Here is a 46,357-nt window from a genome sequence, read left to right on the forward strand (position 1 = left end):
TGATCGGGCAGGAACTTGGCAATATCGCGGAACCATTCAACGGCCAGCATCAGCAATTGAGTGGCTAGGGGCAGCACGAAGAAGATCGCGGCCAGTAGGGTGATTCCGCCAGCAGAGTTGCGCAGGATTGTGCCGAAGGCCAAGCCCATCAGGGCCGCCATCACTACACCGAGAGCGCCGAACCACAGCACGCGTTGGAGTGGTTCGCCAGAGAATTCCAGTGGCATCGAATAGTGTGCCGCAATGGGCTTACAAATCAGGTAGGTCAGTAACAGCGATCCCACGGTGACCATCGTGGTCAACACCGTAATCAGAATAGTCTTCGCCGCTAATACGCGAAGCCGTTGCGGCGAGGCAAGAAAGGTGCTGACCGCCGAACCGGTGGTGAATTCGCCACTGATTAGGAGCACGCCGAGGGCACCAAGAATCAACTGACTAAATCCGAGACCGCTCCCAACCATTTCGGCGGTGAATCCCGGATCGGTGAAGTCAGGCATACCTGGAAAACCTGACATTCCGGCGCTCTGTTCCGCGAACAGCCCCATGGCCCAGAAGGTGCCGGCCGCGATTAACATATTGACGAGTATCGCCACGATAATCAGCACTCGGGTGGAGTTTAGCGAGAAGAACCGGATAGTTTCAGAGCGCAGTACACCACCTAAGGTGACCTTGCCGGGAAAGACAGTTTCAACCGGTGTACTCATGATTAGCTACTTCCCGCCTTCAATGGTGGAACGATCTTGGGTCTGATATTCAACTGCATCCCGGGTGAGTTCCATATAGGCATCTTCCAAGGTTCGTTGCAGTGGCCGAAGTTCGCTGAGCACGATTCCGGCTTCCAGAGCTCGCCGTCCGATGCTCTCAGAATCCGGCCCGACCACACGCAAACTAGTGGTATCCAACCGGGTCAGTTCCACCCCATCGGCAGACAACGCGGTCATTAAAGATTCCAGATCCCGCGCGCGCACTATGGTCTGAGCCACGCCGTTATCAATAAATTCATGCATCGGCGCGTCGGCCATAATCCGGCCACGGCCGATCACAATCAGGTGATCGGCGGTCTGCGCCATTTCACTCATCAAATGTGAAGAGATAAATACGGTCTTGCCCGCTTGGGCTTGGCCGCGCGCCAAATTTCGCACCCAAGCAACACCCTCAGGATCCAATCCGTTAACCGGTTCATCAAGAATCAGGACCTGCGGATCACCTAGCAGGGCGGTGGCGATCCCGAGGCGTTGTCCCATACCCAGGGAGAACCCGCCGACCTTCTTTTTGGCGACCGCCTGCAAACCGGTCAGTTCCAAGACCTCATCAACCCGGCTCGCAGGGATGGCGTGCGTTGCCGCCATGGCTCGCAAGTGAGCGCGGGGTGTCAATGACTTATGGACGCTCTTGGCCTCCAACAGCGTTCCTACTTCGGTCAACGGGTTGCGTGATTGAACGAAGTTCCGTCCGTTGACATGCACTTGCCCCGCTGTGGGTTTGGCCAGTCCCACCACCATTTTCATCGTGGTTGATTTACCCGCACCATTAGGTCCGAGGAAGCCGGTGACCTGCCCCGGTTGCACCGTGAAGGACACCCGGTCCACAACGGTTTTCGCACCATATCTTTTGGTCAGTTCCTGAGCCTGAATCATATGTCCAGAATATGCAGGTGTAGGCGGGCGCGTCACCGCCCTATGTGCTGATTTTTTGGGTCACCCGGAAGGATGATCCGCACGCTATTGGTTCAGCGAAAAGATGAGTGCGAGTCCTAGGACCGCGGCGAAGGGGATCGCAAGGACCGTTACCGTCACCCAATGGTCGCGCACGATCGCTATGAACTCTCTCAGGAACGCGCTGGGCCGGTAATAGCGCGCGGTTTTCGCGCCGAAGGATGCGGCGTCTAACCCCAGACGATGTGACGCGAGTCCAGCACGCAGACTGTGGTAGTCATTGGTGACGATCCACATCCGAGTTTTTTGGCCCTGCTGCTCAAGCAGACGTTGTGAGAACAGGAGATTCTCATCGGTGTCTCGGGCCTGATCTTCGATCAGAATCCGTGACTCATCAATCCCTTGCTCAAGAAGGTAGCGTGCCATCGTTTCGCCCTCGGGCTCAATCTCATCCGGCCCTTGTCCACCGGTGGGAACCATCCACACGTCCTGCGAATCCCTCGAACGGAATAACTCGATTCCACGGTCCAATCTGCTGCGCAGGAGCGGGGTGATCTGCCCTTTGATAGTTCTCGCCCCGAGCACCACCACCGCTTGGGGAGTGCCGCGCACTGTGAAGCGGGCATAAACCCACGCGTAGAGCAACACCATCACGAAGATCATCGCGGTAAAAATGGTTCCCATAAACAAGATGAAGGCCGTAGCTAGACCGAACCAATGCTGAGTGCGAACAAGAAGTACGGCGAGCACCGGCAACAACAGGACCAAGACACCGCAGAACAGCGACAGCAGATTCGCTATCCGGCGGCCCTCGCGACGCCACATCAGAATTCCGTTATAGATCAGGACAAAAGCAAAGATCAGCAGTATCAACGGCAGGGAAACCAGTAGCAGAGCAAGAATGAATCCAGCCCCGGGAACATGGCTGGTGAGGAACTCCGAAATCGTACTGAAGGTCAACAACACGGTGGGTAGCAACACCGCGGCATTGGCAAGACGTCGCGGTTCACTGCGGTACATCAACAAGAATGCCGTCCACAACGCGAGGAGTATGATCAGCGTGGCCATATCCTGAATCCTATTTCACCGGAGCGCATTACTAGTCAGCGGCTTCGTAGAGTTATATTCTTCTTGTGCGCAGTCGACCCGTACGGGCCAACCAAACCAGCCAGAACAGCGCTATCGCCATGCTTCCGGCGGCCCACAAAAAGGTTGTGTGCATATTTTGGACGACGGCAACGTACCCCAGCGCCCAAGCACCCAATGCCATACCCGTATCCATGGCTAGAAAAAGCGTGGCGCTGGCTCGACCGCGCGCCTGAGATCGGGCGGCCAGCACGGTTATGGCATTCATGGATGGGGTCACCACGCCAACTCCCAAGCCATAGAGAACTCCAGCCAAAATAAGCCCCCAAGTACCGGTGGCGAGATACATGCACAGCATCGACACCCCGGACAAAGCAATCCCTAGAGCAACAACTTTGAGCAGACTCAAGTGCCGTTGCAGGGGGCCGATCAATAGTCTGGAAATTGCTAAGGCGACACCACTGGCGACAAAGAACAATCCCACGTTGCTGATTTCACGGCTCAGTGCCGATGCTGCGAGAAAGGTTCCAACGCAGGTGTTGCCCATCATGAAGAAGAACATGACCGAGGCTGGACGCCAAGCATCGGGTTCCACGATCTTGGTCCAGAATTTGCGTTGAGTCTGGGCCGGTTTGGGTTGTTGACGGCGAGTTGTTTCCAAAGCTTTTGCGGTCTTGGCCAGGGGGATCCGCAATAACAGGTTGGCCACGCAGCAGCCCACCACCACTGCGAATGCCGTTTCGTAGTCATAACTGGCGATCAGGATCAGGGCTAGCCAGGGCGCAAAGATTTGCACCACTGTTTGTTCCAGACCGAGAATTCCTAGTCCTTCAGCAAGTCGCTCGCGCGGGATCATTTCCGAGGCCAGAGCGTTACTAGCCGTGCTGTTCAGGCTGAAACCCATTCCTTGGACCGCTCTTAAAGTTAAGAACAGAGCCGCCGGAATGGTCAGCAGGTACATGCCACTGGCCAAGGTCAGCAGTATGACACCGATGAACATGATCGGCCAACGACCTCGGGTGTCCACCAGCCATCCAGACAACGGACGAGCCAAAGCTGCCGCACCAAAATACAAGGTCGTGGTAAGCCCGACCTCTAACGGAGAAAGCCCAATGTCCAGAGCGTACAAAGGAACCAGGGTGACCAGCATCAGAGTCGCCACTCGCAGGCTGGCATTCGAAAGCATGAGCGCGAAAAACACCTTCGTGTACATGATTTCTCCGCTTCTGCTACCAAGATTCCGTTTCAGCGCGCAGAATATTTGATGCCCGCCGAGTAGACCTTAGGTATCTTACCGGCCGGCCTTCCCGCCCTCCGCGGGCAAACACTGGGCATAAAACACGCCGCAAGCACCAATGCGACCGGGGAAAATGCCGTGATCGAACCACACGTCGACCACAACAGTCGCCTGATATTTCGTTGGTGGTCTCGAATGCCTCAGGTCAGCGCCGTTCGAGAGTGCTCACCGAATGTTGTGGCAATTCCTCAGGCGGCGCTAAGGCTATCCCAGCAATGTACGGCGGCCGTCCTTAGCGCTCGAAGGAAATCCCGAATTCTCGCCGCAGCATGTGCTGAGCACCACGGTATCCGCCCATCCCATGAACCGAAGGGCCCGGTGGAACCGCCGAGGAAATCAGGTACATCCCCCGCGCTTGTAGCCACCAGGGGTTAGGGCTCAAGCGCGGGCGCACCACACTGCCGTAAAGATCCATGGTGCCTCCGGAAATATCGCCACCCACCAAAGAAGCGTTTTGTTGCTCGAGGTCACTCGCAGTTCGCACATGCTGGTGGATAATAGTGTCCCTGAATCCCGGGGCAGCATCTTCCAACAGGGCAGTAATTCGCGCGCTCATGTCAGCAGTCGAACCGAGTGGCACGTGACAATAGGCCCAGAGCACATGCTGATTCGGTGCGGCGCGACCACTATCGAATTGTGAGGGTTGGGCAACCAGCACGAAGGGATCGTTCATGAGCGTGCGACGGCTACGCCTTTCGGCCCGGTGTACCTGGCGGGCGCTGCCCCCTAAGTGCACGGTGCCGGCCCCAGCCACAGCCGGATCTTTCCACGGCACGGGTTCACGCAACACATAATGCACTACGCAGCTACCCGGCGAGCGCCGCGGGGTGCTGAGCTTGCGAGCCAGTTTTTCGGGAATGCGTCCGGCGCCTAACTGCGCTGCGGTTTCCGGGGAAGTGTTCAGTAGAAAAACCTGCTCATCCAGATCCTGGAGATTATCGATGTGTTGTCCGGTGACGATTCGCCCACCGTGCTCCGTCAACTCACTGGCCAAGGCGTCGCTAATGGCCTGTGAACCACCGCGCGGAATCGGCCATCCGGCACCGTGGGCCGCGGCGGCGAGGAAGAGTCCGGCCCCGGTTCCTGCCGGACCACGCGATCCTCCGGCTACATGTGCCGCGCAGCCGGCTAAGAGGGCCGCGGCGTGCGGGGCTTTCTCGGGTATCCCCTGCAGTAGACCCATTCCCAAGAGGGTTGAGGCGCCAAAAGCGGCCAAGGTGACCGGATGTCTGGGTACGTCCAGTAAGGGGTTGAGTAGGGTTTGGCCAAGTTCATGGATCCGCTTGACCAGTGGAGTCATGATCCCCGAATAGATTCTGGCGTCGGCCACAGGCAAGTCTTCGAGCGTGCGCTGTAGATCGCGCCAAGCAAGGCTGGATTGGTGCGTATTGACGTGGGCGTAGGACAGCTCGGGAACGGTAAAATCCACTCGCTGGTGTACGCCTAGGACTTGGAAGGCTTCGGATAGCATCGCCATCGGATGAACCGCACTCCCCAAGTCAAAGATTGCCTGCGACTCACCCAAGGGTTGGGTACGGGCTGCCCCACCAATATTCTGGTTCGTTTCGTACACCGTGACTTCGAGCCCGGCCCGGGCAGCCACGCATGCCGCAGCTAGTCCGTTTGTTCCGGCTCCGATCACCGCTACAGAACTCATCAAACACGCTCTTTTTCTCGACGCTGTTGAAGGATCTTCCAACTGAGCCGGTCCTCGGCACCAGCGAATGGTCCGGCCTGCGGATCTTCCTGCCCTACGTCTCTGACTGGGTCATATTCTGGTTTGAGAATACTTTGAACGACGCGGTACATCAGGTATCCGAGCATCACCATATGCCCCAGCACCAACAGCACATACCCGGATTCGGGGAATGCATGGTTCGCTTCGACATCCGAGGTGTAGCTGTGAATGTAGAACCACAGCCCGTAAAAGTGCAGGACTTCCACCGCCATCCACATGACGAATTCCCGCCAGCGAGGCAACGCTAAGGCGAAGAGTGGGATCAACCAGATCACGAACTGTGGTGAATAGACCTTGTTGACCATGACAAAGGACGCCACGATCAAAAAGGTCAATGAGGCCAGACGCGGTCTTTGCGGGGCGAAGAAAGTCAAGAGCGCAACTGCCACGCAGGCGAAGAAGAAAATGATCAGACCCAGGCGAGAGATCGCATCCGCATCGGCGGAAGGAAGCCAAGAGACTTCTCGGGAAATAATGTTCCAGACATGCCAGAAACTTGAAAGCCCTGCCCCGCGGTCGGAGGTGAACTTGAAAAAGTGCGCGAAGGAATCGGGAAATGCAATCGCATAGGGCAGATTCACCGCAAGCCATGCAGCAACGGCCGAACCCGCGGTCACGAAGAACGCCTTGAGTTTCCCGGTGCGCAAAGCCAACACCAATATTGCCCCGAGAATCAGGACGGGATATAGCTTCATTGCTGTACCTAGACCAATCAGCACCCCCGCTAGCACCAAACGGCCACGGGCGAAGCTCAACATCCCTAGGGCGAGCATGGCTACTGCCCACATATCCCAGTTGATGCTGGCGGTGAGGACTATCCCCGGCGCCAATGCCACCAGCGCAGCATCCCACGGCCGGCGTCCTGCCATGCGCATGGTGGCCCAGACGATCACAAACCACAAAATGGCGACCAAAATGAGATTCAGATCGAAGAAAAGTAGGCCTCGGTTCGTACCGCCTTCCGGCACCAACGCCGCCACTGCCGAAGCTGCCGCGCTCATCAGTACCGGGTACTCGAACTCCGCTCCTGCACTAAAAGGCGCCCAAGGGTTATCGGCGAAGCCGCGAGCCCCAAAGAGTGGAACCCAGTCCGTGTAGCACGCCATGAGATAAGGGTTAGAGCCACCCCATCCGTTGATGCGACAAGGGTTTTTCGCCAGCAACATCAAGAACGCAGAGAATGTCGTGAAGATCATTAACACACGTTCCACGGTGAAAAGTCCGGGGGTAACCCGTCCCGGATCACTGTGCCGCCCCAAGGGCCCACCAATCGCCCGGGAGAACAGCCGCAAAAATCCGTCGGCTCGAGAGGGTACGGTGATCCGCCACGGCTGACGGGTCTGCTCAGGCTGTTTTGGCTCGCGCATGCTCTCCAGCCTAGTTGCTTACTTGCATTACTACCGTGCGGCTACGCGCTGTTTCGTCCATTTATCGCCGAAAATCCCTATTCCCCGTCATCACAACGCGAATTCACCTGAGGTAATTCGCTGCCTTAAACTGAGCGCCGTCGCGTTGACGCGTCCCTAGTTTAGCTCCCTAACTCCGACCCTGACCTAGCCGTTCAGGTAACGGTCAGGTAATTAAACCTGCACTTCACCCCGCGTTCACGCAATAGGTGCGCTTCAGTCAACTCGGACTTCTACCGTCGAGAACGTGAGCAATACCAATCAGCCAAATGTCTTGGCGATCATCCCGGCACGCGGGGGATCTAAAGGCGTCCGGCTCAAGAACCTACGCAAGGTCGGCGGGATCAGTCTGCTGGCCCGCGCGATTAATTCCGCACGTGCCGCGGCGTCAGTTAGCGACGTCGTGGTGAGCACCGATCATGAGGACATCCGAGCCGAAGCTTTAGCCCACGGAGCAACCGTTGTTGATCGCCCGGCAGAAATCGCCGGAGATACGGCCAGTAGCGAATCGGTTTTACTGCACGTCCTCGAACAGCGGCAGCAAACCCCCGATGTCACCCTATTCATCCAATGCACCTCCCCCTTCATCGCCTCCGAGGATCTTGATGCGGCCGTCACCCAGATAACTTCAGGTGCTGCCGATGTGAGCTTCGCAGCGGTCGCAGATCATAGTTTCCTCTGGGCTGCCGATGAGCACGGTGCTGCCATTGCGGTGGGTCACGATGCCGCGCACCGGCCACGCCGTCAGGATCGAGCACCACAATTCCGCGAAACTGGCGCCTTCTATGCCATGCGCACCAGCGGACTGCTCGAGGCCAAACACCGCTTCTTCGGGAATGTTCGGATTCATCAGGTGCGCACCGAACACGGCATCGATATCGACACCGAAGCGGACCTGCTCTTGGCGAACCATGAACTTGCACAAGCCGAACAACACATCGATGTAGACGCGGTCGTCACCGACTTTGACGGGGTGCACACCCCCGATACCGCCTATTTGGACGAACACGGTAACGAATCCGTGCGGGTCTCGCGCTCCGATGGCATGGGAGTGGAGCGTCTTCGCTCCGCCGGAGTGAAGTTCCTGATTCTGTCCAAGGAACGCAACAAGGTGGTATCGGCTCGAGCCGCGAAACTCAACGTCGAAGTGGCTCAGGGAATCGAATCCAAAGCCGAATACCTTAGCCGTTGGATGGCCGATGAATCCATCAACCCGTCCCGCGTAGCCTACCTGGGCAATGACATCAACGACATTTCTGCCATGAACCTGGTCGGCTGGCCAATTACCGTAGCCGATGCCCGCCCCGAGGCACACCAGGCGGCACGACACCGACTTACCCGCGCCGGGGGTACCGGCGCGGTGCGTGAGCTAGCTGAGCTTGTGCTCGCCGCACGCAATAAGTAACACATTTTCACCCCTACGAAAGGCACCAAAAGAATGAGCACCGTAACTACCGACCTCAAGCCAGTGGCAATTGGCCAGAGCCTGCTTGGCCCCGACCAGCAGGTCTATGTCATCGGCGAAATCGGCATTAACCACAACGGTGACATCGAGATTGCCAAGCAACTGATCGATGTATCGGCCAACGCTGGCGCCAACGCCGTGAAGTTCCAGAAGCGCACCCCGGAGATCTCTACCCCGATGGATATGCGCGATAAGATCCGCTCCACTCCTTGGGGCGAGATGACCTATCTGGATTACCGCTACCGGGTCGAATTCGATGAGGCCCAGTACAAGGAACTGATCTCCTACGCCGCGTCCAAGGGTCTGCACGCCTTCGCTTCCCCATGGGACGTCCCCTCGGTCGAGTTCATGGAAGAGCAAGGTGCCGTCACCCACAAGGTCGCTTCCGCTTCGGTCACCGACCTCGAGCTGCTCAAGGCGCTGCGCGACACCGGCAAGCCGATCATCCTGTCCACCGGCATGTCCACCATCGAGCAGATCGACAACGCCGTGGAGACTCTGGGCACCGACAAACTGGTCATGATGCACGCGACCAGCACCTACCCTTTGCCTCCTGAGGAAGCCAACCTGCGCATGATCGAAACCCTGCGCGATCGCTACCAGGTTCCGGTGGGCTACTCGGGCCACGAGCGCGGCCTGCAGATCTCGCTGGCCGCTGTCGCCCTGGGTGCAGTGACCGTCGAGCGCCACATCACTTTGGATCGCACCATGTGGGGTTCGGATCAGGCTTCTTCGCTGGAGCCGAAGGGCTTCGAGTCGCTGATCCGCGACATCCGTATTCTGGAGCAGGCCATGGGTGACGGCGTGAAGAAAGTCTTCCCTGGCGAGCTGGCACCACTGTCCCGCTTGCGCCGCGTCGACGGCTAATTTAGCCACCCCGCCAAGAACAGGCTTTCCGGGGCCCCGCTTGGGGTCCCGGAAAGCCTGTATTTCACCAAGTTTTCATTTCAAGGAATGATCCGTCAGTGACAGAAAATTCATCCGACACGTCGCGCGTCGCAGGACAGATCAGTGTGATCATCCCGGCTTATAACCAAGAGCCATACATCACCGATGCGTTGGATTCCCTCTCCGCTCAACAGCTGGGAAAATTCACCTTAGAAGTCATTGTGGTCAACGATGCCTCGACCGACCTCACCGCAACACTGGTTTCCGAGTACGCCGAGCATTTCCCTGAACTGAAACTCATCACCCACCCGGTGAACCGCGGTGTTTCGGCCGCGCGAAATTCTGGGCTCGCCGAAGCGACCGGGCAGTACATCGCCTTCCTCGATCCGGATGATTGGTTCGCCAAGGACCACTTGGCACGCCTAGCTCAAGATTTGGAGGAACTAGACGTGGCTTTCGTGCGTTGTGACCATGTGCAGGTCAAGGGAGCTGCCCGGCAAATTCACCGCGCCCCACAGGCCCAAAGACACGTTGCGCGGGATCCGCGCAACGATATTTTGCCCGTGGATGCCAGTTCGATGATCGATTACCCCTTTCCACCCACCGGCTTATTCCGTCATGATGTGCTTCCCGCCCCGTGGTTCGACGAGTCCCTACACACTTGCGAGGATCGCTTGTGGATGTGGCAACTCTTTCTCAGCGGACAGCGCTACGCAGTGGTCGGAGAACCCGGGTTCTTCTACCGCCGCGGCAACAGCGATTCATTGACCCAAGTGTTTGACGAGCGTCAGCTACATTTTGTGCGAGCCTATTCGAAAATCGTCAGCCTAGTGTTCGCTGACCCTGCCTCCGAAGATTTCCTTCCCAAAGCCCTGCGCCAATTTTTTGCCGTGAGCTGCCACCATCTCAACCGGTCCAAACAGTTCGCGCCAGCCATGGCCGCACGACTGCGTCAGGAAATCACCGAAGCTCTGGCAGCCATGCCGCAACAACATCTTGCGAGGGCATTACATCAGTTAGATGGTCGGCGACGTGCCATGCTGCTCTCGCTGCATAAACCCACGGTCGGGAAGGTCCGCTCATGATTCAACTCTTGGTAGCATCGTCGAGCTTTCAGATAATGTGCCTTGCTGCGATGTTGGACAGCAATGCCCTGCCACCGGCCGATTCGCGTGTTTTGGTTTTGGCCAACGGGTCACTTGCTCCGGAACTCACCGTTCCCTTGGATCAGGCCCCCGGTTTCAGCACTCTCGCATCCCGGTTCGACAAAGTGGTAGATCTGGGCGCGCTTACCGCGCCGCGCCGCGCCGGGGCACTGAATCCGCGGGGCGAAGATCTGGTGACCTTTGAACGTTTGCTTCGCAAGGCGTGGGACCTAGGTGCTGAGCGGGTGAGCTTGGTCGTTGAGTCCATCCAAGTCAATCCGGCCCAAGCCTTGGCACGAATTTTCTATGATGCGCCCATTTATGTGCATTCCGATGGATTGATGTCCTACGGCCCAACTCGCAATACGTTGCCTCGAGAGATTACCCAACGCATCTTGGGTACCTGTCACGTGGATCTGGTTCCCGGACTAGAACCGGTGTTATTGCACGAGCTTGCTCCGGAACGTCAGGTGGTGCCGCTCTCGGCGCTACGCACGGTCTTTGACGAGGTGGAACGGAATGAAGCGCGGGCCTACGATCTACCTCGGATCAAAGAAAAGCACGCGTTGGTACTCGGTCAGTACCTAGGTGCCCTCGGGCTCCTCGACGATGCCGAAGAACTCGATCTGCATCTTCAGATGCTGCAGACTGCCAGTGATGCCGGGCTCACCCATGTCGTGTTCAAGCCTCACCCCAGCTCCTCCCCCGCCGCAACCTATCGATTAGCGGTACGTGCTCAGGAGCGCGGGATTACCTTTACTTGGCTGCGTAGTCCGCTACTGGCGGAAACGGTGATCAGTCAGATGCAACCGGAAGTAGTGATCTCTTGCTTCTCCACCGCGTTGACCACCGCTAAATTCATGTTGGATGTTCCCGTCATTGCCATTGGGACGGAATCTCTGCTTGAAAAGCTGGCTCCTTTTCAAAATTCGAATCGGATTCCGTTAACGCTGATCCGTGCCCTCTTCGTGCAAAACTACCCACTGCCTGAACAGTTCCCGTCCGGGTCACCGGACCGATTGAACGAGCTGGTCAAGACGATCTCCTACTGCATGCAGGCCGAACAGCTACCGATGCTACGGCAGACCGCCGAAGCTTTTCTTACCAGCAATTATTCTCAGAGTAGTGAGTACTTCAAGCGGCGACGATTGGCGGCATTGGACCTTCCACCACGTTGGGCGCATCCCACAAGTGACCGCAACCCACTCATTCGACTGCGGCGGATTGCCGGGAGTAAAGTTCGGGGTCTGCGCCGACGTTCGGCGCGAGCCTTCACGCAGGTCGCGAAAAAGCTTGAAGTGACGGTCTAGTGGCTATGGACATCGAATTTCTTCCCGAAGCCGAAGTGGCCCGGCCGCGGTTCGGTAGCTCTAAGGTCTGGGTTGAATCCCCTTTGCAGTTGCTATCCGCCGTGGAAACTCACGCGGCAGGTCTTTTGGGGACCGATACGTTGATCGTGCCGCGCCGAAATATGCCGTTAGCTGCTACTACCGAAGCTCTGTTGGAGGCTGCCCCGGCCGGTCTGAACATCAGCGACCCGGCACGTAATCCACCCTCTGCGGTAGCTACCGACAATCGTTGGGTGACCGGGGACGTTTATTCCGGCCGGGTGCAACGCGCCCTCCTTGGACCGGTTCAGGCCAAGGAGGTGGTCATTATCGATGACGGGATGGCTACCCTAGCACTCATCGGGCAACTCATCAGCGATGATCCCACCCCCATCATTCGAGGGCGCGTGGCTAACTCTGGAAGCCGCAAAGCGTTAGGTTTGGCCTTGTGGTATCGGCTGAGGTTTATGGCGCGTGACCATCGATTACTGATTGTCTCGGCCCTCGAGGTAGGACGAGAAACTCGTGTGCGCATGCATCAACTCGGGATCAAATTTGCGCAACATAATTTTGAGTGGCTCGCAGCGCAACCGGTCGAAGAGAAGTTCACCGAACCGACGTTAGTTGTTGGATCGGCAATGAGCGCGGATGGGTTAATTCATTTCGAACCCTATTTTCAGTGGTTGAAATCTTTAGCCGAAGATGGCCCCTTCGCCTATTTCCCGCATCGCCGCGAAAATCCCGAAGCTTTGGCGTTGATCGCGGATTTACCCAATGTGCAGATGAAGGAACACACCATTCCAATCGAGATGCGGCTACGAGCACTAAAATCAGGGCAGCAAATTCGTTCGCTGCCCTCCACCGTCATTCCCTCGCTAAGGTTATTGCTAGGTAAGGATCGCAAACAGGTTTTTCCAAAGCCTGTTCCAACCGACTGGTGGACCGAAACAACTACTCACGAGGTGCGCGAGCATCTCTCCAGCTCGTTAAAGGTGTAGTGATTCCGTGGCGCCAAGTATTCTTGCGGTGGCCGATTCCGACTCGTATTTGAAGTTGGCTACCAGTTTGCTACACCGCCTCGGTTCCGGGTGGGATCGTCGTATCGTTTTGGTGCGTACCCCCACCACTCCGACCGAAGAACAGGTCCAAGCCGCTTTCGTAGGAACTGATCTCGATGCTGCCGATGTCGAAATCTTGACTCTGAATCAGCTCAGCGCTACTGCGATTCCCGAGGATGTGCTCTTCGCTTCGGCCACCGGACCGGTTGTTGCCGAAATCTACGCACGGGTGTTGCGTAGTGAACCGGCGGACGCACGACGCACGGGGCTGATCTCGGCGCTTCCTGGCGTTGCTTTTCCCGCCACAACCAAGGGGTGGAACTACCGTATCGCCGGCGACGGGTTTATCTGTCATTCTCATGCCGAGGCCAGAGATTTCGCGGATCTGTCCGATGCCTTAACGGGTCATCAACCGACGATCCTGGTGGGAAAGCTGCCATTCCTCTCCTCCGCTGGTTTCCCTACTCCTTGCGAGCAACCGATCAAACAGGTTGTGTTCGCGCCGCAGGCCAAGGTGCCCTTCGAGCGTGAACAACGTGAGCAAATACTGTTGACTCTAGAATCGGTGGCCCGGCTCAATCCTGGGACCGAGGTCATCGTCAAACTGCGTGCCCGTGCCGGTGAACCCCAGACTCACTTGGAACAATTTCCTTTTGATTCCCTTCTAGAGCAGATGAAAGCCTCCGGGAAGTTTAATAAGAGCACTCATATCAGGTTCGCGACCGGATCCATGCAGGACTACCTGCGCCCCGGCAGTGCACTGGTGACTGTTTCTTCAACCGCCGCACTCGAGGCGATTGACCACGGCTTACCCACGATGGTTCTCACGGATTTTGGTGTGAGTAATGAGCTGATAAATACGGTATTCCTGGGCTCCGGAATTCAGGGCAGTCTGCAGGATTTGCTCGATCTCAACTTCTCCGCCCCGCATCGGACCTGGCTTCGAGAGAACTATTTTCACCGCAGCAACCGCGACCTTGCTGACTCATTGGAACTTTTGGCCCATCGGGCACACCACGCAGAATTACGCACTGATACGCAATTGTTGGCTGAAATTAGGAATTTCCCGCTGCGGCAGCGTGTCCGTACCTCGCTGCCCAGCCCCCTCTTACGATTAGCACGAAAATTGCGTCGCTATCTGGTAGATGCGTAAAATGAGATGAAATAGACATGTCATGACTGTTTCTAACTTTGAACATGACATCATTTTTGGGGAAATTTTCTCGGCATGATCTGTGTTATATCCCTATTTTCCGAGGACTGTCATTATTAAAACTAGTTACACTAATGACAGTGTTTTCACTCTACGCAGAAGGTAATCGAATAGATACCCGCGGATAAGACATCTCCCGTGGGCTTTGAATCCGTCGTAAACCCGGCAGTTTGCGCAATGGGAATGAAAATACCCCCGGAGAGACTTAAGATCTATGGGGAGCCTGTTTGCAGATACCTCTTATCTATTGGATCCGCTCCCCAAGCTTTCATCTTTTTCCAAAGGAGTTCATGTGTCGGCGAACCCGATCAGAGTTGCCATCGTTGGCGTAGGTAACTGTGCCACCTCACTTATTCAAGGTGTTGAGTACTACCGAAACGCTGAGGTGGATACCGTTGTCCCGGGGCTGATGCACGTCAAGTTTGGTGATTACCACGTCAGCGATGTGCAATTCGTTGCCGCCTATGACGTAGACGCCAAGAAGGTCGGCTTGGACTTGGCTGACGCTATCCTGGCCAGCGAGAACAACACCATCAAAATTGCCGACGTTCCGGCCACTGGTGTGATCGTGGAGCGCGGTCAAACTCTCGACGGACTGGGCAAGTACTACCGCCAGACCATCGAGGAATCCACTGCGGAAGCTGTGGACGTTGTCCAGTCCCTAAAGGACGCCAAGGTCGACGTCATGGTTTGCTACCTGCCAGTGGGTTCGGAGGAAGCTGCCAAGTTCTACGCACAGTGTGCTATTGACGCGGGTGTGGCTTTCGTCAATGCCCTGCCAGTGTTCATCGCCGGAACCCCAGAGTGGGCGCAGAAGTTCACCGATGCTGGCGTGCCAATTGTGGGCGACGACATCAAGAGCCAGATCGGCGCGACCATCACCCACCGTGTCATGGCTAAGCTCTTCGAAGACCGTGGCGTAATTCTGGATCGCACCTACCAGCTAAACGTTGGTGGCAACATGGACTTCAAGAACATGCTCGAGCGTGAACGTCTGGAGTCGAAGAAAATCTCCAAGACCCAGGCTGTCACCTCCAACACCTCGGCCGAGCTGAGCGAAGACGACGTGCACATCGGCCCAAGTGACTTCGTGTCCTGGCTCGATGACCGCAAGTGGGCTTTCGTTCGCCTCGAGGGACGCAACTTCGGCGATGCCCCGGTAAGCCTCGAGTACAAACTCGAGGTCTGGGACTCCCCGAACTCCGCTGGCGTCATCATCGATGCTGTACGCGCTGCAAAGATCGCACTGGACCGCGGAGTCGGCGGGCCGATCCTATCGGCTTCGAGCTACTTCATGAAGTCCCCGCCAGAGCAGTACGACGATGAGCAGGCTCGCGAAAAGGTCGAAGCCTTCATTCGCGGCGAGTAACAGCCTTTTTGCGCGTATGCCGCAGATACATCAACAAACCCGATGACCAAAAGTCATCGGGTTTGTCTTTTAACCGCTACCTTGCGATAGGTACGGCAAAGCCCGCCGGGCTGGTGGCCGGCGGGCCTTGCGTCGATATTCTGTTGCGCTTCCATCTAGTTATCCTTTCGGTCTCGAACTGACGGTAATGGCGTCAGTCGAACCTCAACGGATACGGAAGTACATCTCTGGCGGTAGCTGATTCTTCAGCTCCCGTTCCCGACTTGCTTGGTGGAAACGAGTTGCTTTGACTCGGTCGCTTTGATCGCCACGATAGCGTTTCTTCATTTGGTGTCCCTCCCTTCAACACTGAGAGGGGCTATGGCTCCGCTGGGTGCGCCGGAGTGAATCCGGCGACCCTTTAGGCTGTCCGGGCCTGCGAAGATAAGTTCCGCGGCCCGTTGAGCACGTGGTGGAGTAGTTACGTGAAGTGGGGCAGACATGAAAAAAGTTCCTCAAGGTTTCGGTCGAATACTGACTTTTCCGCCTCAGGAACTTTTGCGATGAATTAGTGTGAGAAAACTAGATCTTCATCTGTCCGGAGGCAGGGAAATTACGGCGATTTCGGGCGCCAAAGCCCTCAAAAATGCCTTGATAAGTCCACTTATGCTGGATCATATTCATGTTTCCCACCTCCTCTAGGTCTGCTCGAGTCGATCGTGTGTCACCACACGAGACTGCAACGATTATTGTCTTTTCGTTCTCGTTCGTCTCATTGAGACTTCCCAATCACGATAACTAGCATAACCGAGCTGTTGGTCGAATAGCTAGTCATTGCGGGATTTGTTTCAAATTATTTTCAAATGATGGCTATATTCCGACTTAAAAGAATTCACCACCGCAAAATCTGCGGTGGTGAATTTGCTAGACTTCAGCGTCCTCTAAGGTGTTTCTGCACTTTCGGTAGTGGCTTCGGGCTGTTGCTCCCACCACGAACGTAGACGATCGGCGGCGACCTGCTCCCCTAATGGCCCTTCATCCAGTCTCAGGTTAAGGAGGAACTTATAGGCTCGTCCCACCACAGGCCCCGGCTTGATACCGAGCAATTTCATGATCTGTTCACCGTCGAGGTCGGGGCGAATCGCATCCAACTCTTCTTGCTCGGTTATTTTCGCAATACGCTCTTCAAGGTCATCGTAGGCAAAGGCTAAACGCTCAGCTTTACGCCGATTACGAGTGGTGACGTCGGAACGTGTCAATCGGTGCAGTCTCTCCAACTGGGGACCTGCGTCGTTCACATAGCGTCGAACCGCCGAGTCGGTCCAACCGGCTTCTCCGTAGCCGTAGAAACGCATATGCAGCTCAACCAGACGAGCCACGGCCTTCGTGGTGTCCTTATCAAAGCGCAAGGCGCGCATCCGCTGTTTCACCAGCTTGGCGCCCACGACATCATGATGCCGGAAGCTGACCGAACCATTGCGTTCAAACTTCCGGGTGGCGGGCTTACCCACATCGTGCATGAGCGCGGCGAACCGTAAAATGAAGTCTGGTCCCGGCACCGGTCCCGCTTGATCGGTTTCATAACCCGCAGCTTGTTCGAGAACGGTCAACGAATGCTGGTAAACATCCTTATGCCGATGCTGGTCATCCACCTCGAGACGCAACGCCGGAATTTCGGGCAACATCAGATCTGCGAGGCCAGTTTGTACTAGCAAATCGATACCGGCTCGCGGATCCTTCCCGTTGATTAACTTAATCAACTCATCACGCACACGTTCAGCGGAAATAATACTTAACCGTTCGGCCATCTCGCTCATTGCTTGACGAACTTCGGGAGCAACCTCCATGGGTAACTGCGAGGTAAACCGTGCCGCACGCATCATTCTCAGCGGATCATCCGAGAAGGAAACTTCCGGCGAACCGGGGGTACGAATGAGACGATCATTTAGCGATCCGACACCATCAAAAGGATCCACCAACTCCAATGACGGTAAGCGCAGTGCCATCGCGTTCATGGTGAAATCTCGTCGGAACAGATCGTCCTTGAGATTATCGCCGAAGGCCACGATGGGCTTACGCGAGTCAATGTCGTATGCATCTGCACGATAGGTGGTGATCTCAATCGTGTCTTGGCCCTTGCGCAGGGCAATAGTTCCGAACTCTCGACCCACATCCCAGGTCGCGTCGGCCCAGTCGCTGATCACTCTTAAGGTGTCCTCCGGCAAGGCATTCGTGGTGAAGTCAAGGTCCGGGGACACCCGACCCAGATATAGATCGCGCACTGGACCGCCCACTAAGGACAGCTCGAATCCGGCCTCGACAAAGAGGTCCGCCATCTCGAAAATGACTCGGGGCAAGATTTGGCGCAATGCGGCATGCGAAGGAAGTTCGTACATAGTCCTTTAAGGGTGCCAGATTTCGGGCATTTACGCGCGCAAAAGACCCGATATTCCTTGCGATAAAACTCTCGACCTCAAGTGGTTAAGGAATTGTCTAGCGTTTTGTCGATAGAGTGGATACATGAACCGACCGATTCCGTCCGCGCCCAAGCGCACACCATTGACTGCGTCAATGGCTCATGGGCATGCGGTCAGTGGGCACCAACCATTGCCCACAGTGGAAGAGGTCTCTTCCGGCGGTATTGTGGTCGACTTTGATGACCCCGCTTTTCCGGTTGCCATTATTGCCCGCTATAACCGTGGCGGACGGCTGGAATGGTGCCTTCCCAAGGGACACCCCGAAGGGGAAGAAACGAACGAAGAAGCGGCAGTTCGTGAAATTGAGGAAGAGACAGGGATCGCTGGCAGGGTCTTAGCTCCCCTTGGCGCCGTCGATTACTGGTTCACGGTAACGAATTACCGGGTTCACAAAACTGTGCATCATTTCTTGTTGCAGGCCACCGGTGGTGAGCTGACCATTGAAAACGATCCAGATCACGAGGCCGTGGATGTTGCCTGGGTTCCATTGAACGCCTTGGGTAAGCGACTTTCATTCCCGAACGAACGGCGCATCGCGGATCTAGCTCGTGAGGTACTGACCAAATATCACGCGGAGTCTTAATTACAGGAGCACGGCGTCTCTGGATCCGTTGCCAACCAACGTGACTCTGACCAAATCGCCAACATAACTGCAGTGAACACAGGTAACATGTTCAGAGGCAGATAAGTCTGCTCTACAGCACAACCAACGCTTGGAGATGCACGTGTCGCAGTCCATCGAAGTCGGGTCTATCCTCGGCGGTCGTTACCAGGTCACCGAATTTGTTATGACTTCTGCCGAAAGTGACCTCGTACTCGAAGGTATTGATCAGGTGCTAAACCGCTCCGTCAGCATCTTAGTGGCTTCCGCGGAAAACTCTTCACAGCTGGCTAGTAATGCGCGTGAAATCGCAATGGATGAACGCTCCGCGAATGTCCAAGTGCTAGACCTTGGTATCACCGACGCGAATCAGTCCTATCTGGTGGCCAACCTGACTAATTCGGCTGACCTTCTGGACCTGATCGTTGGGCACGATGCTCCCTATGTTGAGCCGTTTTATACCGATACTTTGGGTACTGAAATCTTCGGCGAGTCCCGTGAGGCCGTCCCGCAGACCTACGATGACGATGACGAATACTACGAACAGCTTCGTTATGATGCCGTTGACGAAGAGCAGGAACCACGCGAAGCCCCGCGCGCGAGCCGTCTAGGTGGCCTCAAGAATCGTTTCAGCCGTAAGAACTTGGAGCAGCCCACAGAGTCCGAGGATGTCAACGAAGAGCAGCTCGTGGAAGAGGACGCGGAACCACAGACCGCTCCGAACGCGGTCACCCAAGCTACCCCGGTGCCACCGGCGGCAAAGTCAACTGCCAAGCCGAAGGTCACCAAGCTTGACGATGAACCCAGTGTGACGGCCACGGCCGCACTGTCATCGGCAGAACTCTCTAAAGGCAACGAAAAGCCCAAGAAAGAGGCTCCAGCGGCCAAGGCAGCTGCTGCAGGGACCGCAGCCAGCACTAAACCAGCCCAGCCCGCCAAGACCCCGGCTAAGGGTGAGGCGCCCGCTCCGGCTACGCCAAACGGATCCAAGCCAAAGACTTTTCCCGCGGCGGCAAAAACTGTTCCAGCGGCCGCTCCCGGCGCGGATCAGCAAGATGTGAACGAAGAAGAGTCCAACGCCAAGGGGCCACGACTTTTGGTCGGTGCCGTACTGATCGCAGTATTGGTTATTGGCGTCGTGTTCGCCTTCAACTTCCTGGGTGGAAGTGACGATGCACCAATCGCTCAGACGCCAACCGAAAATTCGCAGACCGAGAACGGCGGAACCCCGACCGAGTCCGACTCCCCGGAACCATCCTCGAACTTGCCGACCCCGGTAGTGGCCGAGGTTTCCCGCCTCGTGCCCGGAAACCAGTCATTGAATAACGAAACTGACGACACCCTGCCACGCATGATCGATGGTAATCCGGCCAACGCCTACAGCACCTACTCGTTCACCACCTCGAACTTCGGTGGGTTCGCCTCGAATATGGTGTTCATCCTCGAACTTGAAGAGACCTCGAAGATCAGCGAAATCTCCCTCGAGGGATTGAACGCTTCAGGTGGTAGCTACGAGATCCTCGTGGGCGAAAGCGACGATCTAGGTGCTGCTACCGCGGTCGCTAACGGCTCTTTCACCGGGCCTTCGCTATCGGTTCCAGTCAGTGAAGATCAGGCGACAGGGCAGTATGTTTTCTTGAATGTCACCGATCTACCGCGCCGTGCTTCCGGAGCCAACCCCTCACGCCCGTTCGGCTTGCAGATCGGTGAATTCTCGGTCAAGTAATACTCGTGGAATTTTTTTCCATGGCCAGACGTTGAAGTGCATAGTGAGGTTCATACCCACTATGCACTTCGCATTCATATGAAACGAAAGGGAACCATCCCCGTGTCTTCAGCACAGAACGATGTAATCCGCGATGTCATCATCGTAGGTTCCGGTCCAGCAGGCTATACCTCGGCAATCTACACTGCTCGCGCAAACCTGAATCCACTAGTCATCGCTGGTTCCGTGACAGCCGGTGGCGAGCTGATGAACACTACGGATGTCGAAAACTTCCCTGGTTTCCCTGCAGGCATCATGGGTCCTGACCTGATGGACAACATGCAGAAGCAGGCCGAGCGCTTTGGTGCAGAAATCCTCTTCGATGATGTCACACATGTTGATCTGAGCGGCGACATCAAGAAGGTCACCATCAATGATGGAACAGTGTTTAGTGCCTACACTGTCATTATTTCCACCGGATCCGCCTACCGCGAGCTTGGATTGGAAGATGAAAAGCGTCTTTCCGGTAAGGGCGTTTCTTGGTGTGCGACCTGCGACGGTTTCTTCTTCCGCGATCAGCAGATTGCAGTAGTAGGTGGCGGTGACTCGGCTATGGAAGAGGCACTGTTCCTGACTAAATTCGCTTCCAAGGTTTACGTAGTACACCGCCGTAATGAACTACGCGCATCAAAGATCATGGCAGATCGTGCGCTGGCACATCCAAAGATCGAATTCGTTTGGGATTCGGAAGTTATCGGTATCGATGGAGACCCGAAGGTCACCGGCCTACGCGTGAAGAATCGCAACACGGCCGAAGAATCAACTCTAGATGTGACCGGTGTCTTCGTTGCTATTGGTAACGATCCACGTACCGAGCTGGTCAAGAATCAGCTGGAGTTGACCGCTGATGGAACCATTGCTGTGGCAGGCCGCTCATCGCAGACCTCCATCAAGGGTGTCTTCGCTGCCGGAGACGTTATCGATGCCAAGTACCGTCAGGCCATTACAGCCGCAGGCTCAGGCTGTGCAGCTGCACTGGACGTAGAACACTACCTAGCAGATCTCAAGACCCCTGCTCGGGCCGCTAATTAAGCTCAATCGAAAGGTGGTTGTCTCACATGAGCAACGCAAAGGATGTCACTGAAGCAACTTTCCAGACCGACGTGTTGGAAGCTTCAAAGCCAGTTATCGTTGATTTCTGGGCCGAATGGTGTGGCCCATGCCGTCAGCTGAGCCCAATCTTGGATCAGATTGCTGCCGAGCACGCCGAGAAGGTTGACGTTGTGAAGATCAACGTTGATGAGAATCAGGGAATTGCCGCCAAGTACGGTATCACCAGCATCCCCGCAGTTTACGTATTCAAGGACGGCGAGCACGTTGCAACCTCAATCGGTGCGAAGCCGAAGCCGGTCCTCGAGAAGGAATTCGCAGAGTATCTGTAAATTAATCTCAATCCTCAGAGCCAAAAAACCTTGTATTTACGGACTTTTTGGAGCTACTGAGATAGAGCCTACCATCGCATAGCGCATAATTTCAAGATAGTTGCTAACATTGGGGTATGTCGAAACCGTCATACCCCAATTTGGCTATGCTTCTAGACTCGTGGATTTTACAACTACGTTCCGAGCGAAAGACCCACGCAACCCTCAAAACCTATGAGAAAAGCGTCCGAGTGTTCATTTCATGGTGCGAATCTAAAGGCCACGAACCACAGCTCACTCGCGAGCTATACAACGCGTTCACTGTCGACAGTCTCGATAGCGGGCAATCCCCCGCGACGGTAAAAACAAGACAGCAGCCGGTAAGACGTTTCAGCGCATGGCTTGCCGAAGAACAAGAGATCCCCGCTGATCTGTTGGCCAACGTGAAACCCGTCAAAGTGGACACGCTCGCACTAGAGCCGCTCACCGAAACTGAAATCAAAGCACTGCTCAAGGCGTGCGCCGGGAACAGTTTCGAGTGCCGCCGTGATGAAGCACTAATACGTTTCATGGTGGAAACCGGCATCCGTTCCGCTGAATGCCTGAATCTGGGCATGGATGATCTGAACCTCATTGAAGGCCTAGCGCATATCCGCATTGGCAAAGGCGGCAAAGGCCGACTAGTTCCCTTCGGTGCGCAGACAGCCCGCGCCCTCGACCGCTACCGGCGCTCACGTACCCAGCATAAACTAGCCGACACTAATGAATTTTGGTTAGGGGGCAAGAATCGCGGCTTTGGTTATAACGCCTTCTATAAAGCTCTCATGGTACGAGCTGGCATCGCTGGAATCGACCGGTTCCATCCCCACTTACTGCGCCACACAGCCGCGCATAGGTGGCTTGTGGCAGGAGGATCAGAAGGTGGCCTTATGGCCGTCGCGGGCTGGTCGCGCCCTGACATGTTGCAGCGGTACACCAAAGCCCGTGCATCCGAACGGGCAGCGGCCGAAGCCCGAAGCCTGAACCTAGGAGATCTGTAAATGTTCGAGTTAGCGACTATTCGTCACCACATGGAAATTCGCCGTACCGCATTCGAACGAGCTATAGCCGACCGAGAAATACTCGCGAGTGCCAAGGTTCCCAGCGTGACGATTCGCTGCGAACACCACAAAAACGGCAAATCGCCGAAACTCGCTGAAGCTCTAGTATACAAAGGCGTGCTGTATTTCATATCCCGTATTGAGTGGCGGCCAGATGACCAAACTACGCGACGGCCTTGGACGACAGAACACTTTTTCGGTGCCGGATCATGCGAGAATTCCGATTTCTGGCACTCGGCTATGAGTGATGATGATTTCCTGCGCCGGTGCATAGAGGATCAAGACAGTCCTCCGCAAGTTTCCGGGGATCGTTGGATCAGCAGGACTGAACACTGGATACGCTACGCTATGCCACTGTCCAATCTGAAGGACTTTTCGGCACTTGGGTTATGGACTCGTTGCAAGGATCATCCGCAGCACGCGACGGAAATAAATCCAATTTCGATCATTGAAGCACTGCGATAACACAATAGTCGTACAGCGCATATGGTAAACTATATTCAAGATTTAGGGCCGGGCGGCGATCCGCTAGACCACAGTATTTGATGGGCATCGAATGCACCTTTGAAAGGTGTATTTTCGGTGCCCATTTCCGCATCTGAACGTTCCGCAAACGAACGCAAACTAGCCGCTCAAATTGCCGCCCATGAATCATGGGCCAACACTACCGATAGAAGCGCCCGAACGGCGAAAGCCCGCGCCGCGCTCATGGCAAAGTTCGAGCAACAAGCCGACCCCGAGGGCAAGCTACTTCCAGCAGAACGCGCCAAGCGCGCCGAACACCTGCGCAAAGCCCACTTCAAGCGCCTAGCATTGGCCAGCGCCAAAGCTCGCCGCAACAAGGACGCAGGAAAGCTGCGTGATGCCGCGTGAGCTACCGTGATAACCCGAAGTGGCAACAAGCCCGGCAGCAACTTTGCGACGGCTTGACCGATGCTACCCCGGACGAAAATCTAGAATATCGTTTGGCTGCAATCCGCATCATGTTCCAGATCGAAGTTGCATACTTGGAAGAATCCGGGGGTGCTGCTGCGTGATTCAGGCAAAAGAAAACCCCCGGCAGGGCAACCAGGGGCATCTAGAAAATCTTTCAAACTGTAACCCCATCGTATCACCATCCGCCGATGGTTTGGTGTTTGGAACGCACGTCGCAGTAGCGGTTATCCAGATCCGTGGGGATCACAATCCGCCCCGCTATCGCCGCCGCGTCTTGCTCTCACTGGCCGCCGCTACACGTCTTGTTGACCGTGCCACCGCCGATGGCCTCGATGCTTCGGTGATCCTTTGCCGACTTATGCCAGCCGCAACCCTTCCCCAGGGTGTGATGCTTGATGACTAGTTACTGGGAAAACCGGGATCTTGCTACTTTCATGCAGGGTAAGGCCGAAGGCTACCGGCAGGGCTACCGGCACGGCATAGAGGACGGCATCAAGGAATGCGACCTCCGCGACCAACTAGCGCAGGAAGAGTTCACCCGCGCCGCCGCTAAGTCTGCACAAGACGCAATCAGTATTCATGCCGCACGCGAAGCCACCCGTCGAGGGGAGAACGCTCTATGAGTATCCCTGACTACTTCGCCGCCGACACATTCGACCCGGAACCGATCGAATGGAAAGACAAGGGTCTACGGTCACACCAGCGCATGGCCGCTCGATTTGCGCAGCTCTACGCCGGGAAATGTAAGCACATCAACGGCATGGGCTGGCATGTCTACGACGGCAAACGGTGGGCCGAGGATAAGCACGCCAAGCACGCTCACAGGCTGTTGAATGAACTACTAACCATGTCATGGAATCAAGAGGCCATGGCCGATAAAGATTTGTCCGCTGACATTCGAGCTTGCATGACCGCCAACGGCTCTAACGGTGTGCTGGAACTAGCCTCGAAATGGCTCACCGCCGACGCTGACGAAATGGACGCTAACCCGTATCTGTTGAACGTTGCTAACGGAACCCTGGACTTGCACACTCAGGAATTACGCCCACACGATCCAGCGGATAACCTCACGAAGATTACTCGCGCAGGTTTCAACACCGAGAAAATTAGCGCCCGTTGGCTACAGTTCCTCGAATCCTCGCTACCAGATCCCGAAGTTCGCCATTTCCTGCAACGCTACATCGGCTCAGCGCTCATAGGCCGAGTACGCGAACACGTTCTAGTCGTGGCCACAGGAACCGGGCGTAACGGCAAATCAGTGCTAGCCGACGCAGTATCGCACGCGCTGGGAGACTACGGGATCACCGCATCTAACGACATGCTTGTCACTGGCAGGCACGGCCACAAATCCGCGTCGGAACTATCAGCACAGATGGATCTACGCGGGGCACGCTGGGCAGTCATGAGCGAACTCGAAAAAGGCGCAGAATTAGCCGAATCCACCATGAAGCAACTCACAGGCGGCGACAGGATCACCGCTAAGCACATGGGTCAAGATCGTATCCAGTTCGATCCTTCGCACTCATTTTTCATGCTCACTAATGACCTGCCAAAGGTAGACCCAACCGCCACGGCAGTATGGGCACGAATCCGAATCGTACCGTTCGAAGTCTCATTTGAAGGCCGCGAAGATAAGGCGCTGCCCGAGGATCTTCTACTGGCAGCGGACGGCATTCTCAGCTGGGCAGTAGCCGGGCTTTGGGAATACCAGCAAGACGGGCTGAACGCCCCGGCTAAGGTCATGGCCGCGACCACTGATTACAGGGCAGAAAACGACTCGGTGAAACAGTTCATTGCCGAGGAATGCGTGATCACACCTAACGCCAGGGTGTCACGTTCGGAACTGCATCATGCGTATCTCGCATGGGCTAAAGATAACGGGGCTGAGCCGCTCACACCTAGGGCACTTTCACCCCGCATTGCAGCTATCAGCGGCGTGACCGAGGGGAAAAGTAACGGCAATCGTATTTGGAAAGGGGCAGGACTCAAAAATGACGAATCCATACTTGACTAGCGAAAACATCAAGAAAATGACAGAACAGGGTCACATGGGGCACTTCTTCCCAGCGAATCTCACGGGAATTGATTCTAGGGAATCACTGGGAATATCTGCCCCAAGTGCCCCACAACCACTGAAAGACCAAATAATGATCGACCCCTACGACCGTAACGCGGTGATCCTGCTACTGCGCACAGCAGCCGCACACGTATCTGACGGCATCCCGAACCACACCCTGCACTCGCAACTATGGCAACTCAGCGACCACCTAGAACAAGAGGACTAACCACCATGACCCAGAACATCCCAAATCTTCCCGATCTCGACGGCATCAACGATTTCCTGATCATGGGCGACGACGGCCTACCCGTTGGATCTCTCAATCTCGAACAGGTGCAAAACGACGGCGCGAACCTCGCGTTCAAACTTGCCGCCCACGCCGGAGACGAAACCAAAACGAGGGCAACCCTCCGTGAAGCCCTAGAAACCCACGGGCACGACGGCATCGGCTACGTACTCATGAACGCAATCCCGTTGCTCACAGACGACATTCTCGGCCCATCATTCGATGTCATGCAGGCAGCGACCGGCGCAGACCCCAGAGCAAAAATGGCTGAAATCGGAGGACTCAACAAATGAGCGGCTACACCTACTCAGACCGACAAATCCAGACCTACACGGAACATGCGCAGGCCGCAGTCCTATGGGAACGCGCTCAACACTGGGAACAAAACGCGAACTACTGGAAACACCGGGCACTGAGCGCAGAACGCCGAATGCTAGAGCACCACTGCGAAGGAGACCAGTAAATGAGCGAGGGAAACCGCCGCCCCTACATCGGACGGATCTCTAAATACTGCTGGACTGACAAACGAACCGGCGAACGAACCCCAGGAATCGTCCTAAGCGGTGCACACGGCCTCGCGGCCCACCTCACCGCCGACGAAGCCATACAGCTAGCAGATCAACTAGTGGATCTCGCAGAACGACTATAGGAGGCCCCGCAGACTGAAGGAACGGTCATCATGGCAATTAAGAAAAATCACGACGTCGCTCCAATACGCGTCACAGACCACAGCATTACCGCGCTATGCCCTTACTGCCACGCAGAACACAGTTACGGGGCGCACAAATTCAACGCATGGCCACCCCACACGGGATGGACACGCAAAGTGCCCTGCTACGACGTAATGCCAGAAATGCGCCGATGGGGCTACAAAAACTACTACAGCATCACCATTTGAGAGGAACCAAAATGAACGACTTCACCGGAAATATTGGCAACATCCAGCACGACGACAACACCCAGTATGAAAGCGAACCGATGCGTCTAAACTACGAAATCGAAAACTCACTTGACCGAATTCCCCAACTCAACCGTCTCATGCGACAAATCAACCAAGCAATCCAGCAGCACAACCTCAAAGCCCCAAAGATCCTCACCGAGGAACCAATCCTCTCCCCACAACAAGCAGCCATCCGACTCCGTGCCTTTGTACCAGCCTCCACGACAGCGAACCTCGAAGCGGCAGCACAAGCCGTCATCGCCGGTGAAGATCCCACCGAACACATGGAAAGCTATGCCGTGTGGTTCAGATCCCACGACCTCACCGAACAAATCGTAACCATCGCACGAGAACAATTCATCGACGCGCTGAACGAACACGCCGATAACCTCACCGAACAGGTACGCCGAACCATCTTTGAACCAGCGCTACGCCGACTCAAAACCCTCCTCAAGAATCACCCCGATAAGAACTGGGATCTGAACACAGCAATCCACAACAAGGACTACGCTCACGCCCAAGCGATCGACAAGAATCTAGAAATCGCCCAACAGCTGGATCTGGCATATAAGCTGCGCGCCCTGTTCTACAACGACAAGGCATTCACCAACCCCGCGGCCATATTGACTACCGCCGGATTCAAGGGCAACACCGACACATCCAACCTGAGTTGGTGGACACTGACTATCAGTAATGGCCACACCGCCCACCTGCCAACGGCCTCCGAGTGGCAAGACCTGCTCAACAGCAAGGCACACGCTGAAGCGAGAGCCGCCGAAGCAAAAGAACTGGCAGAACTAGATGTAAATCAAGAGCCTGTAATCGTGCAAAACCTCATGCATGAGGGCCGTCCAATGACCCGGTAACGCCAGCACACCCCGAGGAGCACAAGAGTGGCTAGCAATAAGCACACGCCTAACGCTGGCCACTCAGAATACACCGGGCCAAGCCGAGCAGAGATAGGGGGAAGGGGTTGAAGCCCGCTGACCAGCCCGGCCTCCCTCGGCATTGGCTTACATTTTCAGCGTTTTCCACAGATGGTTCTAGGTTTGACTAGGCAGTTCGGAAAATAGTCCCCATCTAAGGAAAAGACTCATACGACTCACCAAAAATAGAGAGAGGCGCTTTCAGGCTATCGTCTGTGGAAAAAAATGCTAGGGAGAGATCCCAATGCCAGGGGAGGGAAGTTGTCCACAGGCCACCTACCCCTTACCCCCTGTCACCTAGCAACTGCGTTTTTCGTTTGAGCGCTACGATATCAGCATGCGAACCACGGTGATCCCCGAAGTAGACCCGATGGAAGTTCGGTTTAGTCAGTGGATAGTTAATCTGTTTGAGCATGCACGCTCGATGAGTGAAGCTCTCGATAGCGAAGAGTCGGTCGATCCTGACTCTGGTTTCTTTGTGGATAATGAACGGCTTCCTGTCTTTCGTGTTCCGGATTATGCGAGGTCCCAGATTTCGGTGGCTTTAGGTTGCATTGAAGCACTGGAATTGATGGTTATGCGTGAGGGACCGGATACTTTTGAGATTCGCATTTTTCCTTACGGGCAGTTTGCGTTGCTAAGAAATGCCCTAGATTCTCTAGCTGTTTGCTTGTGGTTGCTTGATCCTGTGAGCAGTACTGGCAGGGTCAAGCGGCGATTGCAGCTTGAGGTAGACGAAACTTATAAGGGTTCGTTGCTGAAGCAAACGGTAGGGCAGCCTGTGAAGGACTGGAAACGTGAAAGGCGTGCACGGATTAGGCAACTGGCTGAAGAAGCTGGAGTGGTGGAATGGAATCCTTTGAAAGCGGGTTTGCCTACAACGACGAAAATGCTGGAATCGATTGAGAGGTATCATACTGATCCCGTGATGCCATGGCTGGGTTGGTGGCAGCTAGCTAGTGGTCATGCGCACGGGAAAATGTGGGCGAAGCTTGCTTCTCACGAGCTAGAAGAAGTTGAAGGATCGCGCGACGGATCTAGTGCGACTTACCGGGTTACTGCTAACTTTGGGATGCTGGCGGGGATGCTGTTTGAAACTATGAAGATGACTCGTTGCGCTCTGGAACGATATCAGACACTTGGGCGCGCTAAAGTATAACCTTCGTTTCGCCAGGCAGGCTTTTGTTTCCACTTTTCGGAATCGCACAAAGTGGCTTTTAGACATTTTTGTCCAATAGCTTTTTACCGGGGCCGACAAGAAGTCTGACTCTCAGTTTCTGTGAGATTCACTTGGCACCAGAGCGCATTTCAAATGAGACTAGACGAGCGGCAGGACATGGTTCGGATGCTCGCTAACGAGGGTATGTCTACTAGAGCAATCGCGCCGATAGTTGGCAAGGGGCAAACGCAGGTTCGCCGCGATCTTCGGGAGGTGAGCCAAAAAGGCTCACCTGAACCTGCCGTCGAGTACGTGGACACCACTACCGGCGAACTCACCGACAACCCCGGCCAAGTGGTAAAGCTGACCGGCTCGAAACGGCCTCTCAACCGGAAACTTTTCCGGTTCAGAAACCACGATCACCAACTCTCGCGGATAGCAGCGCCCTGAGATCGTGGCGCGGATCAAGGCTATTGAAGTTGGTCGCACCGCTCGCGGGAACGCTAAGCACCTGACCAATAAGGAAATTGCGGAGACGCTTGGGGTTAGTACCGCGACAGTGGAGAACGATCTTGGAACGCGAAACAAAACCCGTAGAAGTACGGATTTTGTCGAATCCCACGAAGACATTCTTGACGCGGAAATCATCGAAGAAGACGAACTTGCAAGGGCGCTACGCGCTAGCGGACACCCAAGGGTGAGCTTGTCTTGATCTCCCCCAAACGCCACCGGGTAGAAAAAACGCCATAACCCCGTATCGGCCAACACGAATAGCACCCGCCGTATTTTGGCGCGTGCTGTAGTGCTGCATGGCTAGAGCGGTGATCAGGTGCGACTAGTCACGGTTCGCCCCCAGCTGGCATGTTTCTACTGGGAATCCATTGTGTGTTTCCGGCTAAGGATTAGAAGTAACGCCGGGGAGGAAGTCGCTTAGACTTTCAGCCCGTCACAAGCACACAGGAGCGCTTGGGACAGGCTCAACGGCTAAACGTAGATAGGTGCGCCTACGCTCATTGCTAGGAGCTGTGGGAGCGTTACTAGGGCGACGAATAGGCCGAGGAAGAACACGGTGCGCACGGTGTATCGAATCGTGTTACGCATCAGATTCCACCGCCCGGATTTCTAGGCCGGTTGTGTCTACGACATATTCGGACTCTTCCCGGTCATTGATCTTTGCCAGCAGAAACACAGGTTCAACGGTTGCAGTCCAGAGAGTGCCGAGGTCACGGCCTCGAAGTTGCCCATACGCGAAGCGTTCAGCGATGGCCCGGTCATCTGTCCAACACATGCCAGCCTTATGCTCGACGGTCGCGCCACGGAACAGCACGAGCGGTTCAGTGGGAAGTGCCGAGGGTTTACCGTCAACGGTATAACCAGCCGCATTAAACATTTCGTGCCAAGATTCAGTGTCTACCGCACGTTCTGGATATTCGGCGCTAGTCCACACACCGCCGATCACAGCCGCTAGAACTTCGTTGGTGATTGTGCCGCTGTAGAACAGATCGAACAGCAGTGCAGGGCCATTGACTCGCCCCACGCTGCACATGGCCGTCTGGATGTTCTCAATGGTTGCTAAGGATGGATCTAGCTGGAAGTACAGCAGGTTATTCTCAATTTTGGGGTAGAACGGGATGCGTTCGATGTTGTCAGTCATCCCAACATTGTTAGTCATCAGTGGTTCAGTTGCGTGCATTTTGCAGGTGGCTGAGGTTATGGGGGTAAGCATTAGTTGCCGCCCTTGCTGTGCATGAGTTCGGCGGGATCAACTGGGGTGACTAGGTTGTTACGATCCCAGCGGACGCGGATCTCATTCTCAACAGCCCCGGTAACAGTGCCAGTGTGTTGATCATCGAACTGGAACGCTACTCGGTCACCGACGGAATACCCGTGCGCAGATTCAACAACAGTTGCCGTGCTTGAAACGGGCTTGCTAGGGGCCGGTGCGGTGAGTTGTTCCCATGCCGTGAATGCAGCAGACGCAGAGAGGCCATGCTCTAGCGCGATATTGCAGAGCTTGTTGATAGTCCACTTTGGGCTGAGCGCTTCGGGGATCTCTCGAAGGATCTCTAACGCCTTCGCGGTGTCCTGCTCGTGTTCGCGCTGCTTGAACCGGCGCAACAGTTCTTCCAGAATCTGGGTATCCGTGTAGTCGGCTAGTGCATCGGCGCGCTGTGATTGGGTATGCTGAATCATGTTCAGACCTCTCTCTTAGGTTTGAGCCACGCCCCCGGATGTTCCACCATCGCGGGGGCTTTATATTCAAGGATATTTCGCCCCACAGCGCTAAACACTGAGGTCAATGGCTATAAGTGAATTGAGAGAGAAGCACAGCGCATACTCCTGCGTAGTCGCAGAATACCTGTAAATAGGTCTGAATGCGATTAGGCGGTGAATTCGAGTTCGAGTTCACCGCCTTCCCCGTTTAATACCCTAACCCTGCATAGGGTCTGCGGAAAGCCATAGGGAGAATGATCCTACAGAATCTATTCGTTTAAACAAATTATTATAGTTGTTTATATAAGAATCGGCTCATTTGTTCAAAAATGGGCTTCTCTAACTGGATAGAGCAACCAGTACCGACGAACTCCGTGTAAATTCAATGTCTGTGAAACGAGGAGTTAGCCCAGTGGTTACAAGTGACTTGGCCACATACCTACTACCGAATCCGTCTGCGAGCCAGATAGGTTCTCGGTCTATAGGCTGAGTATCGATTTGGGATAGGTCTGGCAAGGACATTCGCTGAGGCTATTAACCTTCAGTCTTTTTAGGACAAATACGTTTAGTTAGAGGTCGGTCAACTATTCGGTTGGTGGATGAAGATCCGATGTTTCCTCTTCGACTTAACGAGCGCCGCCGATATCAAGGATCAGCCCCGCCCGCTGGAGACCGTGTTATTCCGGTCAAGTCTCATTCAATGTTCGCTTTGGAGCCACCCCGTACGAGCGTCTTTATCAACGGCGGTTGAAAAGTGAACACTTTCGGAACCCGAAAAATGATCAGTCACAAGCCGCTTGAACCCTGCCGCTCTTTAGTCACAACCGAAGACAAAGTTTAAACGACTATTCCTTCAAGCGATACGCACTGTCTTTCACTGCGAAGACCACCGCCTGGTGTGCAACCCGGTCCGTCACTAGCCGAAGCCACCACGTGATCACCTCACGCAGTATCCGATTCTGAGAACGGTAGATTGCGGTCAGGATCAACGAATGCTACTCATAACGTGAATACACTAACTAGAAGAACAAGTTCGCTATGTCCTGCTGAAAAACAGATACCCTACCTCGTCAACGATAATTAGTCCGTACCTGAGAAGTATGGCTAACGGGAGTAGAGAATCGATCTGAGGCAGGAGTGCGTTTCAGCCGTAGCGGTCTACCCGATTAGGTATCGAAGAGCACCCGACGACCAGTCTTAGCCCCCGACGTACCCACGGAACGAACACTTGACTCTTTGAAGTCCACTAATATCGCGACTCGGAGCCACACCGCAGAAATGACGTTAGTGTTGCAGCAGTCCACATAATGCTCTCCTTCCGCGCCCTCTGCATGGGTTCCGTCCCAGCATGCGGTAGCTTGTGTGATGAAAGGCGCCGCTCTTCCATGTCGTTCTGCCCATAGACGGCCACGAGAAATACCCGCTGACGGCCACGAAAACTGCCCATAGGTGGCCATAACTATTGCTCACTGATCCAATTTTTTCCGCAACAGTTATGGCCCTCGCTTGTTCGTAAGCCTTGTTGCCGGGTCAATGTGCACTTACCCCTTGACCAGCTAACGCTTGAGTTAAACGCACTGAATTGCCCCTAATCTGACACACGTGAGCATGATGCAACAACCGGTCGACCGCCGCGGTCGCCACCGTTTTTGGTATCAACGTGTCAAAAACTGACGAAGGATATTCGTGACTGCATTAGTTACGGTGTCATTTGACCGATGAGCGCGCACCGTGGTGCCAAGCTCTTCCAGATCCAATCATGACACCTTGAACCCTCCTTCCACCGCTTGCTGTCCCAAAAGTTCTAGGAAGACTGTCATACCGCTCCCCCAGGGCCCGCAGAGCACCAAGTTTTCCTGGCGTTGCGCCCGTTCCAGGATGCGTAGGATCCGCTGGCAAAGTAGCGGAACCATGGATAGGCCCGGCCCCCACTATCGACGGTTTTCACGGTCGGGAACAGGGCAGTTTTACGCCGGGCCTGAATCATGGACCGGGCCCCAATGAGCCGCAGCGGTACTATAGTCAGCAGGGTTCCTTCTAAGCCTCCCGCAACGCTCAGGTCAGCTGAGACCCACCCAGGCAATGGGAAGCTGTCAGCGATTCGTATGAAGCTCAATTCAGGAGAATTAATACCTCAGCCATTCGCTAGATCACCGAACGTCTCGATCCAACCAGCTCACGTAGAGTGTATGCTCCGGGATCGCCCATTTTGGTCAGCCGTTCAATCTAGGCGTTGAGGTTCCATAGCTCCCCCAAAAGTTATTCGTAAAGCCTCTGGCGGATTCAGGCTGCGGGAGGAGTTGACCGCAAATCAGATAAATTTGCACAGCAATCCGCGTGGATCCTCTGCATATCAATAGGCTCACTCTCCCGACCCAGACTCATCACTTAGACCACTTCCGGAAAATCATCGGAGCCTTCCTCTGCGACTTACTGAAAAGGTCAACTCCGGATCACCTCTTATGGGTGTCTCAAAATCAGGGCGATTTTTGTCCTTGTTTCACGTGAAACAAAACATCGATGGCAAGCGAAAACGGGAACTCGGACAAGACCCTAGGCTCTGTTCAATACTCTCTCTGGGAGTACATTTCTCGTAGTTTCAGCCCATGCTTTAAGTTCATCACAACAGTACGTAGCGAAGTTGAGACGAGAATAGCAATTAGATGAGGCTAAATAACTGCATGGAACATATCTGATTTTTCGAGAAGCAGGAGTATTGCCCTTCTGAACCAACAACATGGTCATCTCTAGAAATTGAGTGCTCTATGCACATATGCGGGTATACAAGCCCCATAGGCACGTAGTTTTTGATTCGGGTTCCAGAGGAACGTGCGCCATGGTTCTCCCCCACCCATTCGTTTTTCTGAGCCTGTCTCCTCCGCTGTTAAGCACTGCAATTTTTGAATCTTCGAAGCCACGGAAATGGCGGCTTCGAACCACGCAGTATGAAACTCTCTCAGGATGCTTGGACATCACCCATAGAAATTACCTGAGCTTATCGTCGCGCGCCCAAGACTTCACTGACACAAGTAGATTTGCTTAGATCACACGAGTACTAGGCGGCTGAGTCCCATATGGTGGTGTAATTCCCCGGCCAGCCCGCCGGCCTCAACCCGCTAACCACCACCGGCCAGCACCAGCACCCCGCAGCTCCTGCTGCCCGGGAAACGCCATCACAGGTTGAAAGTCAAAGGGCCACCGTGGGAACCTTCCAATAGTTCCGGCAAGAACCTCAGCAAGGAAGAAAACCACGATGACCCACAACAATTCTGCCGTTCAATCCCTGATAAGCAAAGTCCTAGGCGACCCGGATACCGAACACGCCGATGTCTTCCGCCAAATGCTCCAAGCAGGCCTGCAAGATTTGATCGAAGCCGAAGTCGCCGCCGCTATCGGCGCAGCGAAATACGAACGCACCGATGAACGCTCCACCCGCCGCAACGGCACCCGCACCAAGAAGCTAGCCACCCCAGCCGGTGAAGTCGACCTCGCCATCCCCAAACTACGCAAAGGCAGCTTCTTCCCCAGCCTACTCAACCCACGCCGCCGCGTGGACAAAGCCCTCTACGCGGTGATCTGCCAAGCCTGGATCGATGGGGTCTCCACCCGGAAGGTCGATGACCTGATCCGCGCGCTGGGCAACGAATCCGGGATCAGCAGGTCCACCGTTTCTCGGATCTGCGCCGACATCGATGACTCGGTCCAAGACTTCCTGCACCGGCGTCTGGATCACACCTGGTTCCCGTACCTCTACCTGGACGCGACGTACGTGGATGTACGCCATCAGGGGCGGGTGATGTCCCAAGCGGTCGTGATCGCCACCTGTGTCTCGATCGAGGGCCGCCGAGAAATCCTGGGCATGAGCGTGGGAGATTCAGAGAACACGGACTTCTGGACCCAGTTCCTGCGCGGCTTGCGCGAACGCGGGCTGAAGACCGCGAGCCTGGATGATCCCGAAGGAGTCGCAGTGGTGGTCTCCGACGCGCATTCAGGGCTGAAGACCGCGGTGAAGGCGATCCTGCCCGGAGCTGGCTGGCAGCGGTGCCGGGTGCATTTCGCCCGCAACGTGTCCCAAGCGATCGGCACGGTCAATTCCAAACCGATCAATGCGTTGATCTCCACGATCTTCGCTCAGACCAGTCAGGAGGCCGTCATGGCGCATTACAAGCAGGTCACCGGTAGTATCCGTGCCCAGTTCCCGCAGGTCGCTGCGATGCTGGATGCTGCGGAAACTGAGTTGACGGTGTTTGCTGCGATGCCGCGTGAGCATTGGCAGAAGATCTGGTCGAATAACCCGATTGAGCGGCTGAACCGGGAGGTGAAGCGGCGTGCGGACGTGGTGCAGATCTTCCCGAATCGTGAGTCGGTGACCCGGCTGGTCGGTGCGGTGCCGCAAGAGCAGCATGAGGAATGGTTCTACGGTGAACGTAGGTACCTGTCGGAAATTTCGATGCGTAAGCTGCTGCATACGGTTCGCCGGGCTGCTGAGCCAGTCACCGGGTCGGGGGTGCTGCCGTTGAGTGCCTGATGCTTGTTCTGTTTACCGTTTCATAGATTCATTGTTCTTGGAACGGAGCTTTTGAAAGAACACCACGTAATGGGACTTGACCTACTAGGCGAGCCCGCTAAGGCCATCTAGAGGCTCTGTGAGGCTCGATGGGCTGTAACGAGGATTGGACCAATCAGCTAATCGCCCGGGGCCACGATCAAGCTGCATTGCCGGTAGGTCAGCAACGTCTCGCTATTCGTAGGAGAACTGGTGGCACCAACGAGAATGGAGTTCTTGAAATCAGCAATGATGTGTTGGAGAGACGGTATAAGGCGTTACTGATGCTCGTCTACATACAGTAATAGCATTTTAGGTCTGGTTTACCGGACTGGACACTGATACATTGCCCGAGGCCATCAGAGCCATAATCCTGCATAAGACGTGCACAAATTCAATACCCTTAGACTCAATGTCCGAGAGGGGTTCCTAGCGCGATCTCTGATACCTATTCAATCTTGTACTAGATGCGGCAAAATACCGACCTAGAACCTGTGTCAAAAGTGAGTGACTTGATCCTTTCGATAATTCTACGGATCCACCAGCATATAGATGCGTTTTGGTTACAACCGAAGTTTGACTCAGATCCACGTGTTTGCGCACCCATGACGAATATCCGATCGAAGCCTCGCGCGTCGCGAATTTAGCGTCTGTCGTCGTAGTCAAGCAGAGCAACGCCGTTATTTATGATCGGCTCTGTGTCTCACCTGGCTACGACACGAGCAGATCGAGGGTACGTTTCTCTGCAACGATCCTCATATCCGGTCCATACATTCTGCCTGAACCTCTGACTTCAGCATGGAATTTTTCTACGCTTCGTGGCCGAAGCTCATACCAGCTCTGGTGCGACGGCAAGACTTGTTTTGGCACATATTTGCCCCGAGGATCGAAACTTTCTCTCGGTTCACGATGCTCTGGTATCGATTCGATTCCGCAACTCACGAGATTGAAATCGATAGATCTAGTTGGCTCTGGATCCCAATTCAGTGACAGTCGAATACCCGGTTCTGGCGACTGGGGCTGAGAGCGGTAATCAATATCCCGCCATCCTCTGACCTTCGTCAAGGTTCCCTACGAACGTTCATGTCCCTAGATGCACCCGATATGTCAGTCATGCGAGATGGCCGGAGCAAACCCGAGGAAGCACCACGAGTCCCCTTGCACGACTAAGCTGAATGCGGTCGTCCATATCGAGGAGCTGCCCCAAGCTGTTCCTGTCTACCGCAAGCAATCCCACTAATGGCTGGGCTGTTTAGCAGGGGGAAGGATCATGACGATCGGTTCAAACCCTGGTCGGTGGACTTACGGTATAGGGGTTACCAGACCGTTGTCCATTTTTCAGGTGCCACCGCCTTGAGCACGGCAGGACAACGATGAATCGCTATGTACCCGGTTTCAGGACGTCCTTCTGATCCTCCAACCGGGTGTCAGAGAAACACTGCACAGCTTGGTGTTTCCCTATGCAACGGGTTTTGAGCTCGGATAGAATCCCAACCATTCTGATGACATCATTCTTACCAATCGTGGCTCCGGCATCAGGCTCAAGGTGAAGCCTTGAAGACTGAAGTCACGTACTGATCCCCCGTCTGTTCAGAGTGCCGGAACCGGGATAGCCAGCAGAGCTGGTCACATAATCAACGTTGCCCTTAGCGATGTACCATTAGTGCTCGGACAGCCTCCGAGTTCTGTACAGTCTCAGCACCATCCGTACCTATAAGTCCGTTGTTACCTGGATGCAGTGCGAAGGTTGCACTTGCGAGGGCATGAATAAAATTACTCATCTGTGAGTGTCTGCAAAATACTTACTCTCGGATTCATTCCTAATACTGACTCGACTAGGTAACAGCCCTAGGTGACCAGCGTTTGAGGATGAAGAGCTCGCGTCGTCGAACTGAGGAATACGTCAAGTAAGTTTGTTTACACTTCGCCTCCCCCAGAATCTAGTCTGACAGCGTGGTACAGATGGAACATGGAGATAACGGAGCTTAATCCACGAACCGCATGGTTCAGGGCATGAGGTTCTCTCGACTAGGCCGTGTTACCAGAGGGTGTTTCAGGGAGTGTGCTTGGCGCTCGAGGCACGTCGGGTACTGAAATCTCTGCTGAAGCATGAACTCTGCTCGGTCCGGTGTTCCCGCTATTAAAGGCATCGGACATGGCGCCCGTTGAACGTCACGCGGTGGTCGAGGCCACTGTGTGGTGGTATCGGTTGAGCGCTCTATAGCGGGACGGGACATGCCGGAGCAGTTCGGAGACTGGAACACGATTTACAAGAACCTCAATCGCTGGTCTTCGCAGGGTGTCTGGGCGTGGGTTCTCGGGAAGGTTCAGTCGCTCGCGCTTCAGCGCGATGGGCTGGGCTGGGTTAGGTCTAACGACGCCACGATCATGCGCGTGCACCAGTATGGCGCGCTTTTAAAGCGCGACTCAGAAGGCTCGGTCGAACTACAAAAAGGACGGCACGGAGCCTCCCTGTAGCGCGATAAGCGGCTCTCGTGACAGGAATCGTAGGGGAACTGGCATTCGCGCAGATGCCAAGCCAGAGAGCTGCTTGCTGCTCGACACGCTCTCCGAGGCCCGGGCATCGGACACGCACTGGCAGGCCGAGAACCCGGGTAGATGGGTTGCTGACGGACAAGGGCTACCCAGCGAAGCAACCCGGTTCTAGTTGTGCGATCAGGATAGGGTCGCAACGTCGCCGAACGCTGCTTCAAAAAGCTTAGGTAATGGCCGGGCATCGTGGTGTGCATAGTGGATACTGAACCGAACTGATACGCGGCTCTCAGCCTCGCCGCAACCCTTCAATGAGTCAGTCGAGTGAACGTTGCTAAATAGCCTTAGTTGGAACGACTGCTCTGACGGCATGGTACTTAATATCTGGCCTCCGGGTACTGGAACAGTACTTCCATGCCCTGACAAGCTTGGCAATCTACTCCACAGCTGAGCGGTGGGCTCCACCGTTATTTCCTCGTGGTCACGACCCACGATACGCTGGGTATCCGCCCATTCTCTGCGACCGAAGCTCTTGATCGCAGGGCTGTTACCGCATAATCGTTGTCCGATTGATCGATGTCTTCGGTTATTCTCGCGGTCAACCATATATCAGGTTACGAATGGTGGCTCAGAATGGCGTTGACGGCTGAGTCCACGTCGCGTCCCGTAAAGTACCGTTGATGCACGTGGCAATACCGAACCAAGAACGACGACTCATGGTGTTTCGTTGGAGAAGTGCCTGCACCAGATTCGGTTCGCGCAGTTCGTTTAGCCTCCAGACTCGGCGCCTATACTGGCAAACTGGGCGGCGCTAGGAACGAAACAGCCGTTACCATGTCGTCGGAATCCGGGTACCCGGTAATCAGAACAATAGTTCCAAGAAGCGCAATTTAGCAAACGTCGTTCGTCCGTGTCGATGACCTACCAGTCACCAAAATATGTGAATCCTGCAGCTCGATCCAGTGCCACAGGGGTAGCAGTATCAAGCTGACAGCGATACTGCGGCTCATATCCCCCTTAGAGCGCCTCGGCGCTCATCGCCCCAATGGTCGCCCACCCCTGGCCTTGGCCATGGAATGCTGGGAGCGTTGTCACACCCAGATCAGCTCGGTGGGTTCCGCTTCACCGATACATAGTGACAACACGGACGAGCTTGTCACCGACAAAGACGCCGAACACGAGCAGTTATCGGGCTCGACAAATGCCTCCTCGGGATCGCCCTCCGGAGTTTCATCTGTGAACTCCTCGAACAACCCTGCATCGGCTGTGGTGAGCTGATGCCTAGCAGAGTTCAGGACCGCGTCTCGCAGTACTTCCTAGTCGCAGAGTATTAAAGAAAAGAGATGATCGGCATCGCTGAGTGAGATCCCCGCTCCCCTGAGTCGAACGGCGACTTCCTCGACGTCAGCACTTGCCCTATCGGTGAATCCGAGTTCACGCACCCGTTCGGCTGAGAGCAAGTGCACGAGAGAGGAGAGCACGAAGGACGACCTTCCAAACAGGCCGCGACTTCCAATAAGAACCTAACCGTGCGTCAGGCCAACCGTTGAGCCGTTCGTCAACACGCCCTAATGCCTTGAATCAGAGAGGTTTGGTTTTACTGCATGGAGTTGCGCGACAAAAACACACTCAACTGAGCGATAGAAAGCAACTCCCCCACGCCCGTTTGACGAAACTAATGACTGAGCAATGAAGGCTGGTTACGCCTGGAGAAAATCGAAGCTCGTAGTTTTGTTTCACGTGAAACAAAACTACGAGCTTCGATGTAAGACCTATTTGTCTGAAATTTCGGGGGCTAGAACCGCCATGATCCGGTTCAAGTCTTCCACGGAGGCGAATTCGATACTAACCTTCCCCTTCCGTTGACCCAGCGCGATCTTTACGTTGGTATCAAGCCTGTCCGAGAGCGAGGATGCCAGGAAATCAAGGCGTTCGTTACGAACGGCCTCACGAGGTTTGCCAGGCACCTTCTTCGTTGGTTTATCTTCGCTTAGCGCAACAGCTTCTTCTGTGGCACGAACCGACAGTCCTTCATTAACTACTCGCTGAGCCAGCTGCTCAATCGCTTCGCTATTCGCTAGACCCAGTAGAGCTCTCGCATGCCCCGCAGTGATGACACCTGCAGCAACCCGCCGCTGAACTAAAGGTGGTAATTTCATCAATCGGATTGTATTGGAAATCTGTGAACGAGAACGACCAATCCGGGCGGACAGAACCTCCTGAGTGCAATCGAACTCTTGAAGCAACTGCTGATATGCTGCAGCTTCTTCAAGAGGATTTAATTCAGAGCGGTGTAAGTTCTCAAGTAACGCATCACGGAGCAGGTCGGTATCTTGCGTGTCACGAATAATTGCCGGAATGGTGCTAAGGCCGGCCTGTTGAGTGGCCCTCCAACGACGTTCACCCATGACGAGCTCATAAGGCTCAGCCCCCTTCTCACGTGAAGGTCGGATGACAATCGGCTGCAATAGACCAATTTCCTTGATGGAATGGATGAGCTCATCCATATCATTCTCATCAAAGTTGCTTCGTGGCTGCTTCCGATTTGGGTGGATGTCTTTAACATCAACCTCGGCAAACTTTGCCCCGGGCACCTCGACTAGGTCTCGATCGGGTGCTTCTTCAGTCGATAGAGAAACTGCCGGGTCAGGACGCTTAGTAATTTCAGCGCTGTCATCTTCGACCGGGCGCGTCTTGGTCACCGCCGGCAGTCCTGGCATCGTTGCTCGTGCGCGTTTCGGACTCCGACTCTCCTTCGATGACACTGTCGAAGACTTTCGACCAGGCTCAAAGAACATGTCTACGGGTCGGGTGGGTTTATCACTTGCGGCTGTCGGCTGATCTTTGGGAGTTGTTGTTTCACGTGAAACATTCTCGTCGATATCGTTCGTAACCGCCGGAGAACTAGAAATTAAGGCTCCGAGCCCTCGACCCAACCCGCGTTTCTTCTCAGCCATCGTGACGGCACGCCCTTTCATGCTTAGATCGACCTTCTTCTAGTCTACTGGGGAAACTCCACCGAACCCCGCATGCAAAACCGAAGCATCGAACCAATTAACTTCGTGCTGCGGAACTCCGCATAAATAAGTTGTTAGAAAATATTGGAAAAATCTGATCATTCGATTAAGGTTGTCTACAGATCAAATTGTGTTACTTCGGCGCGCCACGTTCGGCAATCTCGACTGCTGCTTCTAAGTAGGAGAGCGCACCCGTCGAGTTTGGATCGTAAGTAATCACTGTTTGCTGATAGCTCGGGGCTTCCGAAATACGAACGCTGCGTGGGATCACTGAGGCCAGCACTTGCTCAGGAAAATGCTCTCGAACCTCATTTGCCACTTGAGCGGCAAGGTTGGTACGACCGTCATACATGGTCAGCAGTATCGTCGACACAGTCAGACGCGAATTCAAATGCTTCTGGATCATCTCAATGTTCTTGAGAAGCTGGCTCAGTCCTTCCAACGCGTAGTACTCGCACTGGATTGGGATAAGTACTTCGCGCGCAGCGACAAATGCATTCACTGTTAGTAAGCCGAGACTTGGCGGACAATCAATGAACACATAGTCCAGCCGTGGCAAGCCTTGGCGTTGCCGCCACCGGGCATAGGCATCCAGAGCCTTTTGTAGACGTTGTTCCCGGGCAACAACCGAAACTAATTCAATTTCAGCACCAGCTAGGTGGATGGTTGCCGGAGCTACTTGGAGAGTCGGTAGATCGGGGCAGGTTGCGACAACTTCATTCAAAGCCACATCATTAATGAGCACATCGTATATGCTGTCCACTTCGGCGTGATGTTCAATCCCAAGAGCCGTAGATGCATTACCCTGAGGGTCGATGTCGATAACGAGAACGTTCATGCCGTTCTTCGCGAGCGCCGCAGCAAGATTCACCGTTGTCGTGGTTTTCCCGACCCCACCCTTTTGGTTCGAAATAGTGAAGTAACGGGTCTTGTCCGGTTTCGGAACAAACTTCTCCGATAACGCTTCACGTCGCCGATGCTCACTTGCCAGCTGGCTAGCTAACGGGGAAGACGCATCGTTAAAATCGAAGACATTACTCGACGAATTCTTACCCTTGCTCAAAGGTGGCACTCCTTCTCGTGAATAAGCAACCTGCGTTTTTTTTGCAGATGCCACACATGTTTCACGTGAAACAATAAATCAATTGATAACAGATGTTTTTCGCTGGTTCTGGCTAGAGAGCCCAGATACTCTGCCATCTCTAACTAGCCTATCGTGTGGCGGCTAGCCGACCTTAATACGAACCACCGTTGTCGGGTCTTCAAGGAGGCTTTCACCCACAGTCAGCACTTCGGTTTCTTTCCCCCCGAGTTTGCGGATGACTTTAGCGGCCTTGGCGACTTCTTCGGCGGCGGACCGTCCCTTGATCGCTATCAGTTCACCAGCGCCATGCAGCAGAGGTATGGTGAGGCCTGCAAGGTTACTAAGGGCAGAGACCGCACGTGCCGTCACATAATCCGCGTTAACGACATCAACCATCTGTTCCGCGCGGCCTCGCAGCACAGTCACATTATCAAGGTCCAGATCATCAATGACCTCGCTTAGCCAAATGCAGCGACGTTCTAGAGGTTCAATGAGTGTCAGTTTCAGATCTGCGCGTGCAATGGCTAAGCAGAGCCCTGGAAGCCCGGCGCCACTTCCAATATCGGCAACCTCTGCATCTTTAACCATTAGGGATTCAATAACCGCACAGTTTAAAACGTGGCGGGACCAAAGACGTGGTACTTCTCGTGGCCCGAGAAGGCCACGTTCGATACCAGAAGTAGCTAGATGCTCAACGTACCGTTTAGCTAGATCTAAGCGGTCGCCAAAGATCTGCTGGGCGGCAACTGCCTCTGCAGCAGTAAGCTTCAAGTCCTGATCCATTAAAAATAACTCCCTGGGACAAAGAAGCCCACCATCTAGGTGGGCTTCCGATTGCTAAAGTGTGGATACTACGATATGCCGGCGTGCCGCTTCACCTTCGGATTCCGAATGTAATCCTGCATCGGCAACGATGTCGTGGACGAGCTTACGCTCGTAGGCGCTCATCGGTTCTAGATGTACAGCGGCACCCGAGGACTCTGCTTCAGCAATAGCTTCTTCGGCGATCTGACGCAGCTTCTCTGCACGGGAGGCGCGGTGCCCAGCGATATCCAAAACTAAACGTGAACGTTCACCGGTAGCGTTCAACACGGCTAGACGAGTCAATTCTTGCAATGCATCGAGGACTTCTCCGTCCTTGCCTACCAAGAGCGAGAGATCGCTTTCGCCCTCTTCGGTGACAATCGAAATATAAGTACGTCCCCCACGTACTTCAATATCGATATCACCGTCGAGGTCGGCGATGTCGAGCAGCTCTTCAAGATAGTCCGCTGCTACGTCACCTTCATCGACCACACTCGATGCAGTGTTTTCCAATTGCTCTTCAGACTCTGAAATCTCGGGATTCTCAGTTGCAGTCATAGCTACTTCTTCTTCCTACGATTCTTACGCTGTGGCTGCTGGCGCTGCCCCTTAGGTTCAATAACGGTCGTTTCGGCGGCCTCGACCTTTTTCTGTCCCACTGGAGGCAAGCCCTTTTCCGCACGACGGCGGTTGAGGTCGCGTTCAGCTTCGGATCCCGGAGTCGGGTTGTTACGAATGACCCAGAACTGCTGCCCCAGGGTCCACAGGTTCGATGCGGTCCAGTAGATCAGCACACCGATTGGGAAGTTGATGCCACCAATACCGAAGACCAGTGGAAGGATGTACAGCATCATCTTCTGCTGCTGCATGAACGGACCTTCAAGGGCTTCCTTGGTCATGTTCTTGGTCATCAGCTGGCGCTGGGTAATAAACTGCGAGGCGGTCATCGCAAGAATCATGATGATTGCGACGATGATGACAGCGATATTTACAGAACCGGAGTTAATGGTTCCTAAGAAGGTTTCCGATAGTGGTGCGCCGAAAATGGTGGAATTATCAAAGCTCTTGATGTGATCGGCGCTCAGTGCACCAATTCCACGGCCTTCGTTGCTCGCGGTTGCCGCAGTGTTTAGTACGCGGAACAGTGCGAAGAAGAACGGCATCTGAACCAGTAGCGGTAAGCATGAAGAGAAAGGGTTCGTCTTATGCTTCTTGAACAGCGCCTGCTGTTCCTGAACCATTGCCTGCCGTGACATCTGGTCCGTTTTGCCCTTGTACTTCGCCTGAAGCTTACGCAAATCAGGTTGTAGGGCCTGCATGGCGCGCTGGGCCTTGATCTGCTTAACGAAGACTGGGATCAAGGCGGTACGAATCAGCAACACAAGGAAGATGATCGAAAGGGTCCAGGTTACACCGGAGGATTCGTCCATTCCAATGAGGGTGAACAGTTCGTGGAATGCCCAAAGGATCCACGAGACAACGTACGTGAACGGTGTCAGTATCGTGTCTAAGAAATTCATTACCGGTCAGGCTCCTTGTGTCCGCGCGTGGCGGTTTCTTCATCGTCGGGAATCACTGGATGATTCAAAACTATGATCTTGGGCAGTTTACCTTCTGGCCAAATCCGCCGGCCTTCCGGTACGTGGTCAACTCCGCCATGGCTGAAGGGATTGCAGCGCAATATTCGCCAGCTGGTTAGCCCGATGCCCTTTACTGCCCCGTGTTGGGTGACTGCTTCCAGCCCATATGCGGAACAGCTAGGGAAGTACCTACATACATCTCCGTATAACGGAGAAATGATCTTGCGATAGCCAATCAGTAAACCGATCAGGATATTGCGTGGGATATCGATCAGGAACCACAGCGGCCCGGTACGAGGTTTCATGTCCTTACGCATCAGCGGACACCGCTCTTGCGAAGTACCGACGCCCAAGCGCTGGACACCTGCTCGTTCAATTCTGCCCAGTCCAAATCCGCGGCACCTGGCAAGGCCCGCACCACCACATCGTATTCACCGGTATCAGAACGCAAGGATCGGGCAATCTCACGCATCCGTCGCTTAATCAGATTCCGCACAACGGCGTTTCCGACAGCTTTAGAGACGATAAACCCCACCCGATCGCCACCGTGTGGTTCTACCTGATGTCGTGCATATAGCACGACGTTCCGGCGTCCGCTTCGGACACCGGAACGTACTGTGGCTGAAAGGTCCTGCGCTAAGCGCAGACGCTGATTTTTTGGCAACATGGTCGCTATACGAAACCTATTAGATTCCGACAGTCACCTCGTAACCAAAAGCAAGTCCGCAAGCTTATGCAGACAGGGTGCTGCGGCCCTTGGTGCGGCGTGCCGACAAGATGGCACGACCTGCACGGGTACGCATACGAAGACGGAAACCGTGCTTCTTGGCACGACGACGGTTATTTGGCTGGTAAGTCCGCTTGCTCACGGTATATCTCCAAGACGATCTAGGGATGCGACTTGCCCGTTACTACAAGTAAGCAAACAACAGGCTGACGCTCGTACTTTAAAAATGCGAGGTTTTCGTGGGCTCTTCTATTGTTCTGAGCAGGGCACAAAACACACGCATAGGACTAAATAACGATAGAAAGTTCTGGGCCCCACGTCAAATTGGCAGCACAAACACTCTGCGCCCCATGCCGAGACCTTGAAGCCTGTGAACAATCTACCCCGAATCTGTGGATTACGCACTGAAAAACGAAACAAAACTCACAAGCAGGCACGGAAATGCACGTCATCCCGCATTCAAAAAGCCTTGATTTCATGGGAAAAGACGTTTTCCACAGGCAGTTAGCTAACTTTTTCCCCGGAACTGTGCATAACACTGTGGATGAGCGCTAGAATCAGAGTTCACGCCCCGGTCCACCGGGGTGAATTATTGCCCAAGCTGGGCCATAAATGTGAGCAATCTTGCAATATCTAAGGAAGTGGAGCAACCTAC

43 protein-coding genes (1 of these 43 running past the window's edge) are annotated in these 46,357 nt (G+C 54.7%); 25 read left to right on the forward strand and 18 right to left on the reverse strand.

Annotated features, from left to right (window positions below; genetic code table 11):
- The 6 genes from ACQQZ8_RS15430 to ACQQZ8_RS15455 form a co-directional block, all read right to left on the reverse strand.
- Positions 1–704, reverse strand: the 5' portion of a protein-coding gene (locus ACQQZ8_RS15430; protein WP_431710683.1) for a hypothetical protein. It extends 136 nt beyond the left edge of the window; 704 of the gene's 840 nt are visible here — the first part of the coding sequence; it begins with the start codon at positions 702–704; the stop codon falls past the left edge of the window.
- Between the two features lie 6 nt (positions 705–710).
- On the reverse strand, positions 711–1,637 hold the full coding sequence (locus ACQQZ8_RS15435; RefSeq protein ID WP_431710684.1) for an ABC transporter ATP-binding protein: 927 nt from the start codon (positions 1,635–1,637) through the stop codon (positions 711–713).
- 84 nt (positions 1,638–1,721) lie between these two features.
- Positions 1,722–2,723 (reverse strand): YdcF family protein, encoded by a 1,002-nt coding sequence (locus ACQQZ8_RS15440; RefSeq protein WP_431710685.1) that lies wholly within the window; start codon positions 2,721–2,723, stop codon positions 1,722–1,724.
- A gap of 52 nt (positions 2,724–2,775) precedes the next feature.
- Positions 2,776–3,927, reverse strand: coding sequence for an MFS transporter (locus ACQQZ8_RS15445; protein ID WP_431710686.1), 1,152 nt, complete (start codon positions 3,925–3,927; stop codon positions 2,776–2,778).
- Positions 3,928–4,270: 343 nt separating this feature from the next.
- Positions 4,271–5,695 (reverse strand): phytoene desaturase family protein, encoded by a 1,425-nt coding sequence (locus ACQQZ8_RS15450; RefSeq protein ID WP_431710687.1) that lies wholly within the window; start codon positions 5,693–5,695, stop codon positions 4,271–4,273.
- The gene (locus ACQQZ8_RS15455; RefSeq protein WP_431710688.1) at positions 5,695–7,143 is read right to left on the reverse strand and encodes a glycosyltransferase family 87 protein; all 1,449 of its coding nucleotides are present in this window, start codon (positions 7,141–7,143) and stop codon (positions 5,695–5,697) included. The genes ACQQZ8_RS15450 and ACQQZ8_RS15455 overlap by 1 nt, the downstream gene beginning before the upstream one ends.
- 286 nt (positions 7,144–7,429) lie before the next feature.
- On the opposite strand from ACQQZ8_RS15455, the gene ACQQZ8_RS15460 reads away from it, so the two are divergent.
- From ACQQZ8_RS15460 to ACQQZ8_RS15490, 7 genes are all read left to right on the forward strand, one after another.
- On the forward strand, positions 7,430–8,587 hold the full coding sequence (locus ACQQZ8_RS15460; protein ID WP_431710689.1) for a cytidylyltransferase domain-containing protein: 1,158 nt from the start codon (positions 7,430–7,432) through the stop codon (positions 8,585–8,587).
- A 33-nt stretch (positions 8,588–8,620) separates the two neighbouring features.
- Positions 8,621–9,514, forward strand: coding sequence for an N-acetylneuraminate synthase family protein (locus tag ACQQZ8_RS15465; RefSeq protein WP_431710690.1), 894 nt, complete (start codon positions 8,621–8,623; stop codon positions 9,512–9,514).
- A gap of 98 nt (positions 9,515–9,612) precedes the next feature.
- Positions 9,613–10,620, forward strand: a complete 1,008-nt coding sequence (locus ACQQZ8_RS15470; protein WP_431710691.1) for a glycosyltransferase family 2 protein — start codon at positions 9,613–9,615, stop codon at positions 10,618–10,620.
- A gap of 50 nt (positions 10,621–10,670) precedes the next feature.
- Positions 10,671–11,990, forward strand: coding sequence for a polysialyltransferase family glycosyltransferase (locus tag ACQQZ8_RS15475; RefSeq protein WP_431710692.1), 1,320 nt, complete (start codon positions 10,671–10,673; stop codon positions 11,988–11,990).
- Between the two features lie 5 nt (positions 11,991–11,995).
- Positions 11,996–13,006, forward strand: coding sequence for a hypothetical protein (locus ACQQZ8_RS15480; RefSeq protein ID WP_431710693.1), 1,011 nt, complete (start codon positions 11,996–11,998; stop codon positions 13,004–13,006).
- A 7-nt stretch (positions 13,007–13,013) separates the two neighbouring features.
- Complete coding sequence (locus ACQQZ8_RS15485; RefSeq protein ID WP_431710694.1) at positions 13,014–14,219, forward strand: DUF6716 putative glycosyltransferase; 1,206 nt, start codon at positions 13,014–13,016, stop codon at positions 14,217–14,219.
- A 352-nt stretch (positions 14,220–14,571) separates the two neighbouring features.
- Positions 14,572–15,648, forward strand: coding sequence for an inositol-3-phosphate synthase (locus tag ACQQZ8_RS15490; protein WP_431710695.1), 1,077 nt, complete (start codon positions 14,572–14,574; stop codon positions 15,646–15,648).
- 920 nt (positions 15,649–16,568) lie between these two features.
- Here ACQQZ8_RS15490 and ACQQZ8_RS15495 read toward each other — a convergent pair.
- Positions 16,569–17,963, reverse strand: coding sequence for a CCA tRNA nucleotidyltransferase (locus tag ACQQZ8_RS15495; RefSeq protein ID WP_431712208.1), 1,395 nt, complete (start codon positions 17,961–17,963; stop codon positions 16,569–16,571).
- Positions 17,964–18,147: 184 nt separating this feature from the next.
- On the opposite strand from ACQQZ8_RS15495, the gene ACQQZ8_RS15500 reads away from it, so the two are divergent.
- From ACQQZ8_RS15500 to ACQQZ8_RS15575, 16 genes are all read left to right on the forward strand, one after another.
- The gene (locus ACQQZ8_RS15500; protein ID WP_431710696.1) at positions 18,148–18,687 is read left to right on the forward strand and encodes an NUDIX hydrolase; all 540 of its coding nucleotides are present in this window, start codon (positions 18,148–18,150) and stop codon (positions 18,685–18,687) included.
- A gap of 142 nt (positions 18,688–18,829) precedes the next feature.
- The gene (locus ACQQZ8_RS15505; RefSeq protein WP_431710697.1) at positions 18,830–20,431 is read left to right on the forward strand and encodes a hypothetical protein; all 1,602 of its coding nucleotides are present in this window, start codon (positions 18,830–18,832) and stop codon (positions 20,429–20,431) included.
- Positions 20,432–20,509: 78 nt separating this feature from the next.
- Positions 20,510–21,502 carry a thioredoxin-disulfide reductase gene (trxB, locus tag ACQQZ8_RS15510; protein ID WP_431710698.1) on the forward strand — a complete coding sequence of 331 codons (993 nt, stop codon included), beginning with the start codon at positions 20,510–20,512 and terminating at the stop codon, positions 21,500–21,502.
- A gap of 26 nt (positions 21,503–21,528) precedes the next feature.
- Entirely contained in the window at positions 21,529–21,852 is a 324-nt protein-coding gene (gene trxA / locus ACQQZ8_RS15515; RefSeq protein ID WP_431710699.1) for a thioredoxin, read from the forward strand.
- Between the two features lie 116 nt (positions 21,853–21,968).
- A complete protein-coding gene (locus ACQQZ8_RS15520; protein ID WP_431710700.1) occupies positions 21,969–22,871 on the forward strand; it encodes a tyrosine-type recombinase/integrase in 903 nt (300 codons plus the stop codon).
- Complete coding sequence (locus ACQQZ8_RS15525; RefSeq protein WP_431710701.1) at positions 22,872–23,396, forward strand: hypothetical protein; 525 nt, start codon at positions 22,872–22,874, stop codon at positions 23,394–23,396.
- 117 nt (positions 23,397–23,513) lie between these two features.
- Positions 23,514–23,804, forward strand: a complete 291-nt coding sequence (locus ACQQZ8_RS15530) for a hypothetical protein (RefSeq protein ID WP_431710702.1) — start codon at positions 23,514–23,516, stop codon at positions 23,802–23,804.
- 160 nt (positions 23,805–23,964) lie between these two features.
- Positions 23,965–24,270 (forward strand): hypothetical protein, encoded by a 306-nt coding sequence (locus ACQQZ8_RS15535; RefSeq protein WP_431710703.1) that lies wholly within the window; start codon positions 23,965–23,967, stop codon positions 24,268–24,270.
- Positions 24,263–24,490 (forward strand): hypothetical protein, encoded by a 228-nt coding sequence (locus tag ACQQZ8_RS15540; RefSeq protein WP_431710704.1) that lies wholly within the window; start codon positions 24,263–24,265, stop codon positions 24,488–24,490. The genes ACQQZ8_RS15535 and ACQQZ8_RS15540 overlap by 8 nt, the downstream gene beginning before the upstream one ends.
- Positions 24,487–25,881, forward strand: coding sequence for a DNA primase family protein (locus ACQQZ8_RS15545; RefSeq protein WP_431710705.1), 1,395 nt, complete (start codon positions 24,487–24,489; stop codon positions 25,879–25,881). Before ACQQZ8_RS15540 ends, ACQQZ8_RS15545 begins: the two co-directional genes overlap by 4 nt.
- Positions 25,859–26,152, forward strand: a complete 294-nt coding sequence (locus ACQQZ8_RS15550; protein WP_431710706.1) for a hypothetical protein — start codon at positions 25,859–25,861, stop codon at positions 26,150–26,152. The genes ACQQZ8_RS15545 and ACQQZ8_RS15550 overlap by 23 nt, the downstream gene beginning before the upstream one ends.
- A 5-nt stretch (positions 26,153–26,157) precedes the next feature.
- The gene (locus ACQQZ8_RS15555) at positions 26,158–26,505 is read left to right on the forward strand and encodes a hypothetical protein (protein ID WP_431710707.1); all 348 of its coding nucleotides are present in this window, start codon (positions 26,158–26,160) and stop codon (positions 26,503–26,505) included.
- Positions 26,502–26,675: a hypothetical protein gene (locus tag ACQQZ8_RS15560; RefSeq protein WP_431710708.1), complete on the forward strand. Its 174-nt coding sequence runs from the start codon at positions 26,502–26,504 to the stop codon at positions 26,673–26,675. Before ACQQZ8_RS15555 ends, ACQQZ8_RS15560 begins: the two co-directional genes overlap by 4 nt.
- Positions 26,676–26,861 carry a hypothetical protein gene (locus tag ACQQZ8_RS15565; RefSeq protein WP_431710709.1) on the forward strand — a complete coding sequence of 62 codons (186 nt, stop codon included), beginning with the start codon at positions 26,676–26,678 and terminating at the stop codon, positions 26,859–26,861. It begins immediately after the preceding gene.
- A gap of 146 nt (positions 26,862–27,007) precedes the next feature.
- A complete protein-coding gene (locus ACQQZ8_RS15570) occupies positions 27,008–28,018 on the forward strand; it encodes a hypothetical protein (RefSeq protein WP_431710710.1) in 1,011 nt (336 codons plus the stop codon).
- A 397-nt stretch (positions 28,019–28,415) separates the two neighbouring features.
- Positions 28,416–29,237, forward strand: coding sequence for a hypothetical protein (locus ACQQZ8_RS15575; protein WP_431710711.1), 822 nt, complete (start codon positions 28,416–28,418; stop codon positions 29,235–29,237).
- A 1,093-nt stretch (positions 29,238–30,330) separates the two neighbouring features.
- Here the strand turns inward: ACQQZ8_RS15575 and ACQQZ8_RS15580 are convergent.
- The 3 genes from ACQQZ8_RS15580 to ACQQZ8_RS15590 form a co-directional block, all read right to left on the reverse strand.
- Positions 30,331–30,891, reverse strand: coding sequence for a hypothetical protein (locus ACQQZ8_RS15580; RefSeq protein WP_431710712.1), 561 nt, complete (start codon positions 30,889–30,891; stop codon positions 30,331–30,333).
- 71 nt (positions 30,892–30,962) lie between these two features.
- Complete coding sequence (locus ACQQZ8_RS15585; RefSeq protein ID WP_431710713.1) at positions 30,963–31,430, reverse strand: hypothetical protein; 468 nt, start codon at positions 31,428–31,430, stop codon at positions 30,963–30,965.
- Positions 31,431–32,981: 1,551 nt separating this feature from the next.
- On the reverse strand, positions 32,982–33,095 hold the full coding sequence (locus ACQQZ8_RS15590; RefSeq protein WP_431710714.1) for an ATP-binding protein: 114 nt from the start codon (positions 33,093–33,095) through the stop codon (positions 32,982–32,984).
- A gap of 1,609 nt (positions 33,096–34,704) precedes the next feature.
- On the opposite strand from ACQQZ8_RS15590, the gene ACQQZ8_RS15595 reads away from it, so the two are divergent.
- Both ACQQZ8_RS15595 and ACQQZ8_RS15600 read left to right on the forward strand, forming a co-directional pair.
- Positions 34,705–35,979, forward strand: coding sequence for an IS256 family transposase (locus ACQQZ8_RS15595; RefSeq protein ID WP_431710715.1), 1,275 nt, complete (start codon positions 34,705–34,707; stop codon positions 35,977–35,979).
- Between the two features lie 2,253 nt (positions 35,980–38,232).
- On the forward strand, positions 38,233–38,475 hold the full coding sequence (locus ACQQZ8_RS15600) for a hypothetical protein (RefSeq protein ID WP_431710716.1): 243 nt from the start codon (positions 38,233–38,235) through the stop codon (positions 38,473–38,475).
- 1,787 nt (positions 38,476–40,262) lie between these two features.
- Here the strand turns inward: ACQQZ8_RS15600 and ACQQZ8_RS15605 are convergent.
- From ACQQZ8_RS15605 to rpmH, 8 genes are all read right to left on the reverse strand, one after another.
- The gene (locus ACQQZ8_RS15605) at positions 40,263–41,447 is read right to left on the reverse strand and encodes a ParB/RepB/Spo0J family partition protein (RefSeq protein WP_431710717.1); all 1,185 of its coding nucleotides are present in this window, start codon (positions 41,445–41,447) and stop codon (positions 40,263–40,265) included.
- Positions 41,448–41,640: 193 nt separating this feature from the next.
- Positions 41,641–42,579, reverse strand: coding sequence for a ParA family protein (locus ACQQZ8_RS15610; protein WP_431712209.1), 939 nt, complete (start codon positions 42,577–42,579; stop codon positions 41,641–41,643).
- 153 nt (positions 42,580–42,732) lie between these two features.
- Entirely contained in the window at positions 42,733–43,374 is a 642-nt protein-coding gene (gene rsmG, locus ACQQZ8_RS15615; RefSeq protein ID WP_431710718.1) for a 16S rRNA (guanine(527)-N(7))-methyltransferase RsmG, read from the reverse strand.
- A gap of 54 nt (positions 43,375–43,428) precedes the next feature.
- Entirely contained in the window at positions 43,429–43,953 is a 525-nt protein-coding gene (locus tag ACQQZ8_RS15620; RefSeq protein ID WP_431710719.1) for a protein jag, read from the reverse strand.
- Positions 43,954–43,955: 2 nt separating this feature from the next.
- Positions 43,956–44,915, reverse strand: a complete 960-nt coding sequence (gene yidC, locus ACQQZ8_RS15625; RefSeq protein WP_431710720.1) for a membrane protein insertase YidC — start codon at positions 44,913–44,915, stop codon at positions 43,956–43,958.
- Positions 44,915–45,292, reverse strand: a complete 378-nt coding sequence (gene yidD / locus ACQQZ8_RS15630) for a membrane protein insertion efficiency factor YidD (RefSeq protein WP_431710721.1) — start codon at positions 45,290–45,292, stop codon at positions 44,915–44,917. The genes yidC and yidD overlap by 1 nt, the downstream gene beginning before the upstream one ends.
- Positions 45,292–45,642 (reverse strand): ribonuclease P protein component, encoded by a 351-nt coding sequence (rnpA, locus tag ACQQZ8_RS15635; protein WP_431710722.1) that lies wholly within the window; start codon positions 45,640–45,642, stop codon positions 45,292–45,294. The genes yidD and rnpA overlap by 1 nt, the downstream gene beginning before the upstream one ends.
- A gap of 64 nt (positions 45,643–45,706) precedes the next feature.
- Positions 45,707–45,844 carry a 50S ribosomal protein L34 gene (gene rpmH / locus ACQQZ8_RS15640; RefSeq protein ID WP_265160151.1) on the reverse strand — a complete coding sequence of 46 codons (138 nt, stop codon included), beginning with the start codon at positions 45,842–45,844 and terminating at the stop codon, positions 45,707–45,709.
- Positions 45,845–46,357: the final 513 nt, after the last annotated feature.

This window comes from Glutamicibacter uratoxydans (assembly GCF_050753455.1).
Taxonomy (GTDB): Bacteria; Actinomycetota; Actinomycetes; order Actinomycetales; family Micrococcaceae; genus Glutamicibacter; species Glutamicibacter uratoxydans_A.

What these genes read in the sequence shown, in the direction of transcription:
- yidD (WP_431710721.1), bottom strand. Translation starts at nt 45,292, where the DNA reads ATGCGTAAGGACATGAAACCTCGTACCGGGCCGCTGTGGTTCCTGATC.
- trxA (WP_431710699.1), top strand. Translation starts at nt 21,529, where the DNA reads ATGAGCAACGCAAAGGATGTCACTGAAGCAACTTTCCAGACCGACGTG.
- ACQQZ8_RS15440 (WP_431710685.1), bottom strand. Translation starts at nt 2,723, where the DNA reads ATGGCCACGCTGATCATACTCCTCGCGTTGTGGACGGCATTCTTGTTG.
- ACQQZ8_RS15545 (WP_431710705.1), top strand. Translation starts at nt 24,487, where the DNA reads ATGAGTATCCCTGACTACTTCGCCGCCGACACATTCGACCCGGAACCG.
- ACQQZ8_RS15450 (WP_431710687.1), bottom strand. Translation starts at nt 5,695, where the DNA reads ATGAGTTCTGTAGCGGTGATCGGAGCCGGAACAAACGGACTAGCTGCG.
- ACQQZ8_RS15495 (WP_431712208.1), bottom strand. Translation starts at nt 17,963, where the DNA reads ATGGCGGACCTCTTTGTCGAGGCCGGATTCGAGCTGTCCTTAGTGGGC.
- ACQQZ8_RS15565 (WP_431710709.1), top strand. Translation starts at nt 26,676, where the DNA reads ATGAGCGAGGGAAACCGCCGCCCCTACATCGGACGGATCTCTAAATAC.
- ACQQZ8_RS15480 (WP_431710693.1), top strand. Translation starts at nt 11,996, where the DNA reads ATGGACATCGAATTTCTTCCCGAAGCCGAAGTGGCCCGGCCGCGGTTC.
- ACQQZ8_RS15595 (WP_431710715.1), top strand. Translation starts at nt 34,705, where the DNA reads ATGACCCACAACAATTCTGCCGTTCAATCCCTGATAAGCAAAGTCCTA.
- ACQQZ8_RS15570 (WP_431710710.1), top strand. Translation starts at nt 27,008, where the DNA reads ATGGCCACCCCACACGGGATGGACACGCAAAGTGCCCTGCTACGACGT.
- ACQQZ8_RS15560 (WP_431710708.1), top strand. Translation starts at nt 26,502, where the DNA reads ATGAGCGGCTACACCTACTCAGACCGACAAATCCAGACCTACACGGAA.
- ACQQZ8_RS15475 (WP_431710692.1), top strand. Translation starts at nt 10,671, where the DNA reads ATGTTGGACAGCAATGCCCTGCCACCGGCCGATTCGCGTGTTTTGGTT.
- ACQQZ8_RS15445 (WP_431710686.1), bottom strand. Translation starts at nt 3,927, where the DNA reads ATGCTTTCGAATGCCAGCCTGCGAGTGGCGACTCTGATGCTGGTCACC.
- ACQQZ8_RS15435 (WP_431710684.1), bottom strand. Translation starts at nt 1,637, where the DNA reads ATGATTCAGGCTCAGGAACTGACCAAAAGATATGGTGCGAAAACCGTT.
- ACQQZ8_RS15600 (WP_431710716.1), top strand. Translation starts at nt 38,233, where the DNA reads ATGCCGGAGCAGTTCGGAGACTGGAACACGATTTACAAGAACCTCAAT.
- ACQQZ8_RS15550 (WP_431710706.1), top strand. Translation starts at nt 25,859, where the DNA reads ATGACGAATCCATACTTGACTAGCGAAAACATCAAGAAAATGACAGAA.
- ACQQZ8_RS15605 (WP_431710717.1), bottom strand. Translation starts at nt 41,447, where the DNA reads ATGGCTGAGAAGAAACGCGGGTTGGGTCGAGGGCTCGGAGCCTTAATT.
- trxB (WP_431710698.1), top strand. Translation starts at nt 20,510, where the DNA reads ATGAAACGAAAGGGAACCATCCCCGTGTCTTCAGCACAGAACGATGTA.
- ACQQZ8_RS15525 (WP_431710701.1), top strand. Translation starts at nt 22,872, where the DNA reads ATGTTCGAGTTAGCGACTATTCGTCACCACATGGAAATTCGCCGTACC.
- ACQQZ8_RS15465 (WP_431710690.1), top strand. Translation starts at nt 8,621, where the DNA reads ATGAGCACCGTAACTACCGACCTCAAGCCAGTGGCAATTGGCCAGAGC.
- ACQQZ8_RS15585 (WP_431710713.1), bottom strand. Translation starts at nt 31,430, where the DNA reads ATGATTCAGCATACCCAATCACAGCGCGCCGATGCACTAGCCGACTAC.
- ACQQZ8_RS15455 (WP_431710688.1), bottom strand. Translation starts at nt 7,143, where the DNA reads ATGCGCGAGCCAAAACAGCCTGAGCAGACCCGTCAGCCGTGGCGGATC.
- ACQQZ8_RS15520 (WP_431710700.1), top strand. Translation starts at nt 21,969, where the DNA reads ATGTCGAAACCGTCATACCCCAATTTGGCTATGCTTCTAGACTCGTGG.
- ACQQZ8_RS15575 (WP_431710711.1), top strand. Translation starts at nt 28,416, where the DNA reads ATGCGAACCACGGTGATCCCCGAAGTAGACCCGATGGAAGTTCGGTTT.
- ACQQZ8_RS15555 (WP_431710707.1), top strand. Translation starts at nt 26,158, where the DNA reads ATGACCCAGAACATCCCAAATCTTCCCGATCTCGACGGCATCAACGAT.
- ACQQZ8_RS15500 (WP_431710696.1), top strand. Translation starts at nt 18,148, where the DNA reads ATGAACCGACCGATTCCGTCCGCGCCCAAGCGCACACCATTGACTGCG.
- ACQQZ8_RS15540 (WP_431710704.1), top strand. Translation starts at nt 24,263, where the DNA reads ATGACTAGTTACTGGGAAAACCGGGATCTTGCTACTTTCATGCAGGGT.
- ACQQZ8_RS15580 (WP_431710712.1), bottom strand. Translation starts at nt 30,891, where the DNA reads ATGACTGACAACATCGAACGCATCCCGTTCTACCCCAAAATTGAGAAT.
- rnpA (WP_431710722.1), bottom strand. Translation starts at nt 45,642, where the DNA reads ATGTTGCCAAAAAATCAGCGTCTGCGCTTAGCGCAGGACCTTTCAGCC.
- ACQQZ8_RS15620 (WP_431710719.1), bottom strand. Translation starts at nt 43,953, where the DNA reads ATGACTGCAACTGAGAATCCCGAGATTTCAGAGTCTGAAGAGCAATTG.
- yidC (WP_431710720.1), bottom strand. Translation starts at nt 44,915, where the DNA reads ATGAATTTCTTAGACACGATACTGACACCGTTCACGTACGTTGTCTCG.
- rsmG (WP_431710718.1), bottom strand. Translation starts at nt 43,374, where the DNA reads ATGGATCAGGACTTGAAGCTTACTGCTGCAGAGGCAGTTGCCGCCCAG.